Source organism: Mesorhizobium qingshengii, from assembly GCF_027563465.1.
Taxonomy (GTDB): domain Bacteria; phylum Pseudomonadota; class Alphaproteobacteria; order Rhizobiales; family Rhizobiaceae; genus Mesorhizobium; species Mesorhizobium qingshengii_A.
The window spans coordinates 1-56,691 of record NZ_JAPFQA010000018.1; the positions used below are offsets into that span (position 1 = coordinate 1).

General features: G+C 64.5%; 51 protein-coding genes and 1 pseudogene (1 of these 52 only partly in view). 26 read left to right on the forward strand and 26 right to left on the reverse strand.

Annotated elements, in window-relative coordinates:
• On the forward strand, positions 1 to 2,090 hold a 2,090-nt coding region (locus OOJ09_RS26745), incomplete at its 5' end, for an autotransporter outer membrane beta-barrel domain-containing protein (protein WP_269908073.1).
• A 74-nt stretch (positions 2,091 to 2,164) separates the two neighbouring features.
• Here the strand turns inward: OOJ09_RS26745 and OOJ09_RS26750 are convergent.
• From OOJ09_RS26750 to OOJ09_RS26775, 6 genes are all read right to left on the reverse strand, one after another.
• Positions 2,165 to 3,046, reverse strand: coding sequence for an EamA family transporter (locus OOJ09_RS26750; RefSeq protein ID WP_269908074.1), 882 nt, complete (start codon positions 3,044 to 3,046; stop codon positions 2,165 to 2,167).
• Between the two features lie 129 nt (positions 3,047 to 3,175).
• A complete protein-coding gene (locus tag OOJ09_RS26755; RefSeq protein ID WP_269908075.1) occupies positions 3,176 to 4,666 on the reverse strand; it encodes an efflux transporter outer membrane subunit in 1,491 nt (496 codons plus the stop codon).
• Between the two features lie 11 nt (positions 4,667 to 4,677).
• Positions 4,678 to 7,845, reverse strand: a complete 3,168-nt coding sequence (locus OOJ09_RS26760; RefSeq protein ID WP_269908076.1) for an efflux RND transporter permease subunit — start codon at positions 7,843 to 7,845, stop codon at positions 4,678 to 4,680.
• Positions 7,846 to 7,848: 3 nt separating this feature from the next.
• The gene (locus OOJ09_RS26765; RefSeq protein ID WP_420107551.1) at positions 7,849 to 9,153 is read right to left on the reverse strand and encodes an efflux RND transporter periplasmic adaptor subunit; all 1,305 of its coding nucleotides are present in this window, start codon (positions 9,151 to 9,153) and stop codon (positions 7,849 to 7,851) included.
• Positions 9,154 to 9,386: 233 nt separating this feature from the next.
• The gene (locus OOJ09_RS26770) at positions 9,387 to 9,602 is read right to left on the reverse strand and encodes a hypothetical protein (RefSeq protein ID WP_269908078.1); all 216 of its coding nucleotides are present in this window, start codon (positions 9,600 to 9,602) and stop codon (positions 9,387 to 9,389) included.
• A 112-nt stretch (positions 9,603 to 9,714) separates the two neighbouring features.
• A complete protein-coding gene (locus OOJ09_RS26775; protein WP_269908079.1) occupies positions 9,715 to 10,461 on the reverse strand; it encodes a hypothetical protein in 747 nt (248 codons plus the stop codon).
• Positions 10,462 to 10,675: 214 nt separating this feature from the next.
• Between OOJ09_RS26775 and OOJ09_RS26780 the strand changes: the two genes are divergently transcribed.
• Both OOJ09_RS26780 and OOJ09_RS26785 read left to right on the forward strand, forming a co-directional pair.
• Positions 10,676 to 11,404, forward strand: a complete 729-nt coding sequence (locus tag OOJ09_RS26780; protein ID WP_269908080.1) for a response regulator — start codon at positions 10,676 to 10,678, stop codon at positions 11,402 to 11,404.
• The gene (locus OOJ09_RS26785; RefSeq protein ID WP_269908081.1) at positions 11,401 to 12,639 is read left to right on the forward strand and encodes an ATP-binding protein; all 1,239 of its coding nucleotides are present in this window, start codon (positions 11,401 to 11,403) and stop codon (positions 12,637 to 12,639) included. Before OOJ09_RS26780 ends, OOJ09_RS26785 begins: the two co-directional genes overlap by 4 nt.
• A 142-nt stretch (positions 12,640 to 12,781) precedes the next feature.
• Here OOJ09_RS26785 and OOJ09_RS26790 read toward each other — a convergent pair whose 3' ends face one another.
• The 4 genes from OOJ09_RS26790 to minC all read right to left on the reverse strand — a co-directional run bounded on the left by OOJ09_RS26790 (position 12,782) and on the right by minC (position 16,841).
• Positions 12,782 to 14,230 carry a hypothetical protein gene (locus OOJ09_RS26790; protein WP_269908082.1) on the reverse strand — a complete coding sequence of 483 codons (1,449 nt, stop codon included), beginning with the start codon at positions 14,228 to 14,230 and terminating at the stop codon, positions 12,782 to 12,784.
• 644 nt (positions 14,231 to 14,874) lie between these two features.
• Positions 14,875 to 15,147 carry a cell division topological specificity factor MinE gene (gene minE / locus OOJ09_RS26795; protein ID WP_091585453.1) on the reverse strand — a complete coding sequence of 91 codons (273 nt, stop codon included), beginning with the start codon at positions 15,145 to 15,147 and terminating at the stop codon, positions 14,875 to 14,877.
• Complete coding sequence (gene minD, locus OOJ09_RS26800; protein WP_269908083.1) at positions 15,144 to 15,959, reverse strand: septum site-determining protein MinD; 816 nt, start codon at positions 15,957 to 15,959, stop codon at positions 15,144 to 15,146. Before minD ends, minE begins: the two co-directional genes overlap by 4 nt.
• Positions 15,960 to 16,034: 75 nt before the next feature.
• A complete protein-coding gene (minC, locus tag OOJ09_RS26805; protein ID WP_269908084.1) occupies positions 16,035 to 16,841 on the reverse strand; it encodes a septum site-determining protein MinC in 807 nt (268 codons plus the stop codon).
• Between the two features lie 358 nt (positions 16,842 to 17,199).
• On the opposite strand from minC, the gene OOJ09_RS26810 reads away from it, so the two are divergent.
• The 6 genes from OOJ09_RS26810 to OOJ09_RS26830 all read left to right on the forward strand — a co-directional run bounded on the left by OOJ09_RS26810 (position 17,200) and on the right by OOJ09_RS26830 (position 24,202).
• Positions 17,200 to 17,472 (forward strand): hypothetical protein, encoded by a 273-nt coding sequence (locus OOJ09_RS26810; protein WP_269908085.1) that lies wholly within the window; start codon positions 17,200 to 17,202, stop codon positions 17,470 to 17,472.
• An 83-nt stretch (positions 17,473 to 17,555) separates the two neighbouring features.
• Positions 17,556 to 18,755, forward strand: a complete 1,200-nt coding sequence (locus OOJ09_RS26815; protein ID WP_333474487.1) for an ABC-three component system protein — start codon at positions 17,556 to 17,558, stop codon at positions 18,753 to 18,755.
• Entirely contained in the window at positions 18,752 to 19,258 is a 507-nt protein-coding gene (locus OOJ09_RS32085; protein WP_420107548.1) for an ABC-three component system middle component 5, read from the forward strand. Before OOJ09_RS26815 ends, OOJ09_RS32085 begins: the two co-directional genes overlap by 4 nt.
• Position 19,259: 1 nt before the next feature.
• Entirely contained in the window at positions 19,260 to 21,155 is a 1,896-nt protein-coding gene (locus OOJ09_RS26820; RefSeq protein WP_269908087.1) for a hypothetical protein, read from the forward strand.
• Positions 21,156 to 21,792: 637 nt separating this feature from the next.
• Positions 21,793 to 22,323, forward strand: coding sequence for a FecR domain-containing protein (locus OOJ09_RS26825; protein WP_269908088.1), 531 nt, complete (start codon positions 21,793 to 21,795; stop codon positions 22,321 to 22,323).
• 7 nt (positions 22,324 to 22,330) lie between these two features.
• Positions 22,331 to 24,202 carry a CHASE2 domain-containing protein gene (locus tag OOJ09_RS26830; protein WP_269908089.1) on the forward strand — a complete coding sequence of 624 codons (1,872 nt, stop codon included), beginning with the start codon at positions 22,331 to 22,333 and terminating at the stop codon, positions 24,200 to 24,202.
• Positions 24,203 to 24,245: 43 nt separating this feature from the next.
• On the opposite strand, the gene OOJ09_RS26835 is transcribed toward OOJ09_RS26830, so the two are convergent.
• The 3 genes from OOJ09_RS26835 to OOJ09_RS26845 all read right to left on the reverse strand — a co-directional run bounded on the left by OOJ09_RS26835 (position 24,246) and on the right by OOJ09_RS26845 (position 25,407).
• Entirely contained in the window at positions 24,246 to 24,395 is a 150-nt protein-coding gene (locus OOJ09_RS26835) for a hypothetical protein (protein ID WP_013894378.1), read from the reverse strand.
• 18 nt (positions 24,396 to 24,413) lie between these two features.
• Positions 24,414 to 24,728, reverse strand: coding sequence for a DUF2934 domain-containing protein (locus tag OOJ09_RS26840; RefSeq protein WP_269908090.1), 315 nt, complete (start codon positions 24,726 to 24,728; stop codon positions 24,414 to 24,416).
• A gap of 424 nt (positions 24,729 to 25,152) precedes the next feature.
• Positions 25,153 to 25,407, reverse strand: coding sequence for a hypothetical protein (locus OOJ09_RS26845; protein WP_269908091.1), 255 nt, complete (start codon positions 25,405 to 25,407; stop codon positions 25,153 to 25,155).
• A 460-nt stretch (positions 25,408 to 25,867) separates the two neighbouring features.
• On the opposite strand from OOJ09_RS26845, the gene OOJ09_RS26850 reads away from it, so the two are divergent.
• The gene (locus OOJ09_RS26850) at positions 25,868 to 26,365 is read left to right on the forward strand and encodes a porin (RefSeq protein WP_269908092.1); all 498 of its coding nucleotides are present in this window, start codon (positions 25,868 to 25,870) and stop codon (positions 26,363 to 26,365) included.
• Between the two features lie 161 nt (positions 26,366 to 26,526).
• Here OOJ09_RS26850 and OOJ09_RS26855 read toward each other — a convergent pair whose 3' ends face one another.
• The 6 genes from OOJ09_RS26855 to OOJ09_RS26880 all read right to left on the reverse strand — a co-directional run bounded on the left by OOJ09_RS26855 (position 26,527) and on the right by OOJ09_RS26880 (position 30,319).
• Positions 26,527 to 27,141, reverse strand: coding sequence for a BA14K family protein (locus OOJ09_RS26855; protein ID WP_269908093.1), 615 nt, complete (start codon positions 27,139 to 27,141; stop codon positions 26,527 to 26,529).
• A 127-nt stretch (positions 27,142 to 27,268) separates the two neighbouring features.
• Positions 27,269 to 27,793, reverse strand: coding sequence for a DoxX family protein (locus tag OOJ09_RS26860; RefSeq protein WP_269908094.1), 525 nt, complete (start codon positions 27,791 to 27,793; stop codon positions 27,269 to 27,271).
• Positions 27,794 to 28,184: 391 nt separating this feature from the next.
• The gene (locus OOJ09_RS26865) at positions 28,185 to 28,682 is read right to left on the reverse strand and encodes a tetratricopeptide repeat protein (protein ID WP_269908095.1); all 498 of its coding nucleotides are present in this window, start codon (positions 28,680 to 28,682) and stop codon (positions 28,185 to 28,187) included.
• Between the two features lie 31 nt (positions 28,683 to 28,713).
• Positions 28,714 to 29,685, reverse strand: a complete 972-nt coding sequence (locus tag OOJ09_RS26870) for an MBL fold metallo-hydrolase (RefSeq protein WP_269908096.1) — start codon at positions 29,683 to 29,685, stop codon at positions 28,714 to 28,716.
• 127 nt (positions 29,686 to 29,812) lie between these two features.
• Positions 29,813 to 30,031 carry a DUF680 domain-containing protein gene (locus OOJ09_RS26875; protein ID WP_269908097.1) on the reverse strand — a complete coding sequence of 73 codons (219 nt, stop codon included), beginning with the start codon at positions 30,029 to 30,031 and terminating at the stop codon, positions 29,813 to 29,815.
• Positions 30,032 to 30,073: 42 nt separating this feature from the next.
• The gene (locus tag OOJ09_RS26880) at positions 30,074 to 30,319 is read right to left on the reverse strand and encodes a DUF680 domain-containing protein (RefSeq protein WP_269908098.1); all 246 of its coding nucleotides are present in this window, start codon (positions 30,317 to 30,319) and stop codon (positions 30,074 to 30,076) included.
• A gap of 695 nt (positions 30,320 to 31,014) precedes the next feature.
• Between OOJ09_RS26880 and OOJ09_RS26885 the strand changes: the two genes are divergently transcribed.
• From OOJ09_RS26885 to OOJ09_RS26895, 3 genes are read left to right on the forward strand one after another with little or no spacing between them, the layout of a single operon-like run.
• On the forward strand, positions 31,015 to 35,139 hold the full coding sequence (locus tag OOJ09_RS26885; protein ID WP_269908099.1) for a Pls/PosA family non-ribosomal peptide synthetase: 4,125 nt from the start codon (positions 31,015 to 31,017) through the stop codon (positions 35,137 to 35,139).
• On the forward strand, positions 35,136 to 35,600 hold the full coding sequence (locus tag OOJ09_RS26890; RefSeq protein ID WP_269908100.1) for a GNAT family N-acetyltransferase: 465 nt from the start codon (positions 35,136 to 35,138) through the stop codon (positions 35,598 to 35,600). The genes OOJ09_RS26885 and OOJ09_RS26890 overlap by 4 nt, the downstream gene beginning before the upstream one ends.
• Positions 35,597 to 36,259, forward strand: coding sequence for a 4'-phosphopantetheinyl transferase family protein (locus OOJ09_RS26895; RefSeq protein ID WP_269908101.1), 663 nt, complete (start codon positions 35,597 to 35,599; stop codon positions 36,257 to 36,259). The genes OOJ09_RS26890 and OOJ09_RS26895 overlap by 4 nt, the downstream gene beginning before the upstream one ends.
• A gap of 9 nt (positions 36,260 to 36,268) precedes the next feature.
• Here OOJ09_RS26895 and OOJ09_RS26900 read toward each other — a convergent pair whose 3' ends face one another.
• Positions 36,269 to 37,384: a KamA family radical SAM protein gene (locus OOJ09_RS26900; protein ID WP_269908102.1), complete on the reverse strand. Its 1,116-nt coding sequence runs from the start codon at positions 37,382 to 37,384 to the stop codon at positions 36,269 to 36,271.
• Positions 37,385 to 37,650: 266 nt separating this feature from the next.
• Between OOJ09_RS26900 and OOJ09_RS26905 the strand changes: the two genes are divergently transcribed.
• Together OOJ09_RS26905 and OOJ09_RS26910 are read left to right on the forward strand one after the other, a co-directional pair.
• Positions 37,651 to 39,315: an acyl-CoA synthetase gene (locus OOJ09_RS26905; protein ID WP_269908103.1), complete on the forward strand. Its 1,665-nt coding sequence runs from the start codon at positions 37,651 to 37,653 to the stop codon at positions 39,313 to 39,315.
• A gap of 123 nt (positions 39,316 to 39,438) precedes the next feature.
• Positions 39,439 to 40,326: a hypothetical protein gene (locus OOJ09_RS26910; RefSeq protein WP_269908104.1), complete on the forward strand. Its 888-nt coding sequence runs from the start codon at positions 39,439 to 39,441 to the stop codon at positions 40,324 to 40,326.
• A gap of 47 nt (positions 40,327 to 40,373) precedes the next feature.
• On the opposite strand, the gene OOJ09_RS26915 is transcribed toward OOJ09_RS26910, so the two are convergent.
• The 3 genes and pseudogenes from OOJ09_RS26915 to OOJ09_RS26925 all read right to left on the reverse strand — a co-directional run bounded on the left by OOJ09_RS26915 (position 40,374) and on the right by OOJ09_RS26925 (position 42,272).
• Positions 40,374 to 40,586, reverse strand: coding sequence for a tautomerase family protein (locus OOJ09_RS26915; RefSeq protein ID WP_091585494.1), 213 nt, complete (start codon positions 40,584 to 40,586; stop codon positions 40,374 to 40,376).
• Between the two features lie 28 nt (positions 40,587 to 40,614).
• Positions 40,615 to 41,509: pseudogene (locus OOJ09_RS26920) on the reverse strand (SDR family oxidoreductase).
• A 10-nt stretch (positions 41,510 to 41,519) separates the two neighbouring features.
• Positions 41,520 to 42,272 carry an SDR family oxidoreductase gene (locus OOJ09_RS26925; protein ID WP_269908105.1) on the reverse strand — a complete coding sequence of 251 codons (753 nt, stop codon included), beginning with the start codon at positions 42,270 to 42,272 and terminating at the stop codon, positions 41,520 to 41,522.
• Between the two features lie 103 nt (positions 42,273 to 42,375).
• Between OOJ09_RS26925 and OOJ09_RS26930 the strand changes: the two genes are divergently transcribed.
• Complete coding sequence (locus OOJ09_RS26930) at positions 42,376 to 43,269, forward strand: LysR family transcriptional regulator (RefSeq protein WP_269908106.1); 894 nt, start codon at positions 42,376 to 42,378, stop codon at positions 43,267 to 43,269.
• A 228-nt stretch (positions 43,270 to 43,497) separates the two neighbouring features.
• Entirely contained in the window at positions 43,498 to 46,059 is a 2,562-nt protein-coding gene (locus OOJ09_RS26935) for an EAL domain-containing protein (protein ID WP_269908148.1), read from the forward strand.
• 123 nt (positions 46,060 to 46,182) lie between these two features.
• Here OOJ09_RS26935 and OOJ09_RS26940 read toward each other — a convergent pair whose 3' ends face one another.
• The gene (locus OOJ09_RS26940; protein WP_269908107.1) at positions 46,183 to 46,440 is read right to left on the reverse strand and encodes a GlsB/YeaQ/YmgE family stress response membrane protein; all 258 of its coding nucleotides are present in this window, start codon (positions 46,438 to 46,440) and stop codon (positions 46,183 to 46,185) included.
• A gap of 127 nt (positions 46,441 to 46,567) precedes the next feature.
• Here OOJ09_RS26940 and OOJ09_RS26945 point away from each other — a divergent pair, with 127 nt between their 5' ends.
• The 8 genes from OOJ09_RS26945 to OOJ09_RS26980 all read left to right on the forward strand — a co-directional run bounded on the left by OOJ09_RS26945 (position 46,568) and on the right by OOJ09_RS26980 (position 54,215).
• Positions 46,568 to 47,017, forward strand: coding sequence for a YidB family protein (locus OOJ09_RS26945; protein ID WP_269908108.1), 450 nt, complete (start codon positions 46,568 to 46,570; stop codon positions 47,015 to 47,017).
• A 349-nt stretch (positions 47,018 to 47,366) separates the two neighbouring features.
• Positions 47,367 to 48,266, forward strand: coding sequence for a LysR family transcriptional regulator (locus OOJ09_RS26950; protein WP_269908109.1), 900 nt, complete (start codon positions 47,367 to 47,369; stop codon positions 48,264 to 48,266).
• Positions 48,267 to 48,357: 91 nt separating this feature from the next.
• Positions 48,358 to 49,005, forward strand: coding sequence for an NADPH-dependent F420 reductase (locus OOJ09_RS26955; protein WP_269908149.1), 648 nt, complete (start codon positions 48,358 to 48,360; stop codon positions 49,003 to 49,005).
• A 149-nt stretch (positions 49,006 to 49,154) separates the two neighbouring features.
• Positions 49,155 to 50,132, forward strand: a complete 978-nt coding sequence (locus OOJ09_RS26960; protein ID WP_269908110.1) for a glutathione S-transferase family protein — start codon at positions 49,155 to 49,157, stop codon at positions 50,130 to 50,132.
• Positions 50,132 to 50,728 (forward strand): alpha/beta hydrolase, encoded by a 597-nt coding sequence (locus OOJ09_RS26965; protein ID WP_269908111.1) that lies wholly within the window; start codon positions 50,132 to 50,134, stop codon positions 50,726 to 50,728. The genes OOJ09_RS26960 and OOJ09_RS26965 overlap by 1 nt, the downstream gene beginning before the upstream one ends.
• Positions 50,729 to 51,076: 348 nt before the next feature.
• Positions 51,077 to 52,618, forward strand: coding sequence for an FAD-dependent monooxygenase (locus tag OOJ09_RS26970; protein WP_269908112.1), 1,542 nt, complete (start codon positions 51,077 to 51,079; stop codon positions 52,616 to 52,618).
• Between the two features lie 97 nt (positions 52,619 to 52,715).
• Positions 52,716 to 53,432, forward strand: a complete 717-nt coding sequence (locus OOJ09_RS26975) for a hypothetical protein (RefSeq protein WP_269908113.1) — start codon at positions 52,716 to 52,718, stop codon at positions 53,430 to 53,432.
• 141 nt (positions 53,433 to 53,573) lie between these two features.
• Positions 53,574 to 54,215 carry a glutathione S-transferase family protein gene (locus OOJ09_RS26980; RefSeq protein ID WP_269908114.1) on the forward strand — a complete coding sequence of 214 codons (642 nt, stop codon included), beginning with the start codon at positions 53,574 to 53,576 and terminating at the stop codon, positions 54,213 to 54,215.
• A gap of 59 nt (positions 54,216 to 54,274) precedes the next feature.
• Here OOJ09_RS26980 and OOJ09_RS26985 read toward each other — a convergent pair whose 3' ends face one another.
• The gene (locus OOJ09_RS26985; RefSeq protein WP_420107549.1) at positions 54,275 to 54,784 is read right to left on the reverse strand and encodes a hypothetical protein; all 510 of its coding nucleotides are present in this window, start codon (positions 54,782 to 54,784) and stop codon (positions 54,275 to 54,277) included.
• Between the two features lie 65 nt (positions 54,785 to 54,849).
• Here OOJ09_RS26985 and OOJ09_RS26990 point away from each other — a divergent pair, with 65 nt between their 5' ends.
• Positions 54,850 to 55,290: a hypothetical protein gene (locus OOJ09_RS26990; RefSeq protein WP_269908115.1), complete on the forward strand. Its 441-nt coding sequence runs from the start codon at positions 54,850 to 54,852 to the stop codon at positions 55,288 to 55,290.
• Positions 55,291 to 55,358: 68 nt separating this feature from the next.
• On the opposite strand, the gene OOJ09_RS26995 is transcribed toward OOJ09_RS26990, so the two are convergent.
• On the reverse strand, positions 55,359 to 56,691 hold the 3' portion of the coding sequence (locus OOJ09_RS26995; RefSeq protein ID WP_269908116.1) for an ABC-F family ATP-binding cassette domain-containing protein. Its footprint extends 290 nt past the window's final position; only the last 1,333 of its 1,623 coding nucleotides appear in the window; the start codon falls outside the window, past its right edge; the stop codon is at positions 55,359 to 55,361.

A 56,691-nucleotide genomic window follows, 5' to 3' on the forward strand; every position in this document is an offset into this window, starting at 1 on the left:
ACGCTGCGGCGACCGGCAACATCGACGTGACCGCCAACGGCTCGATCGACGCCCGCTTCGGCATCGACGCCGAGAACTTCGGCTCCGGTTCGACCAAGGTGACCACGGTCGGCCCGGTCAATGTCACCACCGGCAACGGCATCTTCGCGCTGTCGACCGGCGGCAACGTGACGGTCAACGCCGGCGATGTCACTTCCACCGGCAACACCGCCATCATCGCCCAGCAGACCGGCGTTGGCGCGGGCGCGATCAGCATCACCGCCAGCGGCACGGTCGAAGGCGCCACCGCCGCGATCGACGCACAATCAACCGCCGGCCACGCGATCGGCATCACTCTTTCCGGCGCGACGCACAACAGCGCTCAGACGGCCTCGGCGCTGGCCATCACCACGGCCGGCGGCGCCACCACGCTCATCAATAACGGCTCGCTGCTTGGCGGGGTGACGCTTGGCGACTACGCCGATCTGTTGACCAACAACGCCACCTGGACAACCGGCGGCACCAGCCAGTTCGGCGCCGGCATCGACAGCTTGATCAACGCGGCCACGGCAACTCTCGTCACCGCCAGCAATGGCGCATCGCTCGAGACCACGACCTTCAGCGGCCTCGAATCCCTGTTGAATGCCGGACACCTGACCATGCAGGATGGCGGCGCGGGCGACCGCACCCTGGTTGCGGGCAATGTAACGCTGGCTGTCGGCTCGACCTACGCCATCGACATCGGCGGGGCTCAGTCGGATCTGCTTCATGCCTCCGGCACCGCCGACATCACCGGCTCGACGCTGGCGGTCAATATACAGGGCGGCCTGCAGTTCGGTTCCCACTATACGGTGCTGACCGCCGATCTCGGACTGACTGGCGAGTTCGCCGATGTGACGGGGATCACCAACACCGCGTTCCTGTCGGTGATCGATACCTATGACGCCAACAACGCCTATCTCGACGTGTTGAAGACGCAGAACTTCGCCGATGCCGGGCTAACGCCTAACCAGATCGCCACCGGCCAAGGGCTCGACAGCATTCCGGCATCCGGATCACTGTTCAATGCCGTCGCCGGCCTGGCCACCGACGCCGAGGCGCGCGCCGCCTTCGACCAGTTGTCGGGCGAGATCCATGCCTCGGCCAAGGGGATGCTGGTCGAGGACAGCCGCTTCGTCCGCGACGCCGCCACCAACCGCATCAGCGCCGCCTTCGGCGATGCGGGCGCGACCGCGTTGCCGGTCATGGCCTATGGCGAAGGCGGACCCGAGATGGTTGCGGCCGACACCGACCGCTTCGCCGTCTGGGGCCAGGCCTTCGGCTCCTGGGGCAACACGGATTCCGACGGCAACGCCGCCGCCTTCGACCGCTCCACTGGTGGCCTGCTTGCCGGCGCCGACGGCCAGGTCGGCGGCTGGCGCGTCGGCCTGCTCGGCGGCTACAGCCATTCCTCCTTCAACGCCGACGATCGTAATTCCTCCGGCAAGGGCGACAACTACCATCTTGGCCTCTACGGCGGCACCAACTGGGGCGCGATCGCCTTCCGCACCGGTGCGGCCTATAGCTGGAGCAGCCTCTCGACACATCGCTCCGTCGCCTTCAACGGCTTCACGGATGCGCTGTCGGCCGACTACGACGCCGGCACCGCGCAGATGTTCGGCGAACTCGCCTACAAGGCCGATGCCGGGCGCTTCAAGTTCGAGCCTTTCGCCAACCTCGCTTATGTCAGCGTGCACACCGACGGCTTCACCGAGACAGGCGGTGCTGCCGCGCTGACCAGTGCTGGTTCGACCACCGACGCGACCTTTACCACGCTCGGGTTGCGCGGCTCGACCGACTTCGCGCTGGGCGGCATGAACGCCACCGCGCGCGGCACGCTCGGCTGGCGTCATGCGTTCGGCGATGTCACGCCGACCTCCAGCTTCGCCTTCGCCGGCGGCGACGCCTTCACCATCGCCGGTGTGCCGATCGCCAGGGACGCAGCGGTGATCGAGGCCGGCTTCGACCTCCAAATGTCGGCCAATGCCACGCTCGGCCTGTCCTATTCCGGCCAGTTCGGCGGCGGTGCGGTCGACAACAGCGCCAAGGTCAATCTCGGCGTCAAGTTCTGAAGGCAACAGGCCGCGGGCCGACCGCGGAAATGATGTCGCCGTGCCGCCTATGAACCCACATGTCGGCCCCGCCCCTATTCCGGCGACGGCACCGGCGGCTTCGAGGTGATTGCCGTGCCGAAGGCGGCGGCAATCACGGCGGCGATGCCGGCCAGTTGCGGCGCGGTCAGGGTTTCATGCAGGAACAGGAAGCCGGCCAACGCGCCCAGCGCCGGCTCCAGGCAGGTCAGCGTGCCGTAGATGCGCGCCGGCATCCGCGTCAGCGCCACCATCTCCAGAAAGAACGGCAGCGCGCTGGAAAACAGGCCGACGAGCAAGGCACTGACCAGGATCGACGGCGCGAGCAGCGCGGTTCCCGCCTGCGCCACACCGAATGGCAGCACCAGCACGGCGGCGATCGCCATGCCGTAAGCGGTGGTGCGGGTGCCAAGCTCGGCGCCCGCCTTCTGGGCGAGCACGATGTAGAGCGCCCAGAAGCCGCCGGCCGCCAGCGCCAGCACCACCCCGGTCGGATCGAGCGGCTGCAGCGAATGCAGGAAGGGCGACAACAGCAGGATGCCGGCCACCGCCAGCGCGATCCAGGCAAAGTCGCTGGCGCGCCGCGAGGTCAGCGTGGCCACCAGAAGCGGGCCGGAGAACTCCAGCGCCACCGCGACGCCGAGCGGTATCCTGGCAAGCGCGGCATAGAACAGAAGGTTGAGCGCGGCGAGCGTCACCCCATACGCGACCAGCCACGGCAAGATGACGCGCGACGGCCGCATCTGCCACGGCTTCAGCACCGCGACCAGCATCAGCGCGCCGATGACGAGCCTCAGCGTCGTCGTGCCTTGCGCGCCGATCAATGGAAACAGCCCCTTGGCGAAAGTGGCGCCGATCTGGATCGACACCATGGCGCCCATCAGCGCGGCAACCGGCAAAGGGGCCGCTTCGCGACGGGCAATCGGCGTCGATGTCACTTTGGTTTCATCCTCCATGCCGCCGGGCGCAAGCCCACTGGCGGCATGGGGATAGGCTGAACCGGCCTGGCTGTCGTGAGGCAGCGGGCGACTGCCTGATAGGGCACGGCGCCGGGAACCGGGACCTGGCTACGTCGCGGGCTTCGACGCCAGCCTTGGGCCCGTCTTGACGTCGACGATCTCCGGCTTCCCCGTATCGACGGCGCCGTCCCAGCCGCCCCCGAGCGCCTTGTTGAGGGCGATGTAGTCGGTCGCCAGCAAAACGCGGCTTTGCAGCAGCGTGTCCTCCGCCGAGTAGAGCGACCGCTGGGCGTCGAGCACGTCGAGAAGGCTTGTCTCGCCGGCCTTGAAGAGCGTGCCTTCCAGGCGTGCCGCCTCGCCGTAGGATTTCGCCGATGAGGCAAGCTTGCCGATCCTGATGCGCTCCTGCGACAAAAGCACGAGCGCATTCTCGACATCCTCGAGCGCGGTCAGCACCGATGACCGATAGGCGATGAAATATTGATCGCGCTGCGCTTCGGCGACCTCGACGGCCGCCTTCAACTGGCCGGCATTGAACACCGGCACGCTGAGCGTCGGCCCGAAGGACCAGCCGATCGACGAATTCTTGCCGAGATCGCCGAGATTGAGGGCCGCCGTGCTGATGTTGCCCGTCAGGCTGACCGAGGGATAGCGCGCCGCCTCGGCCTGGCCGACCTTGGCGGTGTATTGCGCATACTGCCGTTCGGCCATGAGCACGTCGGGGCGCGATACCAGGATGTCGGCCGGAATCCCGGTCGGCATCGGCAGGCGCGGCGCCGGGATCGGAACGCCGCGCTTCAGCCGCTCGCTCAGCGCCGCCGGCGGGCGCCCGGTGAGCACCGAGAGGCGATGCACGGCCTCGGCATAGCTTGCTTCCAGCGTCGGCACCGCGGCTTCGGTACTGGCCGCCTGCCCCATCGCCTTGGCGACATCGGCGGCGGTTGCGGTACCCGCCAGCGCCATCGAGCGGGTGAGTTCCGCGGTCTGCCTTTGCGACGCGGCCGAGCGCCGGGCGAGCGCGATGCGGGCCTGGTAGCCACGCGCCTGCGCATAGGTGGACGCGACATCGCCGACCAGGGTCAGGAGGGTCGAGCGCAGGTCCTCCTCCGACGCGTCCACGCCATAGCGCGCGGCCTCGACGCCCCTGCGGTTGGCGCCGAACAGGTCAAGTTCCCAGCTGGCGTCGAACCCGGCCTGGTACTCTGCGTAGATGGCGCTCGAGCCTGACGTGGCCACGTCCGACTTGTTGCGGGTCGCGGAACCGGAACCATCCACCGAGGGCAGCAATGTGCCGGCGCTCTGGCGATAGCTGGCACGCGCCTCGCGGATCCTCGCCTTGGCGGTCGCAACATCGAGATTGCCGGCCACAGCTTCCTCGACAAGCGCGTTCAACTGGGGATCCCGCAGCCGCTGCCACCATCTCGACAGCTGCGCCGGCCGGGCGGGCTTTGTCGGCTTCTGGCCGCTCCAGTTCGCCGGCATCGGCAGGATGGGTATCTGATAATCCGGACCGACGACGCATCCCGCGAGCAGGACAGCGGTGAGCATCGGCACGATGAGCCGCCTCGCGGCCACCGAGCCACGTTTCAAACCTGTCATGCGAAGAACCCTTATTGCTGGTTGGCCGTCGCCGGCGTCTCGCCCGTATCCTGCCCAGTATCCTGCCCGGTTTCCTGCTTGGCCGCCCCGCCCTTGAAGATGCGGCGCACCGTGACGAACAGCAGCGGCACCAGGAACACGCCGATCACCGTCGCCGCGATCATGCCGCCCATGACACCGATGCCGACGGAATTCTGCGCCCCCGAGCCGGCGCCGCTGGCGATCGCCAGCGGCGTGACGCCGAGGATGAAGGCCAGCGACGTCATCAGGATCGGCCGCAACCGCTGTCGCGCCGCCTCCAGCGTCGCCTCGACGAGCCCCATGCCGGCGGTCTGCCGCTCGATGGCGAACTCGACGATGAGGATGGCGTTCTTGGCGGCAAGACCGATCGTGGTCAGCAGCCCGACCTTGAAATAGACGTCGTTGGACTGGCCGAACAGGCTCGCCGCCAGCAGCGCGCCGAAGATACCGATCGGCACCGAGAGCATGACCGCGAACGGGATCGACCAGCTCTCATAGAGCGCGGCCAGGCACAGGAAGACGACCAGCGCCGAAATCGCATAGAGCGACAGCGCCTGGTTGCCGGAAAGCCGCTCCTGGTGCGACAGCCCGGTCCATTCGTGGGAGTATCCGGCGGGCAGCTGCGCCACAAGCTTGTCGATCTCGTCCATGGCGGCGCCCGAGCTGACGCCGGTGGCCGCCGCGCCCTGGATCTCGACCGCCGCCGAACCATTGTAGCGTTCGAGCCTGGGCGAGCCGAATGTCCAGTGGCTGGAGGCGAAGGCCGAGAACGGCACCATGGCGCCGCTGGCATTGCGGACCTGCCATTTCTCGAGATCCTCCGGCTGCATGCGGAAGTTCGGGTCCGACTGCAGATAGACCGGCTTCACCCGTCCGCGGTCGATGAAATCGTTGACGTAGTCGCTGCCCCAGGCGGTCGACAGCGTGTTGTTGATGTCGGCGAGGCTGACGCCGAGCGCGCTGGCCTTTTCCTGGTCGATGTCGACCGAGAATTGCGGCTGGTCTTCCTGGCCGTTGGGCCTTGTGTTGGCGAGCACCTTGCTCTGCGCCGCGAGGCCCAGAAGCTGGTTGCGCGTCTGGATCAGCGCGTCATGGCCGGCGCCATTGACGTCCTGCAGGAAGAAATCGAAGCCGTTGGTGTTGCCGAACCCCTGGATGGCGGGCGGCGCGAGCGCGAAGACCCGCGCGTCCCTGATCCTGGAGAAGGCGCCCATGGCACGGCCGGCAATCGCCTGCGCCGCCGAGGCCGGCGATGTGCGCTGGGCGAAATCCTTCAGCCGCACGAAGGCGATGCCGACATTCTGGCCGGCGCCGCCGAAGCCGAAACCGGAGGCGGTGAATACGCCTTCGACCGCGTCCTTTTCTTCCTTCAGATAGTGGTCGGTCACCTGGGCCAGCACGCGCTCGGTGCGGTCCTGCGTCGCGCCGACCGGCAGCTGCACGCTGGTGATCAGGATACCCTGGTCCTCTTCCGGCAGGAACGAGCTCGGCAGCCGGGCAAACATCCAGCCCACGGCGACGACGATGGCGAGGAAAACGACGAGGAAGCGCTTGCCCCGGTTGATGATGCCATGCGAGCCGTCGCGATAGGCTGTCGCGCCGCGGTCGAAGGCACGGTTGAACCAGCCGAACGGGCCGGTCTGCGTCGCATGGTCCTTGGGCGGCCGCAGGATCGTGGCGCAAAGTGCCGGCGTCAGCACCAGCGCGACCAGCACGGAGAGCACCATCGCCGAGACGATGGTGACCGAGAACTGCCGGTAGATGATGCCGGTCGAGCCGCCGAAGAAAGCCATCGGCACGAACACCGCCGACAGCACCGTGGCGATGCCGATCAGCGCGCCGGTGATCTCGTTCATCGACTTCCTCGTCGCCTCCTTCGGCGACAGGCCCTCCTCCTGCATCACGCGTTCGACATTCTCGACGACGACGATGGCGTCGTCGACGAGCAGGCCGATGGCGAGCACCATGGCGAACATGGTCAGCGTGTTGACGGAATAGCCGAACAGCGACAGCACGCCGAACGTGCCGAGCAGCACCACCGGCACGGCGATGGTCGGGATGATGGTGGCGCGCAGGTTCTGCAGGAAGATGAACATCACCAGGAACACCAGCACGATCGCCTCGGCCAGCGTCTTGACCACCTCCTCGATCGACAGCCGCACGAAGGGCGAGGTGTCGTAGGGATAGACGACCTCGACCCCTTGCGGGAAAGTCGAGCTCAGGCGGTTGATCGTGGTGCGCACCGCCTCGGCGGTGTTGATGGCGTTGGCCCCGGTCGCCAGGTTGACGGCGACGCCCGCCGCCGGCTTGCCGTTGAAGTTGGCTTGCGTCGTATAGCTTTTGGCGCCGAGCTCGACGGTGGCGACGTCGTTGAGGCGAACCAGCGAGCCGTCCGTCTGGCTCTTCAGGATGATGTTGCGGAACTGTTCGGCGGTCTGCAGCCGGCTCTTGGCCGTCACCGTGGCGTTGAGCTGCTGGCCCTTGCGCGCCGGCAGGCCGCCGAGCTGGCCGGCCGAAACCTGCGTGTTCTGCGCCTCGATCGCCGAGGCCACGTCGCTCGGCATCAGGGCATATTTGGCGAGCTTGTCCGGGTCGAGCCAGATGCGCATGGCATAGCCGGAGCCGAAAAGCTGCGTCGAGCCGACACCCTCGACGCGCTTCAGCGTGTCGTTGACGGTGGCGTCGACATAGTCGGCGAGATCGGTCGAGTTCATCTTGCCGTCGCTGGAGACGAAGCCGATGACCATCAGGAAGCCGGTCGAGGATTTGGAGACGGTGATGCCGTTGCTCTGCACCACCTGCGGCAGCTGCGACTGCACCAGCTGCAGCTTGTTCTGCGTCTGCACCTGGGCGGTGTCGGGGTCGGCAGCACTTGTGAAGGTCAGCGTGATCGAGGCCGATCCGGTCGAGGTCGACGTCGCCGTCATATAGTCGAGATTGTCGATGCCGGTCATGCCCTGCTCGATGACCTTGGTCACCGAGTTTTCCACCGTCTGGGCGTCGGCGCCCGGATAGGTCGCGCTGATGTTCACCGTGGTCGGCGCGATCTGCGGGTATTGCGAGATCGGCAGCGTGGTGAGCGCCAGGAGGCCGCCCAGCATGATCACGATGGCGATCACCCAGGCAAAGATCGGCCGGTTGATGAAGAATGCGGACATTGCTCAGTTCCCGGTCGAGGCGCCTGGCGCCGGTTGCTGGCCGCTGCTGGCCATCTTGGCGGGCGCGGGTACGGCTGACGTCTGCCCGCGATCCTTGACCTCGCCGGTCGCCTCGTCGATCGTCACTTCGACGCCCGTTGCATCGCCGCCGGCGCGCACCAGCTGCATGCCCTCGACGATGACGCGGTCGCCGTCGCCGACGCCGGCATCCACCAGCCAGTTGTTGCCGACGCTGTTGCGCACGGTCAGCACGCGCGCCTCGACCTTGCCCGCGGCATCGATGACCATTGCCGTCGCCTCGCCCTTGGTGTTGCGGCTGACGGCGCGCTGCGGCACCAGGAAACTGTTCTGGGCCACGCCCTCCTCGACCAGCGCCCGCACATACATGCCGGGCAGCAGCAGGCGGTCCGGATTGGGAAACTCGGCTCTCAACGCAAAGGTGCCGGTCGTCTGGTCGACATTGGCGCCGGTGAACTCCATCTTGCCGGTCTGCGCATAGATGGTGCCGTTCTCGAGCTTCAGCTTGACGCTGACATTGGGGCCGCTGATCTTCAGCCGTCCTTCGCTGATGGCCTGGCGCAGATTGAGCAAATTGGTGCTCGACTGCGTGACATCGATATTGATCGGATCGAGCGCGCGGATGGTGGTCAGCACGGTGTCCTGGTTGGCGGTGACCAGCGCTCCGGGCGTCAGCGAGGACTTGTCGATGCGGCCGGCGATCGGCGCGGTGATCGAGGTGCGGTCGAGGCTGATGCGCGCCGTCTCGACGCTGGCCCTGGCCGACGCCACATCCGCCTGGGCCTGCGCCAGCGTGGCGGCGGCATCGTCATAATCCTGTTTGGAAACAACGTTCTGCTTCAAAAGGCCGGCATAGCGGTCGAACTTGGCTTGCGCCGAAGGGAGCGCTGCTTCCGCCTTCTGTCGCGCCGCCACCGCGCTGTCGTAGTCCGCCTTGTAGCTGGCCGGATCGATGAGGTAGAGCGGCTGCCCCGCAGCCACCTCGCTGCCCTCCTTGAACAGGCGCTGCTGAATGATGCCGTTCACTTGCGGGCGCACCTCGGCAATCAGCGAGGCCGCCGTGCGCCCCGACAATTCGGCTGTGATCGCGACCGATTGCGGATGCAGGGTGACGACGCCGACCTCGGGCTTGCCGACACCGCCCATGCCGGCGGGAGCTTTGCTCTGCTCCTGCGAGCAGGCCGCCAGAAGAACGGTGGCGGCGAGCATCGCGGCCCAGGGAACGAGACGGCGTGGCTTGGCCGACCGTGGCTTGGCCGACAAAGGAGGCTGACTAGGCTTGATGGGCATGGCCTGGATCTTCCCTGGGGTTGCGTGCGCGCGGGCACCGGATCGGTCGGTCGAGGGCATCCCGATCGATGTCATGGCAAAGGGCCGCGCCCGCTTGCGGGCAGCGTCGAGCAATGCTTCGAAGCGGCTCATGTCGCGCTCCTTCTCCGCGGCCGGAGCGCACCCGAGGATCGGGCACAGGGCCGCGATGCCCTTCAGCATCAGTATCCCGATCGGCCGCGACATGCCATGCCTTACGCGGTCTTGCGGTCATGATGGCTGTTGGACTCCGAAAGCGGCAGCGACAGGCGCCAGGCGGCGAAGCTCAGGCGTATCGCGCCCTTCAGCGTGTCGACCGGCAGGGCCGTCGGCAGGCCGCGTCCGGCATCATCGATCGGGAATTTTGGGCCGATCGAGCGCCTCGGGCTGACCGATGCGATCAGCCGCAGCAGCATCATGGCTTCCCACATTGTCGTGCTTCCATTCGGAGATTTCGAAGCGGTGGGTTGGCGGGACGCCATCCCAAAAGGAACCGGCCGGCCCGGGAACGGGTTGGGTACCGGGGCCGGCCGGCGCAGCCGGTCAGGGTTGCTCGCCGTTCCCGGGCTGGGGCGGCGGGAGCTGCCTGTCGGGCAGGCCCCGGGGCCCGGCTGCATCATTCGGCGGGCCGCCCCAGGGACCGGGGGGTGGTCCGTGTGGGCGCTCCGCCGAAGCGAGGATTTCGAGCTGTTCGGGGGTCAGCTTGGCGCGAAGTTCAGCGATCGCCTCTTTCAGCTTGCCGGCCGAAACCGCGCGGGCGGTGACGTCGTCCGCCAGCCTTTCCTGGAAGGCGAAGGCATCGGGCTTGCCGCCCGCCGCGTCAGGGCCTTTCGCCTCCGGCCCGCCAGGTCCGCCCGGACCGCCGGGTCCGTGATCGGGCCGTGGCGGCGAAAGCACGGCCTGCAACGCGCTGGTGTAGTCGCGCCAGGCGTCGAGCTGCTCGGTCCGCACGCCAATGCGGGTCTCGAGCGCGGCAAGCCGCGCCGCCAGCATGAATTCCGGCGGCGGCCCCATGCGGCGGGGGCCAAAGCCTTCCGGGCCAAAGCCTTCCGGGCCAAAGCCTTCTGGCCCAAAGCCTTGCGGACCATGCCGCATCGGCCCGTGCGGGCCGGGCCCGTTCTGGCCGAACCAGGCCATCGGGCCGTGGTCCGGTCCATCCTGCGGGGCCCCATCCTGCAGGGCCATCATCGGTGGCGCGCCGCCGGGCGCGGCGGGATCGGGCTGCGCCGCCAGCACCGGATGGATGGCCGCGGCGGAAAACAGGCCGAGCGCGAGAAGTCTGCTTCGCATGATGGTGTTCCTTTCTCTCATGCTTCGTATGACCGAGAGGATAGGAACCGTTTTTTTCCGCTTTGCTTCGGCGTGTTTCCCAAGGTTTCCAGAAAAAGGAGATTTGTTTCGCAATGTTTCCGGCGGCCCGCTGGCAACATTGCGTTGCAATTTTCCATGCCGTTTGCCGGCGGCTCTCCCTATAATCCGAAACCAACAGGCAAACGGGCGAGCAATGCAGGTACAACCCCATATCCTTGTCGTCGACGACGACCGCGAGATCAGGACGCTTCTCGGGCGCTATCTCGATAGCCAGGGCTTTCGCGTCTCGGTGGCGGCGGACCGGCGCGAATGCGAGCAGAAGCTTGGGCTTGGCCAGTTCGACCTGCTGGTGCTCGACGTCATGCTGCCCGACGGCTCCGGCCTCGATATCTGCCGCGGCCTGCGCGACCGCAAGCCGCACATCCCGGTCATCCTGCTGACGGCGCTGAAGGAAGATGTCGACCGCATCATCGGCCTGGAACTCGGCGCCGACGACTATCTCGGCAAGCCCTTCAATCCGCGTGAGCTCACCGCCCGCATCCGCGCCGTGCTCAGGCGCTCATCGCCCGAGGACGCGCCCGTGGCGCCCCGCCCCCGCGCCTACCGTTTCGCCAGCTACAGGCTGGAGCCCGACACCCGCAAGGTGACGGATGCGCAAGGGTTGGCCGTCGACCTCACCGGCGCCGAGTTCGACCTGCTGCAGGTATTCCTCGACCGTCCCGGCCGGCTTTTGTCGCGCGACCAGCTGCTCGACCTGACGCAAGGCCGCGAGCGCGATCCGCTCGACCGCTCGGTCGACGTGCTGATGAGCCGGCTGCGCCGCAAGTTCACCGAGACCGGCGACGGGCCGCTGTTCAAGACGGTGCGCAATGGCGGCTACCAGCTCACCGCGCGCGTCGAGACGGTGGAGGGCCACGCGTGAACTCGCTGCGGCGTCGCCTCATCCTGCTGCTGGTCGCTTCGATCGTCGGCGTCGTCGGCCTGGCGACCGCCGCCGTCCTCAGCGTCCGGGGCGGAGGACCGCCGCCGGAACTGACCGTGCCCTGGGTGGCCCAGCAGATGGAACTCGTGATGCGGCTGCCTGGCCCTTTGCCGGACGTTCTGCGGGTCGAATTCACCGATCATCCGGCGGGCGGCAAGGTGGCCGGGCCGGAAACGGCGATGCTCGGCGACATCCTGCGCCGCCGGGGCTTCGACGTTGCGGCCATCGTCAGCGACAGGGTGGACAAGCCAGGCCAGATCGCATCGGTGCGCCTGCCCGACGGCCGCTGGGCGATCATGGAAGTTCCCCACATCGACCCGCCCAGGCGCGAATGGCTGGTTCTCGCCGGCTGGATCTCGCTGATCGTGGCCGGCGCCACGGCCGTCTCGGTCTATTTCACCTCGGTGCTGATCCGGCCGCTCGAGATGCTGGAGGCGGCCGTCTCCAAGATCGGGTCGGATGGCGTGCTGGCCGCGGTGCCGGAGGTGGGATCGGCCGAGGTCAAGGCCACCGCCCATGCGCTGAACCAGCTCTCGTCGCGGCTGCGAACCGCCATGGAGAGCCGCATGCGGCTGGTCGCCGCCGCCGGCCACGATCTGCGCACGCCGATGACGCGCATGCGGCTGCGCGCCGAGTTCCTCGACGACGAGCGCGACAAATGGCTTCACGACCTCGACGAGCTCGACCGCATCGCCGACAGCGCCATCCGGCTGGTGCGCGAGGAGGTCAACCAGGATGCCGTCGAACCGGTCGATCTGGACAAGATAGTGCGAGACATCGCGGCCGAGATGGTATCGCTCGGCCATGTCGTGGCGATCGGCCATCTGGACGCGGTTTCGGTGCGGGCCGGCGCGCTCGGCCTGCGCCGGGCGCTCCGCAACCTGATCGTCAACGCCGCCACCCATGGCAAGGCGTGCCGCATCGACCTTGCCGTGGCCGGCGGCCGCGCCGTGCTCACCATTTCCGACCATGGACCGGGGATCCCGCAGGAGCTCTTGAACAAGGCGTTCGAGCCCTTCTTCCGCGTCGATCCCGGCCGCCTGCAATCCATCCCGGGCGCCGGGCTGGGCCTCGCCATCGCCAAGGAGATCATCGAGCGCTACGGCGGCACCGTGACGCTGGAAAACCGCAAGGGCGGCGGGCTGGCCCAGACGGTGGTGTTCGCGGCTGTGTGAGCTGGCGCCTCACCTCCCCCTTGTGGGGGTCCGAAGGACGGGCGAGACCCGTGGCTCGCCCCGGCAGGGTGCCCAGGCGAAGTCGAGAGACGGCGACCGGGAGCGAAGCGACGTCGCGGGAACCTTGGAATGGCGAAGCCGGCTACGGCGCCGCGCGGAGGTTCCTGCGGATGCGCCGCCTGCCCGTTGCACGTGCTTTCTCCGCCACCACGCCGGCAATCTCGACCACGCCGCCCTCGCGCGGTCTGCCGTTGGTGGCCTTGTGGAGTCGCTCGTAGGGCAGCAATTCCTTGATCCGGGCATTGAGTGACGCGATTTCGGCCCTGAGGTCCTCGCATTCCTGCCTCTGGACATCGAGCTGTATCTGTTCCGATGCCTGTTGCAGCGTAAGCTGTGAAAGGTTGGCGTTCACCTTCGAAAGGCTCATCTTGTCGTTTTCGCTCTCATGGGCGAGAGCAGACAATCTTTCGTCGGCGATCTTCTTTTCGGCCAGGGTTTCGTTCAATTCAGTCTTGAGCCTGGCGATTTCGCTGGCGGCCTCGCTGTTCTCGTTCGAGGCCTGCTCCAGTCGCGATTGCAGGTCCTGGATTTCCGAACGCAACCCGCGCATTTCCGCCTGACTGCGAGCCAGTTCGGCTTCCCTGTCGCCTTCCGTCATGCGGGCCGCTTCGGCTGTTTCCGACAGCTTCGCCTGTGCGGCCTCGAGCGACTTCTGAAGCCGCATCTCCTCTTTCTCGCTCTTGCCGAGCGCGGCCAGCAGTTCCGCAAGCCGCGCTGCTTCGCTGGCATGGACCGTCGAAAGCTCGTCGAGCCTGTGGCGCGCCTGGGATTCCCGCTTCAGCGCCTTGTCGAGATCGAGCGACAGGCTGACATGCTTTTCCCGCAGCATCTTGCTCTCGCGCAAGCGCCTGTTGGCCTCGACCGTTCTGGCGGTCAGCCGCTTGGCGATGTCGCCGAACTCCGCCTCGCGTCTTGCGCTCGCATTGGCTGTCTCCACGAGTTCCAGCCTTACCGCGGCAAGCGCTGCACGAAGCGCCTCCCTGTCCTGAACCAGGCTTGTCTCGCGCTGTTGCAGCACTTCGTAGGCGCCTTCACGCTCACGCAGTTTTCTCGTCGTGTCGTGCAGATTTTCCAACAGCGTTCTTTGTTCCGCGCCCAGGCCGGCATTTGCAAGCTCCAGCTCGTTCGCGCGAAGAATGTCGCTGTGGAGGATGTTGAGGAATTCGCGCGTCAGGTGGTGTGAGGTCGCGATCTCCGAGAGCTTGCCGTTGATCTCCTCGAGATACTCCCTGGCATCTTGGAAGAGCCCCTCAAAGGCACTCAGCGCAGCCAGCCGGGTCTGGGTATGGGACGTCAGTCGCGGCGCGGTTTCGGGGCTGTCCGTATTGTCCGCACCATCCGGATTTGCCGCGTTCGCTTCAGGCGGCGAAACGTCAGGTCCTGCTGAGGGATCCGGGACATCGTCGCTCTTTGGCGGTGCCCCGCCATCGGCGCCGAAATCCGATTTCAGCGCGTCCGCCAGATCGATCTGCAAATCCTGGAATGTCTTGTCTACGTCTTCAGCACGCTTGATCAAAGCCTTGAAGTTCATGTCCGAACTCCTTCACTCGTCACCAAACCCGGTACTTAACGTATTGCTAACATAACCCTACATCCACTGATTGCGTAGGGGAAGCCCCCCATTGGGGGCGGTAGTTATGGGACATTTGGGGGTTTGGATGCTGCGAGCAACCATGCCGCGGCCATGGAAAAGCTTGGGTTCCTCGCCCCACGGATGTGGGCAGGGCAATCGCATATAGGTGGGCGGGGCTTTCGCTCTACGATTAACCCCCACCCCTACCCCCTCCCCACAAGGGGGAGGGAGACTTCCGTTGGCGCTGACATCGGCAGGTTGCCGACGTTTTGACGCCGGGTAACAGCGCGCGGCAGCATTCCCTCCCCCTTGTGAGGAGGGTTAGGGTGGGGGTCTATCTTCGTAAGAATCCATATGCGATCGCCCTGCCCTTGTGGGAGTCCGAAGGACGGGCGAGACCCGTGGCTCGCCCCGGCAGAGGACCGCAGGTCCGGGTGGGGGTGCCGGCGCCGACCCCCACCCCGATCCGCTTCGCGGATCGACCTCATGCCGGGTCCCCGCTGCTTCGCAGCGTCCCGGCGTTCGCTGGCCTTTCATCGTGCCACCGGCACGATGAATTCGCCACGCGGATCGACCCTCCCCACAAGGGGGAGGGTAAAAACTCACCCCGCCATCGCCAGCGGCCTGGCGCTCTTGTTGGGGATCTGGATGTCGATTTCCAGCGTCGACATGGTCTCGCCGCGGTCCATCGAGACCTGGAGGTAGTCCTGGTCGATCTGCACGTGCTTGGCGATGACGGCCATGATCTCCTCGCGCAGGATGGAGACGAGGTCGGGCTGGCTGCGGTTGCGGCGCTCATAGGCGAGCAGCACTTGCAGCCGCTCGCGCGCCACCGGCGCGCTGGAGCGCCGCTTGAAGATGTCGAGCAGGCTCATGCCGCCCTCCTTCCCAGAAGACGATCGAGGAAACCCTTGCGTTCGAAGGGCACGACGACCGGCAGGTCCTCGCCTTCCAGCCGCCTTGCGGCGTCCAGATAGGCCTTTGCGGCCGCGTTGAGCGGCTCCGACAGCGTCACCGGCGATCCGAGGTTGGAGGCCCTCAGCACATCCTGGCTCTCGGGAATGATGCCGAGCAGCGGCGTCGACAGGATTTCCAGCACGTCGTCGATGGACAGCATCTCGCCACGCGCGGCGCGCGCCGCGTCATAGCGGGTGACCAGCACGTGCTTGGCGATCTGCTCGCCCTGCTCTGCCCTCAAGGTGCGGGCATCGAGCAGGCCGATGATGCGGTCGGAATCGCGCACCGACGACACTTCCGGATTGGTGACGATGACCGCCTCGTCGGCGAAGCGCATGGCGAGCTGCGCGCCGCGCTCGATGCCGGCCGGGCTGTCGCAGAACACGTAGTCGAACACCGAGCGCAGCTTGTCGATGACTTCGCCGACGCCCTCCTCGGTCAGCGCGTCCTTGTCGCGCGTCTGCGAGGCCGGCAGCAGGAACAGCGTCTCCACCCGCTTGTCGCGGATCAGCGCCTGCGACAGCTTGGCCGAGCCCTGGATGACGTTGACGAGGTCGAACACCACGCGCCGCTCGGCGCCCATGATCAGGTCGAGGTTGCGCAGGCCGACGTCGAAATCGACAAGCGCCACCTTCTTGCCGGTCTTGGCCACGGCCGCACCAAGGGCCGCCGTCGAGGTCGTCTTGCCGACGCCCCCCTTGCCCGAGGTGACCACCACTACCTTGCCCATTGAAAAGCCTCCATTGTTGTTTGTTGTTGGACGGGCGGCTCCTTGCCGGCCGCCCAGAATCGGTCGAAACGACTGTCAGCTCAGCGGCGCCACACGCAGGCTCTCGCCGTCGAGAAACGCCTGCACCGGCTTGCCGCGCGAAACGCCTTCCATCTCCTCGGCGGTGACGTACCAGCCGTCGACCGCCAGCAGCTCGGCCTCGTTGCGGCGGCAGAAGATGCGCGCGCCCTTGTTGCCCAGCGCACCGGCCGAAGCGCGCCCGCGCAGCGTGCCATAGACATGGATCGAGCCGGCCGCGATGATCTCCGAACCGGACGCGACCGAGCCCAGCACGATGACATCGCCATGCGGATGCACGATCGCCTGGCCGGAGCGGATCGGCGACTTGATCATCAGCGTGCCCGATGCCTCCTGCTGCGGCTCGCTTTCGCCCGCTTTGCTTGCGCCAGCCTTGCCGTCGCGGGCTGCATCTTCGCGGGCTCCCACAGTGTGTTCCGGCGCCTTGCCCTCGGCCTTGTCCGAAACCTCCGCCCTCGCCTTGCGGCCGGGCAGCAGGCCGTCGGTCGTCGCCTCCTTGGCGCCGACCAGCGGCGGCGGCAGTTCGGCGCCGAGCGAGGCCCCTTCGAGCTCGATGGCATAGATGCGGATGCCGCGCGTCGCCAATTCCGCCACCAGCGCCGCGATCTCGCCTGGCTGCGGCTTCAGCGTGTTGAGATCGAGCAGCACCGGGCGGCCGGCAAAATAGCCGGGCGAGTTGCCGATCCAGTGGTCCAGCCCCTCCAGCCAGGCCGCCAGGGGCGCCTCCGGCGTCAGCGTGAAAGCGACGAAGGAGCGGGCGCGAAAGCGAATGGATTTGGCCTCGAGGGGAGCGGCAAAGGTCACGGCTGGCGAATCCTTACTGATAGGTAAACGCTAGCGAGGGAATGGTTAACGAATGGTTAATGAGGGGGGGGTGGGGTGAGGGTGGAACGCAAGGTTCATGACAGCCGCGCGCAGGCGACGGCGGCGAACAAATTCGACAGCTTCTCGATGGTTTGGGAAGCCTCGCAAGGCATGACCTGACGCGATCATCCCTCTGCCTCCAGCAACGCTACTTACAATCATAGCGCCCGCCCAGCGCGACGGATATCAGCGCAAATTGTCGAAAATAATCGTGTGTGACTCTCCGCCGAATACTTGCGAAACGTCATGCGCCGCGCAATGTTGTCGGCGGGTGGGTTTATTGAAAAGTGGGGGAATAGTGAAGCGTACTGTTTTGACAATATCGGTGCTGGCCAGTCTCGCGGGATGTGCCACACCGCCGGACAAGATATCGGGGATTCCAAATTCCGGCCCCTGCACGCAGGCCGACAAAGAGCGCCTCGCCGTCATTTCAAATCAGCAGAACAAGGCTGCGACCGGAGACGCGTTAGGGGTGTTCCTGATCGGCGTGCCGGTCGCGTCCATGTCAGGCGGTGACCACGAAGCCGAGATCGCCATTCTTAAGGGGCGCTGCGGCCCGCCGAAAACTTAGGGCCCAAAGACCACTTCGCTTGAAATCGTTAGCCTGGCATTTAGGTGCGATAGAATCTCTAGACCGTTTAACGGGACCTCGCTTTGTCAACATCCGATACTACGTTTGCGACCATCAAAGACAATGGCGGTTGCGCCGACGTCATCTTTGTTCATGGGTTGACAGGTGACGCAGTTGCGACTTGGTCGTCAGTTGGATCGACCGAGCCAGAAGGCCCATATTGGCCAAATTGGCTGGCAGTCGATCTCCCTTACATAAACTACTATACGTTAGGGTATCCAGCGAGCATCTTCGCTCAATGGGCAAGGAAGGAGATGACCCTCTACCAGAGAGCAAAAAATGTCTTAGAAATGCTATCTGGTTACGCGTTCGGAAAACGTCCCATTGTATTTGTTTGCCACAGCTTGGGTGGCCTGCTCGTAAAGCAGATATTACGAACGGCCAAGGATTCAACTGATATTGCTTGGCAGAACATTGCAGAGAGCTGCGCCGGGGTGCTTTTTCTTGCGACGCCGCATAGCGGGTCAAGCCTTGCGAACTTACTACATAGTTTCGCTGGTGGCTTCACTTCTCCGCACGTCACCAAACTTCTGAGCGACACCTCAGACCTCGAGGAATTGAACGCCAGTTTTAGGACATTCTGCCAATGCCGTTCAATTGACGTCACTGCCTACCACGAGATGCATAAAACCAAGAAAATAGCACTCGTGGTGGACGCAAAAAGCGCCGACCCCGGCGTAGGCGCATCTATGCCCATCCCTGTCGACGGTGACCACCTCAACATATGCAAACCTGAGAGTCGCGATAGTTTCGTGTACTTGAGCATCAAGCGTCGAATTGCGGGCATCCTGCCAAACAAAATGACGGAGGTCAGTGATTCCACTCCACATTTTGATGAAGATGATCTGGGAACTGCAAACGGCCAAGACCGAAGAGATTTACTGGCTAAAATGACGGCTGCGGGCCGTGAGCACGAGTACGCTTTCGCAAACGATTCACAGAACAAGTTCGCCCGCGCGTTCTTTCAAAACGGCCTGAAGACGTCAACGGCCGCACTGCACAACAATCTTCTCGCTGACATAGAGCAGCGTTTCCAGAGTCTGATATTTCATAATTTAATTTGTGGCGGGGCAAACAGTTCAACGGTCACATCCGCCATTCAGACGGATGTTATTGACCCTCTAGCAAAAAAATACGCGACGAGCAGCGCGTCTGGGAAAACAATCATGAACGCTCTTTATTTTCTAACAGAGCGCTGCCATATTCGATTCGATAAGCCATGATATATAGAATATGGTACGCTCATCTAGATATATTTGACACTGCACGTCGTTACATTGCTCTGTTGAATAACTGGAAATCCGATCCGCCTAGCCGCGATCGATTATTTATTTCCGATTTCTATCTCGTGAGTCCTAGTCTGCTGCATCTGACGCATATGACTCTGGATGTTAGGCGCGAATTCAACCTACTGAAAATTCCGAGGCCTGAACATTGCTTTATAAAATATCCAGCACCGCCTGTTTTATATAATAAGATGGCTGGAGTTCAGGAACAAGCATTGCATAACATCGTTGGAAAAGGGCTATTGGATGTAAGCTTGATAAACAAAGGTCAACTTAGACTCAGTACAAAAGGTGAGAACTTTGCGATGGATATGGGTAAAAAACTCGTTATCCGCGACGAAATGGAGATAATTGAGTTCCTTACATCGGAATTTGTATCCATCGGTATAGGAAAGAGCGGCCTACGAGCCGTGACTGGCTTGCGACGCTTGGGGACTTAACATGGTATCATTTCTTTCACTCAGGCGATTGCGTGTAACAAAAGGCAACACGGTCGCTTATGATGAAAAATTTCATCGCGGTGTCAATATTATTCGCGGCGAAAACAGTTCTGGGAAATCGACAATATCCGACTTCATATTCTATGGGCTTGGAGGGGAATTTGACCGCTGGAAGGATGCAGCAGCTCGCTGTTCGGCCGTGCGCCTGGAGATTGAGACAACAAGTTCGGTGCTTACACTTCATCGGGCGGTCGGCGGCAAGCAGGAACCAATTCTGCTTTACTATGGAACCATGGAGGAATCTCTCTCGAAAGGTATTGACGAGTGGCAGCGTATTCCCATCAGGCGACCGCCTAGCGGCAAAGAACTATCTATCACGCAGGTGGTGTTCAGCGCGGCAGGAATACCAGAGGCACCGAATTTTGGCAATTCGAACATCACGATGCACCAGGTTCTTCGGCTTCTCTACTCAGACCAGCAGACGCCTGCGGGAAAGCTATTCCGCTTTGAGAATTTCGATACAAGGGACATTCGTGAGGCTGTTGGCCAACTCGTTATCGGGGTTAACGGTTATGAACTTTATGAGGGTCAGATTCTACTTCGAGATCTTGAATCCGAGTACACCGGAAAAGATCGCTTATACAAAGCTGCCCTGCTTGCGCTTCCCCAATCAGAAGGCTTGGGCTCGATAGGAGCTCTAAATATCCGAGTCAGCGAGCTTGAGGCGAAAAGAAATCTGATCATCGAGGAAATTGGAAAAGTCGATTCCTACGTGGGGGGCGAGCAGTCTGACAAATTTCTCTCAGATAGGCGTGCCATGCAGACGAATTTGCGGAAACTAGCTGCCAGCTTGCAGGATAAGGAACATAGGCTAGCGGACATTACAGAGGAAAGGAAAGAGATAGAACAGTTTGTCGAATTCTTGGAGGCGCAACTCGCTTCAATCGGTTCTGCTGACGACATATCTGAGCGGCTCGGCAGCATCGAATTTCAGTATTGCCCAGCTTGCCTGAAGGAACTTAGTACTAGCGAGGCCGGGCATTGTATTGTTTGCCATGAGGTGATCGACGAAGAGAAGGCTAGGTCGAAATATTTCGAAATAAAAATAGACACAGAACTTCAAATTAGAGAATCTTCGCAGTTATTGAAGATGAAAGCGGCAGAATCTGAAGGCCTTCAGGACGACTTGCGTGCTCTTCGCAGGACTTACTCTGAAGCAGTAGTTGAATTTTCTGGTCGCTACGACGTTACTAACTCTCCACGAGAAAGCTTTTTAGCTGAGAGAAACAAGCTTCTCGGCCGAATAGAGCGGGAACTGACTTATGTCGAAGAGCTACGTGCCACGATTGCACGGGTTGATCAGCTGTCGCAGGAACGCGCGAATCTCAATGACGAGATCGAGCGGCTACAGGCACGGCTAAGGAGATTGGAGGCGTCATCCACCGCTCGTACCCGAACAGCTATGGATTCGATTAGTGTCGTCGGCAAGCGTCTCTTGAAGGAAGACCTGCCTCGCGAGGATACTTTTGAAAACCCGGAAACTTTTTCTTTGAATTTCGGCGACGACGCGATGCTTGTCGATGGGAAGATGAATTTTTCGGAGAGCAGTAATGTTATTGTTAAGAATACGGCAATCTTATCAATGATTCTGTCAGCGTGCTACGATAAGGAATTCTGGCATCCGCGCTTTGTATTGATGGACAATATAGAGGATAAGGGCATGGAGCAAATAAGAAGTCACAATTATCAAAGATTGATAGTGGATGAGTCTGCCAAAGCGAAGTACCCGCATCAGATAATTTTTACTACATCTATGATGAACCCCGAACTCGAAGCTAAAGGGCTCACCGTGGGTCCAAAATATACCCGCCAGAACAAGACCCTAGCAGACATCTGACAGACCTTAGCAGTCTGTCTCTCCCTGACCGCAACTTCCCCCTTGAGGCTGCGCGCGGCTTGCCTGATCGTGGCGGAGCACTGCTCAGCCTGCCGATCAGTTCCTACGACTCGTCGCCCAATATGGCGGTGCGCGCGCCGCCAGCGCCTCAACCTCCAAGACATCGGTGCCGCCGCATGGCATGGCACGGCTGCCTGCCTCCTAAAATGCTGCAACTCGCGCTCATGCTTCTCCGCTGCCTCGCGGGTGTCGAACGTGCCCAGATTCCGCCGCTTGCCGGTCTTTTTGTCCTTCTTGCGCGAATGGAGGCGGTATTTTCCGTCCTTCAGTTTCCTGATCATCTCGCTTCTCCGGATCGATCATGATTTCCGCCTGCCCTTGATGGTACATGGCTCCCGGCGAGCGCCTCTTACCGTTTCGCCCCCAGTGAGCACCGTGCCGACATGCGCATACCGCCCCGGGCCTTGCTGTCGCAGCAGCTTGTCGTGCTAGGATTGCCCGTCGGCACCGGCGGCCGGGGGGCAACGCGGCTGCCAGGTGCCGGTCCATACGCAGCCGGTCCGTATGCATGAATAGACCGCCAGGCCGCCGGCAAGGTTTTCTTGCCGCGAGTTTTCGCAAGAGCAAGGGGACGTCGATGAGCGCAAGGGGCCGATTTTTCCGTGGCCTGGTGGCTGGCCTGTTTGCCGGTGTCTGCCTGGTGGAGACCGCCCTCGCGCAGGACGCGGGGTGCAGGTTGGTGCCGGTGGCCGGGACGACCCGGCAGATCCTGAAATGCCGGGAAGGCCTTACCGTCATCGTGGAAGACGGCGCTCGTTTCACGCTGAAGGACCGCGATCGGAACGGCAAGGCCGATGCGGTCAGGTTGCGGCGCAAGGCGCTGCTGCTCGACGCTCCGGCCGGCTCGGTCCCGGATGGCTTCGCGGTTGTCACCCCGCAGGCGATCGCCGCGGTGCGCGGGACGAAATGGGTCGTCGACGTCGGCCAGGGCAAGACGTCCGTTTTCGTGCTCAGGGGCCGCGTCGCCGTGCAAAGGCCGGCCTCCACTGCCGGCGTGGTCCTCGCGCCGGGCGAAGGCGTCGACGTCGAAGCCGGAACGGCACCATTGACCGTCAAGCGCTGGCCCGCCAAGCGCGTCACCGCATTGATGGCCCGTTTCGGGCAGTGAACCGGCAATGAGCCGACGAGCGCTTCCGACGCTGATCGCGCTCGTCCTGGCGGGCCTCTGGGGCGCCGGCCTGGGCTTCGCGCACTGGCGCGGCGACATGGCGTTTCTCGATCGCTTCGAGGCAACGATGACCGATCTTCGAACGCTTTTTCGAGGACCGGAACCGCCACCGGACCTGATCACCATCGTCGCGATTGACGACGACGCGGTGCGGCACGAGGGCAGCTATCCGCTCAGCCGCGCCACGCTGGCCCGGATTGTCGACACGATCGGGCGCCTTGGCCCGAAAGCCATCGCGCTCGACCTGCTGCTGGTCGACCCCGGGGCAAAGGACAATGACGAGGCGCTGGCGCGTTCGCTGGGCGGGACCAGAAGCGTCATCGCGGCCGCGGCGGTCTACCCCGGAGGCAGGCAATGGACACTGGGCGAAGGCCCCCTCGCCCGCGTGCCGGATGCCGAGCGGTTCCTGTGGCCGCTCAAGGCGTTCTCGGACGCCGCCGCTGTCGGCGTCGTCAACGTGATCACCGACCGGACGGGAACGCCCCGGTTCGTGCCGTTGCTGTTTCGGGCCGCGGACCAACTGGAAGCGTCCTTCTCCCTGAGGGTTGCCACCGTGGCGGCGGGCGAGGATCCGGAAATTGCCCCCGATCACCTGTCGCTGGGCGGGCGGTCGATCCGGACGGACATCGGCCACATCCTGCCCCTGGCATTCTATGGCCCGCGCGGCACGATCCGCACCATCAGCGCCGCGACCGTGCTGGACGGCCAGCTCGATCCCGGCATCATCCGGAACCGGATTGTCCTGATCGGAGCGACCGCGACCGGCACCGGCGATGTTTTCCCGACGCCGTTCGATCCCGTGCTGCCGGGCGTCGAAGTCATGTCGACGGCGATTGCCCATCTGATGACCGGCGACGGAATCGTGCGCGACCGCTACGTTCGCCTTGCAGATGCCGGCTTTGCGGTGGTGCTGCCCATGCTTCTCGTCGGGCTTCTGGCGTGGCGGCGAAACGCCAGCGGCCTGGCGGCGGTCGCCGGCGTGGTGCTGCTCTGGGTCGTGGTCAACATGACGGCTTTCTCGCACCATATCTGGCTGAGCGCCGCGCTGCCGATCACCGCCGCCGTTCCGCCGGCCATCCTGTTCGGGGCGGCGCAGCTTTGGCTGGGCAGGAGCCGGGCGCAATTTTTCGCCACGCAGAGCCAATTGCTGCAACGCGTCGAAGCCCCGGGCATGGGCGAATGGCTCGCCAGGCATGGCGACTTCCTCTCCGACCCCGTCCGGGGAGACGCCGCCATCCTGTTCATCGACCTGTCCGGCTTCACCGGACTGAGCGAAACCTTGGGACCGGTCGCCACACGCGAACTCCTCAACAATTTTCATGCGCTGGTCGACGAGGAAGTGACGAGCAGCGGTGGCGTCGTCACCAGTTTCATGGGCGACGGCGCCATGATCCTGTTCGGCCTGCCGCAACCCTCGGCAAACGACGCCTTCAATGCCGCCCGCTGTTGCGTGGGGCTGGCCAGCCGCACCAACGGCTGGCTCGCCTCGTTGCCCGCATCGACCGCATCGCGGCTCGGCTTCAAGATCGGCGCCCACCACGGAACGATCGTCGCCTCCCGGCTCGGCGGCGAAGGCCGTCAGCACATCGCGGCCATCGGTGACACGGTCAACGTCGCCAGCCGCCTGATGGAGATCGCGGCCGAGCACAATGCCGAAGTCGCGGTGAGCGACAAAATGCTCGATGCCGCCGGCCGCGACTGCGCGCTGTTCAAATCCGGCGCCCTGAGAGGACCCGTGGAAACGCACATCCGTGGGCGATCCGGCTCGCTCGCGATCTGGTTTTGGCAAAGCGCGCGCACGCTGCACACGCCGCGATAGATCGGGGCGCCGCGATCGGCGGACGTCTCGTCGTCAGGCCGGCTCAGTGCCGCTTGAAATACTGCACCTCGCGCTCGTGCTTCTCCGCCGCCTCGCGGGTCTCGAACGTGCCGAGGTTGCGCCGCTTGCCGGTCTTTTCGTCCTTCTTGCGCGAATAGAGGCGGTATTTTCCGTCCTTGAGTTTCCGGATCATTGGTCTCTCCCGGAGCAATCAGGATTTCCGCTTGCCCTTGATGTTCCGCGCGTGCTCGGTCGCGGCGCGGTCGCTGCCCAGCCTGTCGAGCAGTTCCTGCGCCTCGTCGCCGGATATGCCGGTGCGCACCGCCAGTTCCTCGACGGTGAGCACGTCGGAGCTGGCGATCTCGCGGGTTTGCGGCAGCGCATCGTCGGCCGTCAGCGGCAGCGCCGCCTCCCGGTCGATCTCGGCCACGGCCTGGTACCAGTGCCGCTCCGGATCGCCACCGCCGTCGCGTTCCCACAGTTCGTATGCGCGCTTCTGAATCTTCTCGTGCCGGTCGTCGCCCATGGTCGTTCCTCCTTTGCGTCAGGGAAGAACGCCGCACCCATCCGAACGATCCAAAAATTTCGCGTGATCGTTGGGTTGGGTCGGGTCGCAGGAGGTCGGCGGGCGGTGCCGCCCGAGAACTTGGGTTCCTCGCCCCCGCAAAGCGGGGGAGAGGTGGCCGCGCAGCGGCCGGAGAGGGGGCCCGCCGCGCTGCCAGGCTTCGTCTGAATTCACGTGAGGTCGAGCCGCACAATCATCAAGGCCGCGCCATTCCCCCTCTCCGTCTCGGGCTTCGCCCGAGCCACCTCTCCCCCATTAAATGGGGGCGAGGAACCAGCGTCTTGCGGTCCGCTCGAACCGGCGGCCTCCGGTCAGGCCGCGAGATGATCCCAGGCGGCGGGCGAGCCCGCCGCCTGGATGCCGGCCGTGGCGGCCGGCTTTGCCGTCAGCGTCCCCAGATGCCCTGGCCGTAGCCCGGCGCAGGCATGCCGGAGTGCGAATCTCCACCCGCCGCGCTGTCGGTGACGCTCTTTGTGCCGCTCAGGTCGACCGCGCTGGCGCCGTACACCATCGAATGGGTACCGGCAGTCGGATAGTCGCCGGCGGCAGGGATGTAGTCCGAGCCAAAGCGGTCGCTGCCGGCAAAAGCCATGCCGGAGGCAAACAAAAGCGTGGCAAGGCTAAGAACGATCTTCTTCATTTCAATTCTCCATCTTTGAAAGTTGACATTTGGCCTCGACGCGCCGCCCGCACCGCGTTCATGAGGCCGTCTCTTCATGCTCTTGGGGCGAAACCGACCAACCGCCATCCCCGCTGGATTCGCGGCGGCAGGCCGTTCAGCGCACGGTCGTCTTGGTCCGTTGGTGCGCTGTTGGCCGCTTCATAAGGGCGTGGTGTTTGCGCCGGCGTGGTAGCGGGCGTGGTAAGAACCACCGCAAGAGTGGAATTTTGCGTGGAATGCGGCCGGGAACCTCATCGCGCCCGGGCCGAGAGAGAAGCCGAATGCCTCGTCACCGCCATCTCGTCTTGTTGCGCGCGAGCAACAAGCTCCGGATTTCGGAGAACCGCACAGGATCCGGATTTACCTCCCGTTGACAGGCAAAGCGTCTCCATGCGGCATTGCGTTAAGGGTTTGCTAACAATTGCCATTGGAGGGGTAAGTGGTCGGGATCAATCGTTACATTTTGCTTGCGGTTCTGTCGGGAACGGTTGGCGCCGTTACGCCTGGCTTTGCGCAGCCGGTCGAGTACGTGAGAGTCTGTTCGCTTTACGGCGCGCAATACTACTACAGCCCGGGTACGGACACTTGCATAAACGCCAACACTGGTGTGACCAAGAGGCAAACCGAGAACGGCACGGTGACGTCCAAGACCGCGCTGGCACAGAGCGTTGAAGACATCGACAACCGTGTCGCTCGCGCCTTCGAGAATTCCTCGATCGCCGCGGCGTTGACCAGCCCCGACCTGGTCGCCGGCGAGCATTTTGGCGTGCGCGTCAACTGGGGTAACGCCGGCATGTCCAATGCGATGGGCTTGACGGGTGCGGCGGTTCTTGGCGAGGGCCTTTTTGCGGGCGGCGGCCGGCTGACAGGAACGGCTGGCGTGGCATTCGCCGGTCACAGCGTTGGCGGAAATGCAGGCTTGCAGCTTACCTGGTAGTTGATTTGCTGGTTCCCGCTCAAGGGCTCCAGCCACGACTCACACCGCCGCGCAGTCTCCGCCCAGCCTGTCGAGCAGTTCCTGTGCCTCGTTGCCCGCCTGCGGCCAACCTGCCCAGCGAAATGCTGCCCGCACCGGCGATGGCAAGCAGCAGGCGGCGCCTACTCGCACTGGCGCCTGGGCCCGCCGGTGTAGGGCTGGTAGCTGTTGTCTTCGGGCCGGTAGGAGCGGTAGCGGCTGAAGCAGGATTGGGCGTGGCCGGTGGAAACCTCCAGCGTGGCGGCCAGGGGGGCGGCGCCCCCCTCGACATAGCTGACTTCGGTGGACGGCCGAGCGGCCTGGTCGACGGCGCCGGCGTCGAGATAGGGCGAGATGCAGGGGCGCTGCTCCCCGCTATAGGACATGTAGCTGTTGTCGTCTGGATTGTAGGAGCGGTAGCGGTTCGCGCACCAGCTGACATGGGAAGCCGGCAGCCCGGCCTGCTCCTCGCCCACCACGGGCGTCACGGCGCTTATCACGGTTGGGTCGGGCGGCACCGCCTGCGCCCTGGCTGCGGCATCGGGCGCCGCGGGCTGCGCGGCGGCCACCCGCTCCAGGCCCTGCGCTGCCTTGTCCACCGGCTGTGCGCCCTTGGTCCACAACTCGGCGACGCTGTCGGCGGGCCTTGACTGATGCACGGGCTTGGCAACCAGCAGCCAGGCAGCGAAGGCCAGCCCGCTGCCGAAAACCGCAAGGGTCAAGGCGAAGCCGCCGACCAGTGCCAAAATCGCTTTCATCCCACACTCCTTGAGCCTCAGCCAATAGAATGCGGGGCATCGCGACTGGTTCCAGCAAGCGAGCTTGCGGCAAGGGTGGCGCCTGCTGGCCGGCATGCCGATGCACAAAGCCGCGAGCCTCGGCCCCTCAAACCGGCAGCCTGACGTCCCCCAGGGACATCTGGTTCTCCGCCGCCAGCAGCGCCGCCACCATCTCCTTGTCGCGCCGCCGCTGCTGCAGATAGCCGGCCACCAGCCGGTCGAGCGAGAACTTGCCGGCGCCGGCGATGGCCAGCACGAACATGCCGCCGGCGATGGCCAGGTCCTTTTCGAAATGCAGCAATTCGTTCTGGCTGGCGAAATTGGTATGGAACAGCGTGGCCGTCGCCAGGCAGAACAGGCCGAGCCCGATGGCGCCCAGCCGCGTCAGCAGGCCTGTTGCAACGCTAAGCCCCGCCCCCAGTTGCAGCGCGATGGTGGCGACAAACAGCGGCAGGCCGACGCCCAGGGCGGCCATCGCCTTGGCGGCGCCGTCGAAATGGGTGGCCAGCGTCACGCCTTCATGCAGGAAGATGAGGGAAAGCAGCAGCCGGCCGGCCAGCAGGGTCGCATCGCTGGCGTGGTGCCTGGTGGCGAGCAGGTGCAGCTTCGCGGCGATTTCGGTCGGTGTCATGGTCAGGCTCCAATTCTGGTAACAGGCAGGCGCCACGCGCCCGGCCGGACGCGCGCAATGGCGCTGCAACGTCCGATCCTTGAAAGGGGTGGAGCCGGCGGAGGGAGAGACGCCGGCTCCGGTTTTTGGGCGCCAGCCACGAGCGCCCAAAAATACGGTGAGTTGGGTCCGGGCTTGGCGCCAGGGCCCCCTCATCCGGCCGCTTCGCGGCCACCTTCTCCCCGCTGGGGAGAAGAGGCTGGCGCCGGCGATAGCGACCTCCTCTCCCCTCGGGGAGAGGTCGGATTGCCCCGAATTGCCCTTTGCAATTCGGTTGGCAATCCGGGTGAGGGGGCACTTGCCCTAAGGATAGTTCTGCCAACCCTGGGGGCGAGGAACAGCCCTATCGGTCCTACTTCGTCACCTTGGTGTCGATGGCCTTTTGCAGGTCCGACAGCTCCTCGCAGCCGGCCGGGCAGAGTTTTTCCAGCGACGCCAATTGCTCCTGGGCCTTGGGCATGTCGCCGGTCTCGACATAGAGCTCGCCTAGATATTCGCGGGCGGCCTTGTGGTCGGGCTTCAGCTCCAGCGCCTTGGTGTAGTAGGTGAGCGCCGTCTTGTAGTCGCCGGTCTTGCGCAGCGTGAAGCCAAGCAGATTGTAGACGTCGGGCTGCTGCGTGTCCTGCGCCAGGTCGCGCAGCTCGGCCAGCGCGCCCTGGTAGTCCTTGGCCTCGATCTTGGCCTTGACGGCGGTGAGGTCGGGCGCGTCGCCGCCCTCGATGTTGTCGACCGCATAGGCCGGCATGACGGCGGCGACCGGAACCACGGTCAGCACGGAAATGGCGCCGAGCAGCCCGAACAGGGCATGTTTGCCAAAAAGGGCCCGTCTGCCAAAAAAGGTATGTTTCATTGTCTTTCTCGCCTGGGTTGGGAGCTCGCGCTCATATCTGAACTGGAGTGAAGCCATAGGCATTGCCGTCCTTGACGAAGGTGCCGGTGCCCGGGAACGGGAAGTGCGAACCGGAAATCCGGATGTTGTCGGCAATCACCCGGTCGATGATCTTGTGGCGCGTGGTGATCGCCGTCGGCCCGTCCTGGTCGTAGGCGCCCTGCCACTCCGGATGCGGCGCCAGAAGTGCTGGCACATACATGGTGTCGGCCGAGATCATGATCTGCTCCTTGCCGGAGTTGGCGAGATACACCGAGTGGCCGGGCGTGTGGCCGGGGGCGGCGATGATCTGGATGCCGGGCGCCACCTCGGCGCCGTCCTCGACCAGCTTCCAGTTCTTCCATTTCGGGAAGTTCTCGGCGATGCGCTTGCCCGCCGGCTTGCGGCCTTCGGGCAGCTTGGCCAGCCGGCCGGGGTCGGTCCACCAATTGTATTCGGTGGCGTTGACGATCAGCTCGGCGCTCGGGAACACCGGCGCGTTGGTGCCCTTCTCCATCAGGCCCCAGACATGGTCGGGGTGGAAATGCGAGATCATGATGGTGTCGATCGCCTTGTAGTCGATGCCGGCGGCGGCCATGTTGGCCGGCAAATGCGTGGCATTGGTCTGCCACTGGCCGACGCCCGAGCCGGCATCCATCATGATCAGCTTGCCGTTCATCTTGAGCACGACGACGGTGAGCGGGATGGGCATGAAGTCGGTGGTCAGCCCCGCCTTGGCGAGCGCCGCCTTGGTGTCCTCGACCGAGGCATTCTTGATGAAGGCCGGGTCGTGGGGCTTCTTCCAGATGCCGTCATAGATGGCGGTGATCTCGATATCGCCGACCTTGTATTTGTAGAAGCCGACGGTGGGCTCGACCGGCGTTTCGGCGAAGGCCGGGCGGACGAATTCCAACCTGCCGGCAAGGCCGAAGGCGGCAGCGGCGGCGGCGGATTGAAGCACTGTGCGACGTGTCATGCTGAACATGGGTGTTCTCCTCGGTTGAGTGGTGGCTAAAGTCGCGAAGGAAATGACGGAGGGCCAAGCCCTGGCCCTCCGTCGCTGATTGCGGATTGGGGCGAGCACGGTCGGGATCCGGTGCCAGCCCCTGAACTCAATTGCCCCAGATGCCCTGGCCGGGTTCCTCCGCATCAGATTTCATCGTCGCCTGCATGCCGTGCCGGACCATGTCCGGCTTGCGGATCGACGCGGCGGTGGTGGTGGTGTCGACGGCCGTCTGGTTGACGGCGTGCGAACCAAAGTGGTCGCTGCCGGCGAAGGCGCTGGTGGTGGCGACCAGGATGGCGGCGGCGGTGAGAGCGATGTTTTTCATGTCGATGGTTCCTGTTTGTTGAGAAATTGCTTGAAGGCGCGCTCAGCGGCCCCAGAGGCTGTCGTTGTTGTGCCGGGTGATGATGTCCTGAACCGACCCCTGGCTCGGCCCGGTCGTCACCTTGGTGTCGACGCCGCCCGGATGCGCGGTGTAGGGGATCGAGGCCGTGGCATTGGTGTCGACGGAAGCGGCCGGCTGGTTGGCATTGTTGGCGCCGTGGTCGCTGGCGGCGAAGGCAGAGCTTGCGGCAAGCAACATCGCAGCCGCGCTGAGTGCGAGCTTGGTCATTTCATAGGTCCTTGTTTCGTTTCCTGGATGCGTGCCGCGAAAATGGCCCCGCTACAGGCAAGACCCGGAAGGGCCAGCCTTTATTCCCGAGGGGCAGCGATTTTTTTTAAAAGGGGAGGAGTTGAGGGCTCGGTGGCCCCAGGAACTTGGGTGCCTCGCCCCATGAAAACTGACGAGCGCTGCAGCATTCCCTCCCCGCAAGGGTCGACAAGGCGGACGATAAGAAGAGCGCCGAGACACACTCCAGAAACAAATTTCAACAGTTCGGAAAAACTGGCGAAAAGATCGGATGGCATAATCTCCCCGCTACGGCCGGAAAATGGTCGCGGCACAACCGAATGGAGCGGTTACGGGCCATGCAACGAGGTTCGAACGGATGGATGAGTGCCCTGCTCGGCACGTCGCTCGCCGCCGGCAGCGCCGAACCGGTGCACCCGCCTCCCGCCCGCGCTCCCGAACATGTGATCGTGGAGCGGTCAGAAAAATGATATCGGGCCGGCCAAAGAGGGGTGCGACTCGGCGGTCAGTGATCGCCAGCCGGGATTCCGGGCGTTTCGTTCGTGGAAGCGTCAGTCATTCCACCTCCATCAACTAGGGTCACATTGCAGCGGCGGCGCAGCCGACAAGGCCTGCCGTCGCGGCGGCATGATTGAGATGTTCCTGGCGCTGCTCGGCCAGGACGAGAAAGTTTGGAAATGGATCACGGTGTCGATATCGCCGAACTGGACAGGGACACGGCAAGACAGGGCCGGGAGCCCGAAATCGGCCTCGGAGGCGTCGAAGCGCTCGTAAGGATTGCCTCCGATTCCGGGTTGATCGCGCGCGGCCAGGTCTTGGCGGGTGCCGATTTCGCCCAGCCGGGGCAAGCCGGTGAGCGGCTCGACACGGTCTTCGAGCAGCTCGCCGGGACATTCGCCTCGTTGCCGGCGGTGATCTCCGAGGGACGTGTCTGGACGTACCGGGAGCTGGACAAGCGGGCCAACCAGTTCGCCCGTCTGCTGATCAAGCATGGCGTGCGGCCGGGCCACCGGGTCGGGCTCATTCTCGACCGGTCAGCGGAGACCTACGTCGCCTTGCTCGCGGTGATGAAGGCAGGCGCGGCCTTCGTGCCGCTGGCCACCGCCTTTCCTGAAGAGCGCATGGCGCTCATCATCGAAGACGCCAGCGTTGGGCTGATTGTCACCATCGCCGCCTATGCGTCGCGCGCCGACAAACTGCCCGTTCCCCACCTGCTGATCGACAGCGCCGCCGCCGAGATCTCCAGACAGTCCAGCGCGCCGCTGAAGCCGCACAAGGCGCCGCCTCAAGCCGATGACACCTGCTACATCCTCTACACCTCCGGCACCACCGGCAGGCCCAAGGGCGTGGTCATCAAGCACCAGAGCTTCGTCAACTTCATCCGGGTCGCCGCCGCATCCTACGGCTACCGGCCGGGCGATCGCGTCTACCAGGGCATGACCATCGCCTTCGACTTTTCCTCCGAGGAGATCTGGGTGCCGTTCGCAGCCGGCGCGACGGTCGTGCCGGCGCCGGGCCAGCTGCCTCTGGTGGGCGAGGAACTCGCCGATTTCCTGCGGCTCAACGAAGTCACCTGCATGGCCTGCAGCCCGACCTTGCTGTCGTCCATGACATCAGACGTGCCCAGCCTGCGCACGCTCCTGGTGGGTGGCGAGGCCTGCCCGCACAATCTGGTGGTGCGCTGGTCGACGCCGGGGCGGCGGATCCTCAACACGTATGGACCGACAGAGGCGACCGTCACGGCAACGATGGGCGTGCTGACGCCGGACAGGCCCGTCACCATCGGCGCGCCGCTGCCCACCTACTCCATCGTCATTCTCGACCCCGAGGTGCCCGCGCTTGCCCGGCCTGGCGAATTGGGAGAGATCGGCATCGCCGGCATCGGGCTCGCGGTAGGCTATCTCAACAGGGCCGACCTCACCGAACAGAAATTCATCGCCGATTTCCTCGGCTTGCCGAACAATCCGTCGCGGCGCATCTACCGTACGGGCGACCTTGGCCGGATCAACGGCGATGGCGAGATCGAATATAACGGGCGCATCGACACCCAGGTGAAGATCCGCGGCTATCGCATCGAACTCGGCGAGATCGAGGCGGTGCTGCTGGACCAGCCTGACATCGCGCAGGCTGCCGTCACCACCTGGGAGATCGAGCCCGGCCGCGTCGAGCTCGTTGCCTACTACGCACCCAGGACCGGAGTGCCGGCGATCTCGCGGGCGGATCTCGCCCAGACGATGAAGCGACGCCTGCCGGATTACATGGTGCCCTCCTATCTGGAGGAACTGCCGGCGATTCCGATGACGGTCTCCAACAAGGTCGACCTTCGCCAGTTGCCGAAGCCGACCAGCGTCCGGCTTTCCGCCGACCGCGAGATGGTGGCGCCCGGCAATGACGACGAGCGCTTCCTGGCCGAAGCGCTGGCCGCGGTGCTGAAATTCGACGAGGTGTCGGTCGAGGACAATTTCTTCGACGACCTCGGCGCCAACTCGCTGCTGATGGCGCATTTCTGCGCGCGCGTGCGCACCAGGAAGGAATGGGCGACGACGTCCATGCGCGACATCTATCTCTATCCGACCGTGGCGCTCCTGGCCACGCACCTGCGCGTGCCGGACGGGATGACGACGGCCACCAATGAGCCTGTTCTCACCCGCCAGGCATCGAACTTCGCCTACTGGACCTGCGGCGTGGCGCAGCTCCTGTTCTACGGACTCTACAGCTACGTGGCGCTGTGGGCGATCAACGACGGCCTCAACTGGATGTATGACGCACTCGACGATCCGCTGCAGCTCTATTTGCGCTGCGTGGCGCTTTCGGCCGGCGTGTTCTTTGGCATGACGGGCTTTGCCGTCCTTGCCAAATGGGTGCTCATCGGCCGCTGGAAGGCCGAGGCGTTTCCGATCTGGAGCCTGCGCTACTACCGCTTCTGGATCGTCAAGACATTGATCCGCACAGCACCCGTCGTCCTGTTCCGCGGCAGCCCGCTCTACAGCTTCTATCTGCAGCTGCTGGGAACCAGGATCGGCAAAAACGCTGTCATCGAATCCAAATCCGTACCCGTCTGCACGGATCTGATTTCAATTGGCGCCAACACGATCCTGCGCAAGGAATCGCTGATCCTCGGCTTTCGCGCCCAGTCCGGCTACATCCATATGGGTCCGCTGACCATCGGCCGCGATGCCTTCGTGGGTGTGGGCTCGACGCTCGACATCGACACCGCGATCGGCAACGGCGCCCAGCTCGGCCATGCGTCTGCGCTGCTCCGCGGGCAAAGCATCCCGGACGGCGAACACTGGCATGGATCGCCGGCCGTGCCGACCACGGCGGACTATTGCAAGGTGCGCAATGAGAACCCCTCCAGCATCCGGCGCTTCCTCTTCGAAGCGGTCCAGCTCATTGGGTTGTTTGCCATTGTCATCCCGCTGCCGCTGCTGTTCCACAGCTATTGGGAGAATGTCGGCGACGACTATCAAGAGACGATCGGCCTTGTCGCGATCGGCACCACGGTCACGCTTTTCGGCTATATCGCCGTGGCCTTCCTCGCGGCGACGCTGCTGCCCCGCCTGACCAGCCTGCTGCTGAAGCCGGGCCGCACCTACGCGCTTTACGGTTTCCGCTACTGGCTGCAAGCCGCCACCGAATTCTCGAGCAACTCCCGTGTCCTGGGGCTGCTGTTCGGCGACAGCTCGGCGATCGTGCACTACATGCGTGCCATCGGCTGGAACCTCAACAAGGTGGTGCAGACCGGATCCAACTTCGGCAGCAACCAGCAGCACGAAAACCCGCTTCTGTGCGAGATCGGCACCGAGACCATGGTGTCGGATGGGCTGTTCATGATCAACATGCACAAGTCCGCCTCGGCGTTCCGGCTCGAGCCGACGCGAATTGGCGAGCGCAACTATCTCGGCAACAACATCTACTACCCGCCGGACGGACGCACGGGCGACAACTGCCTGCTCGGCACCAAGGTGATGATCCCCATCGACGGGCCGTTGCGCGAGAATGTCGGGCTTCTCGGTTCGCCTGCCTTTGAAATCCCGCGCATGGTCAACCGCGACAAGGAACTCATCGCCGGCGTCGACGAGGCGGACCGGCGCCAGCGCATCCCGCACAAGAACCTTCACAACGCGGTGACGATCATTCTGTTCATCGCCACGCAATGGGTCATGCTGTTCGCCACGCTGGCGATCTGGGACCGGGCGCTGAACTACTACACCGAATGGAACGAGGTCGCGCTGTTCGTCGCCGTGCTCCTGACCTCGGCGATCACCATTCCGTTCTACATCCTGGTCGAGCGGGCAAGTCTCGGTTTTGGCAGGCTGAAGCCTCAGATGACGACGATCTACGACGTCGCGTTCTGGCGCCACGAACGCCATTGGAAGCTTGCGGATTCGCCGATTGTCAACCTGTTCGGCGGCACGCCGTTCCGGCCGATGATCCTGCGCCTGCTGGGCGTCAAGGTCGGCAAGCGGGTCTATGACGGCGGCAGCAACCTGACCGAACGCTCGCTGGTGGAGATCGGCGACGACGTCACTCTCAACGAGGGCTGCGTCATCCAGGCCCATTCGCTGGAGGAAGGCGCGTTCAAGTCCGACTTCATCCGCATCGGCAAGGGCTGCACGCTCGGACCTTCCGCCTTTGTCCATTACGGCGTCGTCATGGGCGAAGGCTCGGTGGCCGATGTCGATTCCTTCGTGATGAAGGGCGAAGAACTCGAGCCCTACTCCATATGGCGCGGCAACCCGGCCAAGCTGCACAGGTTCGTGACCCCGGTCACGGACGATGGCGCCAAGGCGTCGGCTTGACGGCCGGAGAAATCCGGCTCGTTTTCCTGACCGAGGCCAACCGGGCCTCGGTTGCGTCCCTTGAACTGGCTCCGGAGCAGAGGGATTTCGTCGCCAGCAATGCCGAGTCCCTGGACGAAGCCGACCTTGATGAAGACGCGCGGCCGCGCGTCGTGATGGCTGGCGATCGTGTCGTCGGTTTCCTGATGTACGATGCGCCGCTGGATGACGACGAGGCGCGCATCTACCGCTTCATGATCGACCGCGCCAGCCAGGGCAAAGGCTACGGCAAGGCCGCGTTGCGCGAAGTGCTGGGCGAAATCGGCGGGCTCGGCCACATCAGGCACGTTTCGATCTGCTACGAGCCGGAGAATGAGGCGGCACGCCAGCTCTACCGCGCCGCCGGTTTCGTGGAAGAAGGCCTCGACGAGGATGGCGAAATGATCGCCGACCTCGCCCTCGCTGCATCGACCGGCCGATGACCCCCGCCGCAAATTCTTCGCCTCCGGATCTGCCCGAGGAAACCTCCCTGGCGCAGGCGCTGGCCGCCATCGCCCCGTATGGGGTCCGCACCGGATGCCGGCTCATACGCGAAGGCGACGAGACCCATCTTTTGCCCGAGGAGGCGCGCTCGATTCCGGCGCGCCAGCCAGCCACGCGGCGGGCCAGCGGCGCGGCCCGATGGCTCGCGCACCGGCTGCTGGCGGCTATCGGCTTCGACGACGTCGCCCTCCCGCGCGCGCCATCCGGCGCGCCGGTCTGGCCCGACGGGATAACGGGTTCGCTCGCCCATGATGACGAAATGGCCGTGGCGGCGGTTGCGCCTGTTGGCCGCATCGCCTCTCTCGGCATCGACGTCGAGCCCGCCCAACCCCTGCCCGACGACATCCTCGCGCTCGCCGCAACCCCGGCGGACCGGACGGACGCGGCCGACCGGCATCTTGCCGGTCGCATCCTCTTTGCCTCCAAGGAAGCGGTCTACAAGGCGGTCTATCCGCTCGATCGCGAGATTCTCGGCTATGAGGATATCACCGTGGACCTCGACGCCGGCCGCGCAACGACGAAGACGGGCCGCAAGGTCAGCCTCGTCTACTGCGTTGCCCCGCGTGTGGTCGTCTTGGCGTTTGTTGAAGCGCGTTAGCGCACCACCCTATTCGCCAACCACCTCCCGATATCCCCTCACCTCACCATCCAGCCCGCGCAGGCGCCAGCTTTCCCCTTCCCGCGCTTCGACATAACACGGCCCGAGCGGCACCTTGCCGCCACCTTCCGGCAGGTCGAGCACATAGACCGGGTTGCAGATGCCCGACAGGCGCGCGCGCAGCGCTTCAGCGAGTGCCTGACCCTGCGCAATGGTCGTGCGCCGGTGCGCCATGCCGCGCGCGAGGTCGCCATGGTGCAGGTAATAGGGTTTGACGCCGAGGCGGTACATCAGCTCGCGGCAGAGCTCCTCCAGCACCTCGACCGTGTCGTTGACGCCTTTGAGAAGAACGCTCTGGTTGAGCAGCACGAAGCCGGCTTGCCGCAACATTCGGCAGGCCGTTTCGGTGGCGGGCGTGATCTCCCGCGCGTGGTTGAAATGGGTGACGACGGTGACCATCAGCCGGCCCTGCAAGGCCTCGATCAGCCCTGACGTGATGCGCGACGGCAGTGCGACGGGCACGCGCGTGTGGATGCGCAAGAGCCGCACATGCGCGATCGCCTCGATGCGGGCGCGGATTTCGGCCAACGCCTTGTCGGGCAGCGACAGCGGGTCGCCACCGGTCAGGATCACCTCGCGAATCTCGGGATGACCGGCGATATAGGCCAACGCCGGCTCCAGCGCCTCGCGCGTGTAGCCGCGGCCGATCGCGGTCAGCGATTCCTTGCGGAAGCAGAACCGGCAATAGACCGCGCATTGATAGGTCGGGAACAACAGCACCCGGTCGGCATGGCGATGCGTCAGCCGCGGCACCGGGCTGAACCCCTGGTCTGCGATCGGGTCACCGAGCTCGCCGTCCTGCTCCACAAGCTCTTCCGGCAACGGGATCACCTGCGCCCGGATCGGGTCGGCGGGGTCGTTCCAGTCGATCAGGTCGAGATAGGCTTTGGGGATGCGAACCTTATGGTTCGCCGCCGCGCCTTGAGCCGCCGCGCGCTCGCCCGGCGACAGCGGCAGGGAAGCGAGATCGCGCGCATGGCGCACACCCTGGCGAACATCGTCCTGCCAGGCGGGGGCGGTGGCGCGCTCAACGGCCGCATGATGGAGGTTGGAGTCTGAAGTCATCGTTTTCTCGGGGTGGCATGCTTGGCCGGACCTATCCGTCGGAAGCGGGTTCCGGTCAACAGCTGACCAATCCGTCGCGTTCCTTCCCATCCCCCTCTGTCCTGCCAGTCAGGGGGGTGGGAAGGAACGCCAGCCTGGCCCCCTGTGTTGTGAACCTACCCCACCGCCACCAACTTTCGCCGCATCGACCAACGGCGCAGTTTCATGCATTTAATGAAACAAACAGCGCGCCCCATGGAGGAGATGGGGCGCCAGGGAGGACTGCCATGACCCAAACAGCTCCGGCGCGGTTGCCGCGCTATGACAATGCCGTTGCGCGATTCCGCATCGAGGATGAAGCAGCGCGTCTTCAGGGCGATCCCGCGACCGGGATCAACGCCTATGTCGAATGCTGCGCCCGCCACACCGGGCAGGACCGGCTGGCATTGCGCGCGATCTCGGCCAGCGGTGAGCTGCGGGAATTCACCTTCGACGATCTCGACGACATGTCGGGCCGCGTCGCCAATCTGCTGAAGGCGGCAGGCGTCGGCCCCGGCGATGTCGTCGCCGGCATGCTGCCGCGCATTCCCGAACTGGTGGCGACCATTCTCGGCACATGGCGCATCGGTGCCGTCTATCAGCCGCTGTTCACCGCCTTCGGCCCGAAGGCCATCGACCACCGGCTGAAGACCAGCGGCGCCAGACTCGTCGTCACCAACACGGCCAATCGCGGCAAGCTCGACGAGGTGGAGCACTGCCCCCGGGTTGCGACCGTCCTCGCCCCGGGCGAAGCCTTGCCGGCGGGCGACATCGATTTCCGCGCAGCCTTTGCCGCCGCCTCGTCCGACTGCGAACCCGTCCTGCGCAAGGGCGATGACCTGTTCATGATGATGTCGACCTCGGGCACGACCGGCCTGCCCAAGGGCGTGCCGGTGCCGCTGAGCGCTCTGATGGCCTTCGGCGCCTATATGCGCGATGCCATCGGGCTCACCCCCGACGACGTCTTCTGGAACATCGCCGATCCCGGCTGGGCCTACGGCCTCTATTACGCCATCACCGGCCCCTTGCTGCTCGGCGTCGCGACGACCTTCAACGAAGGCGCCTTCACCGCCAGAAGCACCTACGACATCATCGAGCGCCTCGGCGTCACCAGCCTCGCCGGTTCGCCTACCGCCTTCCGCCTGCTGCTGGCCGAAGGGCCGGAGGCCGCCGCCCGCATCGAGGGCCGCCTGCGCGTGGTGAGCAGCGCCGGCGAGCCGCTCAACCCGGAAGTGATCCGCTGGTTCGACGCCCATCTCGCGGCACCCATCCATGACCATTACGGCCAGACCGAGAACGGCATGATGGTCAACAACCATCACGGCCTGTCGCACCCCGTGCGCCCGGGTTCGGCCGGCTTTGCCATGCCGGGCTACCGCATCGTCGTGCTGGACGAGGCCGGCCAGGAGCTTGGCCCCAACCAGCCCGGCGTCCTCGCCGTCGACATCGCCAACTCGCCGCTGCGCTGGTTCGGCGGCTATCACCAGGCGGAAACCCCGGCCATATCGGGCGGGTATTACCGCACCGGCGACACGGTCGAGTTCGAGCCGGATGGCTCGATCAGCTTCATCGGCCGGTCGGACGACGTCATCACGTCCTCCGGCTATCGCATCGGGCCGTTCGACGTCGAAAGCGCGCTCATCGAGCATCCGGCGGTCAACGAGGCGGCGGTGGTCGGCGTGCCGGATCCGCAGCGCACCGAGATCGTCAAGGCCTTCGTCATCCTGGCGCCGTCCTGGCAAGGCAGCCCGGAACTCGCCGAGGAGCTGGCGCTGCATGTCCGCAAGCGCCTGTCGGCCCACGCCTATCCGCGCGAGATCGATTTCGTGACGGAACTGCCGAAGACACCGAGCGGCAAGATCCAGCGGTTTTTGCTGCGCAAGGCCGAGGTCGAGAAGCGGAAGGGAGGGTGACGGGACGGCGAGGCCTTCGGTCAAGCGTCGCAGGACGCCTCTGGTCGACATGGTGCCCCACAATAGCCACCAAGACGCTCGATAGGCTCCCAAAGCCAGGACAAAAAGCGGGAGGCTTACGTCATGCGGTTGGTCTGGACGATCATGTTCGCGTTCGCGGGCGGGGTGGCTTTCGCGGCCTCGCCGGAGGACGACTATATCGCCGCGCGCGACAAGGCGATTGCCGCCATCGCGGCACTCAACAGCGCGAATGCTCCAGTGGAAACGCTCGATGCCGCCGACGCCAAGGCGCGGGCCGATCTTGAAGGGCGGCTTTCCTCTCTTCTCGGCCCCCTGGCGGTTGCGGATTTTCCGGCGACCGGCACCATCAATCTCGAAAGCCTGAGCGACGTCGATATCGGATACGGCATGCTCGACGGGCTGAGATACGCCAGGAGCGACGACGGCCCGAGCCTCGTGGCGACGACGCGAGGGCTCCTCGATCGCTGGCTTCAATCCAGGGCCGCCGAGACGGACGCGAGTCTCAAACTGCCCACCGGCATCGACGAGGCGCTGAAACTCGATGCCTTCTACACCCAGGCGATCAACAGCGACGCCGCGTTCATGGGGACGCTCGACTTTCCGCTGAAGAAGCCCGAAGGCGCCGACATCGCCATTGCGCGGCTTGGCGGCTGGACGCAGGACGTGGGACCGATCTACGAACAGCAGGTCATCGTCACGCTCGTCAAGGGCAATAGCGTCATGATCGCCTCGGCGCCCGCAGCACAGCCTGTTCCGAAGATCGCGGCCTGCGAGGCCATATGGACCTCGGCCGACGCCGCTGCCCAGAAATTGGCCGCCGAGGCTACCGGGCAAAAGGACGAAAAGGCATATGATGCCGCCAACGCCGCCTGGGAAAAAGGTGATGGCGACTATCGCACGTGCATGGGCGAGCGCCTGCCGGGCGAACCGGTCTTCCCGGCGCTTCTCGGCCAGGCGCAGGAGCTTGCCGACCACATGGCCGGCAAGTAGACGTTCCCCTGGCGCGCCGGCGCCACGCCTGCCTCAGCCCCGCCCCCCTATTCCTTGGCGCGATAGGCTTCCGGCACGACGAACACTTCGTCGGCACGGCCATAGCCGCCATCGGCGACCTCTTCCACCAATACCATCGTGTAGGGTCGGACGCCTTCGCCGAAAAATTCGACGAACATCGCCGTCGTGCGATGGATGAGGTCTTCCTTCTGTGCCTTGGAGAGAGCCGCTTGCGGCATCTTGATGTTGGCGAATGGCATGATCGTTTCCTTCTCTTTGAGGGTGGGTTCAGGCTTTGGGATGGAGCAGGTCGGCAAGGCCGATCCGTTCCATGAGTTGGGCACGCACGCGGTCGGCGACGCCGTTGACGATCGCGGCGCCATCGTCGGAGGGATCGATGTGCACGCGCAGCGGGCGCCTTCCGTGCGGCATGGCGACGAGGTCGACGATTGCCGTGGCGACATCGGCCGGATCGGCATCCGCCGGCTCCAGCGAAGCCAGCCCCTTCAGCACCTGCTGATCGACATCGGCGTAGGGCCCGGACCAGTAGAGGGCGGCTCGCTCCGCATCCGCGGGCGCGGCGGCATGATGAAAATGCTCCGTACCCTTGGTGAAGGCGCCCGGCACGACGATCGTCGTTTCGATGCCGAAGCGGGCGAGTTCCAGCGCATAGCTCTGCGCCAGCGCATCCATGCCGGCCTTCGCCGCGAAATAGGCCGCTAGGAACGGCGGCGTGCCGCCCGCGCGTGCTGCTCGAGCCGACCCAGATCATCTGCCCTCTGCCTAGAGAGCGCATATGCGGCAAGGCCGCCCGGTTGACGCGCTGCGTGCCGACGACGTTGACGTCGTAGAGCTGCGCCAGCTGTTCGGGCGCAAAAGCCTCCGTCGGTCCAAACCCCATGTGCCCGGCATTGTGAATGAGCACGTCGAGCCGGCCGGCCTCGCCGAGGATCAGCCTGACCGCCGTTTCGGCGGAAGCGTCGGAAGTGACATCGAGCGCGATGGGCTTGAGCGCCAGGCCCTCGTCGCGGGCGAATTTCTCCATTTCGGCCGCCGCCACGCCGCCGCGCGCCGCCGGGTCGCGCATCGAGGCATAGACCGTGTGGCCCGCTCTCGCCAACGCCCGCGCCGTCATCGCGCCGAAGCCGCTGGAAGCCCCTGTGATCAGGATCGTCTGTTGCATGGTAGCCTCCTCAGATCACGCCGCCATTGGCGCGGATGATTTGCCCATTGACCCAGAAGCTGTCCGGCCCGGCCAGGAACGAAACCACGCCTGCGATGTCGTCGGGCTGGCCGAGCCGGCCGAGCGGGATCATCTTGCCGATGGCCTCGATCTGCGCCTCGCTCTTGCCGTCCAGGAACAGCGCCGTCTCGATCGGCCCCGGCGCCACCGCGTTGACTGTGACGCGGCGCGCGCCAAGCTCCTTGGCCAGGATATGGGTCATCGCCTCGACGGCCGCCTTGGTGGCTGCGTAGACGCCGTATCCCGGCTGGTAGAGGCCGACGACGCTGCTCGAGAAATTGATGATGCGGCCGCCGTCGCGAAGCCGGCGCGCGCCTTCCCGCATGCCGCGGAACACGCCGCCGAGATTGATCGCGATCTGCGTGTCGAACGAGGCGTCGTCGGTCGCTGCTATCGGCGAGGTCTTCATGATGCCGGCATTGTTGACGAGGATGTCGATGCCGCCGAAGGCCTTCTCGCCGGCGTCGAAAAGAGCGGCGATGCCGGCCGGATCGGCGATATCGGCCTGGACGGCGATCGCCTTGCCGCCGCCGGCTTCGATCGCACGCACAAGCTCTTCGGCCTCCGCGCGTCCCCGCGCGTAGTTGACGACGACGGCGACGCCGTCGCGGGCGAGCCGCCGCGCGATTGCCGCGCCGATGCCCTTCGAGGCGCCGGTCACGATCGCCGTTCTGGTTTGTTGGGTCGATTGCTGGTTTGTCATGGATGTGTCTCCGCTTGGTTGGTGACACGGATATAGGCCAAGCCATTTCCCGGATAATCAGCCTCCTATTGACATCACTATTCGGAAACTGCGAACAAATGGCATGGATCGACTGGATACGATGCGGCTCTTTGTTCGCGTTCTGGAACGGCGCAGCTTCACCGCCGCCGCCGCCGATCTCGGCCTGCCGCGTTCAACCGCGACGGAAGCGGTCAGGCGGCTCGAAGAGCATCTCGGCGCGCGGCTGCTGGAGCGGACGACGCGGCAGGTTAACGCCACGCAGGACGGCGAGGCCTACTATCGCCGCTGCCTGTCGATCCTGGCCGAGATCGAGGATGCCGAGGCCGCCTTCCGCAATGCCGAGCCATTCGGCCTGCTGCGCATCGACGCCAGCACCCTGCTCACCCGCACGTTCCTGTTGCCGCGCCTGCCCGAATTCCTCGCCCGCTATCCCCGCGTCGACCTGCTGATCGGCCAGAGCGACCGGCTGGTCGATCTCGTGCGCGAGGGGGTGGATTGCGTGATACGCGTCGGCGAGCCGCCCGACAGCGGCATGATCATGCGGCGGCTGGCGATGATCCGCGAGATCACCTGCGCCAGCCCCGCCTATCTCGAACGGCACGGCACACCCGCCTCCCCCGACGCGCTCGACGGGCACCAGGCGGTGGGGTTCGTCTCATCGCGCACCGGCGAGACCCTCCCGTTCGAATTCACCGTCGGTGGCAAGACCGTTGAAGTCCGTCTGCCGGGCCGGGTGGCCGCGAACAATTCCGACACCGCCGCCGATCTGGCGCGGCTTGGGCTGGGCTTGATCCAGGCGCCGCGCTATCGTTTCGAGAAGGACCTTGCCGACGGGGCGCTGGTCGAGGTGCTGGCCGACTACCCGCCATCGCCGACGCCGCTGTCGGCGCTTTACCCGCAGAACAGGCAGCTCTCGCCGCGGCTTCGCGTCTTCCTCGACTGGGCGTCGCGCATCTTCGCCGAAGCGAACCTGTAGCGCTGGTCCGTTAAGCTCCGGTTCAGCCTGCGAGCTGAAATCCCGGCAGTCACGAGCCGATGCCGAAACTTACATCCGGCTTGGAAGTTCTAATTTAAGCGTTTTCTACTAAGGTGCGACCGGGGGCTGCCGTTCAGGAAAGGTATTCAGGTCGAATTGGCCATAGCGAGATCAAATCTCGGCCGCGTCAAACAGGCCGTTTTCTCTTCCGCCAACTTGCCGGCGGCCATTGCTTTTGTTGTGCTTTTGGCCTGTGCCATCGTTGCCGACCAGCAGAACAGCAAGGTCTCCGATCAACTGGCGCGCGCCGATGTGCTGGCCAAGGTCAACATCATCCGCGCCAAGCTCGAAGGCAACATAGGCGGCAATCTCCAGCTTGTTCAGGGCCTCGTCTCGACCATCGTTACAGAGCCCTACATGGGCCAGCAGAGATTTGCCTCGCTCGCGACCAATCTGTTCCAGCAAAAATCGCAACTGCGCAACATCGCCGGCGCGCCCGGCCTCGTCATCTCGCTGATGTACCCGATAAAAGGCAACGAGAAGGCGATCGGGCTCGATTACCGCAAGAACGAAGCGCAACGGAAGGCGGCATTCCGGGCCCGCGACCAGCGCGTGCTGGTGTTTGCCGGCCCCGTCGACCTTGCCCAGGGCGGGCGCGGCTTCATCGGCCGCATTCCGGTCTTCGTGCCGACGGCGGGCGGCGGCGACCGCTTTTGGGGCATCGTCTCGGCGGTGGTCGATGTCGACCGGCTCTACGCGGCGAGCGGGCTGACCGACCCGGAGATCGACATCGATGTCGCGCTCACGGGCAAGGATGCGCTGGGCGGCGGCGGCGAACACTTCTTTGGCGGCGACAATGTCTTCGCCGGAAACCCCGTTTCCGCCGATGTCCAGCTGCCTTCAGGCTCCTGGCAGATTTCGGCCATCCCCAAAGGCGGCTGGCCGACCGCTCCGAAGAACGAGTTGACGTTGCGGACGCTCATGCTGCTCGCCGGCGCGCTGGTGGTGCTGCCGATCATGGTGGCCGGGCGGCTGTTCGGCGAAAGGCAGAAGAACTACGCCGAGCTGAGACGCCTGTCCGGGCGCCTGGAGCTGGCGCTGGAAGCCTCGGGCATCGGCGTCTGGGAACACGACCTCACCACCAACAAGATGGTGTGGGATGACCGCGTCAACGAAATCTACGGCAAGCCAGCCGACGGCAAGCCGCGCCGCTATGACGACTGGGCACGGACGATCCATCCTGAAGACATCGGGCGGGCGCTGCGGGACTTCGATCTGGCCACCGCGAAAAAAGGCCCCTACTCCTCACAATACCGGCTCCTGCGCCCCGACGGCACGGTCCGCCATGTGCGCACCCGCGCCAGCTTCTTCCAGGGTATCGATGGCACGCCAAAGCTGATCGGCGCCGAATGGGACGTGACCAGCGACGTGCTGCTCAACGAGACCCTCATGCGCGAGCGCCAATTGACGGAATCGAAGAACGCCGAGCTTAATCTCGCCAAGGCGCATATCGAGTACGCGGCGCTGCACGATTCGCTGACCGGCCTGCCCAACCGCCGCCATCTCGACGAACTGCTGGCCGAAACCAGCGAACCGGACCGCCGCACGGCGCTGCTGCATCTGGATCTGGACCGCTTCAAGCAGATCAACGACACGCTCGGCCACGCAGCCGGCGACGCCATGCTGGTGCATGCCTCGAAGGTCATCAAGGCCAATACGGGCCCCGACGATTTCGTTGCGCGCATCGGCGGCGACGAGTTCGTCGTGGTGAGTCATGCGCTTGACGACGGCCAGCTCGCGGCGCTCGCCGACCGCATCATCGAGGAGATGCGCCAGCCTGTCGACTATCGGGGCCATCCGTGCCGGTTCGGAGTGAGCATCGGCATCGCCGCCAACAGCGGCATCGACGCCAGGCAGTTGCTCGTCAACGCCGATCTCGCGCTTTACCGGGCGAAAGACCGCGGCCGCAACCGCTTTGAGTTCTTCAACAAAGAGCTGCAGAGCGAGATTATGCGGACCAAGCAGATCGCCGATGAGATCCTCGGCGGGCTGGAGCGGAACGAATTCATCGCTTACTACCAGCCGCAGTTCGATGCCAGGACGCTCGAGATCGTCGGCGTCGAGGCGTTGTCGCGCTGGAAGCACCCGCGGCGCGGCCTCCTGGCCCCCGACGCCTTTCTCAAGGTGGCCGAAGAGCTCAATGTCGTGGCTCTGATCGACCGTACCGTGCTCGGGCAGGCGCTGGAGAATTTCGGACGTTGGTCGCGCAACCACCTCAACATCCCGCGCGTGTCGGTCAACGTCTCGGCCAGGCGCCTGGAGGACAAGGACTTGATCAGCGGCCTGCGCAAGCTCGGTATCAAGGAAGGAACCGTGTCGTTCGAATTGGTGGAGTCCATCTTCCTCGACGAGAACGACGATCTGGTCACCTGGAACATCGAGCACATCAAGGAGCTCGGCATCGACATCGAGATCGACGATTTCGGCACCGGCCACGCCTCGATCGTCTCCCTGCTCAAGCTGCAGCCGCGCCGCCTCAAGATCGACCGTCAGCTGGTCACGCCCATCATCGGCTCGAGCGCGCAGCGGCACCTGGTGTCGTCGATCATCGAGATCGGCAAGTCACTCGGCATCGAAGTGGTTGCCGAGGGCGTCGAGACGATGGAGCACGCGCGCATCCTGAGAGAGCTTGGCTGCGATATCCTGCAGGGCTACTTTCTGGGCCGCCCGATGGAGGCCAAGGCCTTCAAGGCCTTCGCCCAGTCGCGCAAATGGCTGGCCGCGGGCTAGCAGTCATGCGCACCCGCCCCAGCCACCCGTCGAAGACATCAGGCTCGCTGCCCACCCGCGACGCAGTCCAGCTCACGGCCGCCGACCACGTGCGTCGCTGCCCCTGCCTGTCGAATTCTGATTCTAGGGCGTCCGGTTGCCAGCAATCTGGTGATAGGCCCATAGCACCACAACCGCTCCGATTACCGCGACCACCAAGCTGTAGATGTTCAGGCCGGTAACGCCCGACGCGCCAAAGGCGCTGAAGATGAGGCCGCCAACGATTGCGCCGGCAATTCCGAGCGCGATATCCAGCATAAGACCCTGACCGGTCCTGTTGACGATCTTGCTGCCCAGGAAGCCGGCGATGACGCCGAGAATGATCCAGCTGATGATTGACATCTTTTCCTCTCGTCCCCCCGCCGCCAATCATTTTCATAGGACTGTCAAAAGTACAAGGCAGCTTGAAATTCGGCCCGAATGCCCCATTGTTGAAATGGCTGGGCTTGGTTGAAACGGAGGATCCACCATGGGACTTTTTGACAACGCCGTTCCCGGCGGCAACATCACCAAGCCGCTGATGATCGCGCTCGGCGCATTGTTGGTTGGAAAAATGCTGAGCGGTAGAAGCGCCGGCCAGCCGGATCAGCCGCAAACTACCTCCCCTTCCGGAACGACGCCGGCGGACGGCGGCCTGCTCGGGGGGCTGGGCGGCTTGCTGGACAAGCTGAAGGACGCCGGCCACGGCAATGTCGCCGATTCATGGGTCGGCACCGGGCAGAACCAACCGATCAACGCCAATGATCTTGGCAGCGCCATAGGCCCCCAGATTATTCACGAGATCGCGCAAAAGACCGGGATGGACGAGCAGGAACTGCTCAAGCAATTGTCCGCGGCATTGCCGGGCATCGTCGACAAGCTGACGCCGAACGGACAGCTGCCGCAGCCACATCAGGTCGCGTCGGCGTTCAACAACTGATTGATTGCGCGTATAATCGCTGACGTGTCGGCAAAGAATTTCTCCCGGCCGAGCCGATCAAGGATTCGTTCGTTCGGGTCGGCGCTGGACAGGTCGCTTGCCGATCACGGTTCCAATCGCCGTCTCCCCTGATGTGGCTGAGGGGAAACGGGGGCGTACGCCCTGTGCCACCCGAGCGCCTTCGCGAAGCCTGACCGGAGCGTTCCCAGCGCACCCGGATGGACCCCTGAAGGCACTCGATGAGCGGTCATTTCCAGGTCGAGTTCGAAAACTCGACGCGTCTGGCCATGAACGCGCCATTTGCGATTATGGTAGATGCTCAACAGTCACCGCGATCGGGGTTCACGGCATGGACAGACTGGCATGCGACAGGATGTTGGTTGCGGTCATCGAGCGCCGGAGCCTGTCCGCCGCGGCGCAAAAACTCGGCGTGAGCTCGGGTCAGGCGTCCAAGCTGGTTTCCCGGCTCGAGGAAGAGCTGGGCGTGCAGTTGCTTCATCGCACCACCCGCTCCGTCTCTCCCACCGAGGCCGGGCGCGCCTATTTCGAGCGGATCAAAAGCCTGCTCGAGGAGATGGACGAGCTGGATTCCACCATCCGCAGCGCGTCGGGGGCACCGCGTGGGCGACTGGTCATGTCCGTGCCGATTACCTTCGGCACCCAGGTCCTTGCGCCGCTTCTGGCCGAGTTCGCGCGGGCGCATCCGCTGATCGAGCTCGACGTGTCGTTCTCCGACCGCGTGGTCAATCTGGTGGAGGAAGGTTTCGACCTCGCCCTGCGTATCGGCAGCTTGCGCGACAGCACCCTCATTGCGCGAAAGCTCTGCCCGATCCGGCTGGTGACGACGGCGGCGCCATCCTATCTGCACGCATTCGGCGCACCGGACCGTCCCGAGGACGTGACCGGACACGCCTGCATCCTCGATAGCAACTTCGCCGATGGCGCCAGCTGGCGTTTCGCGCGCGGCCTGACGGTGCCGATCCGTGGCCGGCTGCGCTTCTCCAACGCCGAGGCCTGCGCGGCCGCGGCTGCGATCGGCCTGGGCCTGGTGCAGGGTCCCAGCTTCGTCGCCGGCGAGCGCATCCGGACCGGCCAGCTCATTCCCGTGCTGGCCGGCTGCGAGGCCGACCCGATGGCGCTTTGGGCCGTCTACACCACCGGCCGGCACCTGGCGGCGAAGGTGCGGGTGATGGTGGATTTCCTCGTCTCGCATTTCCAGGACAGCCCGCCTTGGGACCAGGGCTGGTAGACTTTCCGATTTGGAAGAAATCTTCTGCGATTTCACCAGATAGAAGTCGATACGGAACAGGTCGATATTCCCGTCATCGCCGCAGGGCAAGCTGACAGGAGCACAGGACATGACACTCGCAATCATCGGTACCGGTAATATGGCCAAAGGCCTCGCCACAGTGTTTTCGGGCAGCGGCAACGCCATCGTCTTCGGTTCGCGCCATCCTTCGGAGGCCGCCTCGGTCGCCAGCGGCTTCGGCGCCACCGTGTCCGCCGCCTCGATCCCCGACGCCGTCGCGAAGGCCGACATTGTTTTTCTCGCCGTGCCCTATGATGCCGCGGCCGCGGTGGTGAAAGCCGCCGGAGGCTTGGCGGGCAAGGTCGTCGTCGACCTGACCAATCCCATGAAGGCCGACTTTTCCGGCCTGGCCATCGGCTTTTCGACCAGCGCCGCCGAGGAAATCGCGCGGCTCGCCCCGCGGGCCAAGGTGGTGAAGGGCTTCAACACCTTGTTTGCGTCGGTGCTGCAGAATGGCGGCAAGGTCGCCGGCACCCCCGCAACGGTGCTGCTCGCCGGCGATGACGCGGGCGCCGTCGCCCAGGTCGAGGCGCTGGTGAAAGCAGCCGGCCTCAAGGCCATCGTCGCCGGCCCCCTGGCCGCGTCGCGCAACATCGAGGCCGTGGCCGCCCTTAACATCGGCCTCGGATATGGCCAGGGAAAGGGCACCGATATCGCTCCGACCTGGGTCGGCATCTGATCCAGGCCTTGATCGTGCTCCGGCCTCGGCGGCCGGAGCGCGCCATCAAAGAACAAGTGCGGACAGCGCAGCGCCACTTGATATCGGTCAAGCGGCACGCCGCTGCATTCGTGGACAATCCCCCAGTGATTGCGTGAAGGACGAAGACGATGCTCATTGAAGGAAAATGGACGGCCAACTGGCAGCCGGTGCAGGCAAGCGATGCCAAGGGCGGCTTCGTCAGGCAGGTTTCCGGCTTCCGCAACTGGGTGACGCCCGACGGCAGCGCCGGGCCGACGGGCGACGCGGGTTTCGCCGCCGAAGCGGGCCGCTATCATCTCTATGTCGCGCTCATCTGCCCCTGGGCATCCCGAACGCTGATCGCGCGCAAGCTGAAGGGGCTTGAGGACGCCATCTCCATCAGCATCGTCAACCCCCGCCTGGATGATGAAGGCTGGGCGTTCGGCGGCTATCCCGGCACTGGCCCCGACGACATCAACGGAGCCCGCCATCTGCATGAGATCTACACCAGGGCCGATCCGCTCTATACCGGGCGTGCCACCGTGCCGGTGCTTTGGGACAAGCAGCTTGGCACCATCGTCAACAACGAGAGCGCCGATATCGTGCGCATGCTCAACTCCGGCTTCGGCGACCTCGCAAGCGGACCGGATCTCTATCCCGCGCCGTTGCGGGCCGAGATCGACGCGCTCAACGCCGATATCTATCCACGGCTTAACAATGGTGTCTATCGCGCCGGCTTCGCCATCACGCAAATCGCCTATGAGGAAGCCTTCGATGACGTGTTCTCGATGCTGGGGAGTCTCGAGGCCCGGCTCGACAAGGGTGGGCCTTTCCTTCTGGGCGATACCCTGACCGAGGCCGACATCAGGCTGTTCGTCACCCTGGTGCGTTTTGACGCCGCCTATCACGGCCTGTTCAAATGCAATCTGCGGCGCCTTGCCGACTATCCGGCGCTGAGTGCCTATCTGGCTGCGATGCTGGCCGTGCCGGGGATTGCCGAAACCGTCAGCATCGAGCACATCAAGGCCGGCTACTATTCGGTCAAGGCCCTCAACCCTAACGGCATCGTGCCGAAAGGGCCCGACCTGCCGGGCTTGGCGCCCGTCTCCGTGACAGGGCAGAACTGATGGATCGCGGCCTGGTCATCCTCTTGCACGGCGTCGGCAGCAACGGCGCCAACATGGCGGCGCTCGGGCGGGCGCTGGCACCCGCGCTGCCCGGTATCGTCTTCGAAAGCCCCGATGCGCCCCATGGCAGCGGCCCGCATCGCGAGTGGTTCAGCGTCACCGGCGTTACCGAGGCCAACCGCCCCGGGCGCGTCGTTGCGGCGCGGCCCGGTTTTGACGCGGTTATCGCCACTCTGATCGAGCAACACGGTTTCTCGAATGCCCTCGATCGCGTGGCGCTGCTCGGCTTTTCCCAAGGGTCGATCATGGCGCTCGACGCGCTGGCCAGCGGACGCTGGCAAGTAGGGGCGGTGGTCGCTTTCTCGGGACGCCTGGCATCCCCGCCACCCCTGGCACCCGCGACCGGCACGCCATTGCTCCTGGTTCACGGCGACGCCGACCCGATCATGCCTTCGGGCGAGAGCATCCGGGCGGCGGAGCAGTTGAAAGCCGCCGGCGTCCGGACCAGGATCTCGATCGAGCCCGGACTGGGCCACCAGATTTCAAACGGCGGCCTCGCCGAGGCAGCCAGGTTCCTTGATGACGTGCTGCCCTGATTGGGCCAATAGTCGTTCCGCGCTGCCCATTTTGCTCCGCGGCCCGGCGCTTCCTGCCCGGTGTGCTCGACATGCTCTGGACCCGACCGTCACGGTTTTGACACCGAGGGCGTTGCCCGGCCGCCGCCGTTGCAGATTAATCGCCGCGACGTTATATAGCCCGTGTCGGAAAAGGCAGACTTGGTTTGGTAAGCCCAAGTCCTTTCGGTAACGGAAGCTCTGGTCTTTGGCTTCGTGCACGAGATCCCCACGACGAACATCGGACGCTGCTCAAGCGTCCAATCGTTCGTCCGTGTGGCTCTCAACTCGAGGAACGCTCCGGTCGAACATCGACCAAGGAGTAGTTTCATGCACAACCACAACCCGATTCCCCATGATATCGTGATTGCCGGCGCCGGTCCGGTCGGCCTGTTTCTCGCCTGCGAGCTGCGCCTGGCGGGCCTGTCGGTGCTGGTACTGGAGCAGGCCGAAGACCCGCGCTCGCCGCTGAAGCGGCTTCCCTTCGGTATGCGCGGCCTCTCGGCACCCACCATCGAGGCCTTCCACCGGCGCGGCCTGCTGGACGACATTGCGGCGCCGCCCGCGAAGGATGGCCCCGCCGACGGCAAATCGGCCGCCGCGCACTGGATGCAGCAGCCGCGCCGCCCGGGCGGCCATTTCGCCGGCATCCAGTTCTACCTCGACGCCGTCGACAGCTCGAAATGGCTCTATCGCCTGCCGGGCCCGGCGGGCACCGGCATGGCGGCCGAGATGGAGCATTTGGAAACCGCACTTGCCGCGCGCGCAGGCGCGATGGGCGTCGAGATCAGGCGCGGCCTCGGCGTCAACGGCTTCGGCCAGTCGGACGAGGAGGTGACCATCCGCGCCGGTGGCGAGACTTTTCACGCACGCTGGCTCGTCGGTTGCGATGGCGGCCGCAGCACGGTCCGCAAGCTTGGCGGCATTGCGTTCACCGGCACCGAGGCCGAGTTCACCGGTTATTCCGTTGAAGTCGAGATGGCCGATCCGGACAGGCTGAGCCTGGGCCGCCACTACACGGCGACGGGCATGTATACCCACTCACGGCCAGGCACCATCGCGATGGTCGACTTCGACGGCGGCGCCTTCCACCGGACCCAGCCCATCACGCTCGAGCATGTGCAGGCGGTGTTGCGCCGCGTATCCGGCACCGACGTCACCTTGACGGCGCTCAAGCTCGCCACGACCTGGACCGATCGCGCCTACCAGGCGACCGCCTACCGCATGGGGTGGGTGCTGCTCGCCGGCGACGCCGCGCACATCCATTCTCCCTTGGGCGGCCAGGGGCTCAATCTCGGGCTGGGCGACGCAATGAACCTCGGCTGGAAGCTCGCTGCCACCATCCGCGGCGACGCGCCGGCCGGCCTGCTCGACAGCTACTTCGATGAGCGGCACCCGGTGGGGGCGCAGGTTCTCGACTGGTCGCGCGCCCAGGTCGCGCTGATGCGGCCGAGCCGCAGTTCACGCGCGCTCGAAGCCATTATCCGCGATCTCATCGACACGCGCGACGGCGCGACATACTTCGCCGAGCGCGTGTGGGGCGTTTCTCTCCGCTACGATCTGGGCGGCGGTCACAAGCTGGTGGGTCATAGCGCGCCCGACTTCGAACTGGTCGACGGGACGAGGCTCGGCGAACGCTTGAGGAACGGGCAAGGCCTGCTGCTGGACTTCGATGCCCACCCTCCCCTTCAAGCGCTCGCAAGCCGCTGGAGCGGCCGGATCACCTATATCGCAGGAGACGCCAGGGATCGGCTGGGCCTGAGCGCCGTGCTCGTGCGCCCCGATGGCTTCGTCGCCTGGGCCGCTGAGGCTGTTCCTGACTTCGATGAGGCCACCCAGGCCGTGTCGCGATGGTTTGGCGAACCCGAATAGGTGCCTGCGCGTGCTAAAGGAACTGTTGAGCCTGATTTCGGTTGTCTGCCGTGCAACTTATCATTCCACGAAGGCACCCGATGAGCGAACATGAAACATGGCAATCAAGAAGCGCGGCTCTTTTCGAAAGATCCTGAGTGGCATCGTCGCGGCAATTGCCGCCGCGCCTGATCGCACATCCGAGCAAGGCGTGAGCACCGCTAAGGCGTCAGTGGTCGCCGAATGGCCGCTGCCGCCATCGGCAACGCTTGGCTCCTCCTTGCGCCTGAAGGGGATCGAACGCGAAATTCGAGCCCGCCTGCCGTGGGCGGTGAGGAAGTTCGCCAAGGCTGAAACGGGCCGCATCGTATTGCGCATGTTGCAAACCGATGCGGATGCGTTCCAGGCCGCCTCGGCAACCATCTCCAGGACGCTGGAGGAGATCGAAGCACTGGCCGTGCTTCCGCGCGAGGCAGAGGACATTCTCACCATCTCCTCCCGCGAGCGTCACAAATGGCTCAAGGATGGTCGCCTGAAAAGCATAGGCACCCGCACCGTGAAGATGCGCGGCCGATCCAAGGCCGTAACCTTCCATGTCTTCGATCCACGGCACATCGAGGACATTCTCGATCGGGACCTGGCGAGTGCGTGGCGGGAGGAAGATGCGCAGGAAGCATCCGAGAACAGACGGCGCGGTGCCGGCAAGGCCGCGCTGACGCGAGCAGGAAAACGAGAGCGCAAGGCGCGCAGTCCCAGGAATTCGGGAAAGGATGATGCTCCACGGCCAAAGCTGGAGGGCTGGGATACGTTCGAGGCGGAAGGCCTGCTGCGTTAGAACCGTGGCTGCACTCCTTCGGTTCGGGTCGCGAAATCCAATGGGCGAAAAACGAGATGGCTTGTCGGGAATGATGCCGGCCGTTCGTCCTCTGGGTGCAACCAAGAACCGGACACCCGACCAATCACCCGGAGCCTGCCAATGACCCCCACCATCACAGCCTTTGAACGATCGCCCGATGGCGGCAAGGGACTGGCGCGCGATACGCGCATTCGCTGGGCCCTCGAAGAAGTGGGGCAGCCCTATGAGGTTCGTCTCGTTTCCTTCGCAGAGATGAAGGCGCCTGGCCACCTGGCCATCCATCCCTTCGGCCAGATCCCCACCTATGAGGAAGGTTCTCTGTGCCTGTTCGAGACCGGCTCGATCATCTTTCATCTAGCCGAACAGCATGCGGGACTGCTGCCCAAGGGTCGCAATGCCCGCGCGCGTGCCATCACCTGGATGCTTGCCGCACTTAACACCGTCGAGCCGCCGATCCTCGAATTGACGACAGCAAGAATATTCGAAGCTGACAGGTCCTGGAGCGCGGAGCGCCTGCCGTTGGTAAAGGACCGTGTTCGCGCCCGGCTGGACAAGCTCTCGGCTCACTTAGGCGGCGCCGACTGGCTTGATGATGCGTTCAGCGCCGGCGATCTGTTGATGGTATCGGTGCTGCTTCGACTAAGAATGTCCGGCATTTTGGACGAATATCAAAACCTGGCTGCCTATGTTGCTCGCGGGGAAGCTCGGCCCGCTTATGCCAGAGCTTTCGCCGCGCAATTTGCGATCAACGCCCCATCATAAAGCTGGGCCGACAGCAGGTTTGAAGTCAGCATGCCGCCGAGCCTTTGGGCTCACGGCGGCTACGGATACTTCGCCTTTGCGACCGCCGGGCTTAAATCGCCCTGCAACGCCTTCGGCAGGGGAAGACTCGAGCACTGCAAATGCACCTCGCGGGCGAATAGTTTTCGTTGCTTCTGCTCATGCTCCTTGGTGGCGGCTATGATCCCTAGCCCGTACGGGCCAAGTGCTGCGAATTCCCAGCCCGGGTGGTGTTTTTCGCGAGCCTCGTAGTCCAAGGCCGCCGCCCGGGCCTGCTGGCATTCCGGCGACGCCCATTTCTGGTCCTGCTGCGAAAGCGACGCGCCATAGTCGACGGGAGACGTCGCGCATCCAGCCACCGTCGCGGCCAATGCGACCGCCACTGCAATTCTCATCGCAATTCTCATCCCGAGCTTCCCAACCGGTGTGGAGAGTACACGGAACTCTTCCTCCCACAAGGAGACAGGTTCGAGAGGCAGGTCGGGATACGCTTGTCGGTCAAAACCGTCATTCGCCGCGTGCGGGAACCAATGACGGGCGAGACTGTTCAATTGTAACTTTGATACGACGCTGACGAGCCCGGCCGGGTAAGCGGCGACCTCCAGGAGCTCCCATCATGAAGATTTCGTCCACAATTCGTTCCGTCTCGCTTGCCGTCATCGCCGCCGGGGCAGTCAGCGTCGCCAGCGCCGCGCATGCCGACAGCGGCACGATCCGCTTCGCCGTCTACAAGGCGGCGTTCTTCGTCGGCGGCTCCGGCGGCAAAGGCACCTTCACCTTTCATGGAAAGAGCTACCCGATCTCAATCGGCGCCGTGTCCGGAGGCCTGGCTTTCGGCGTATCCAAGACATACTTCCACGGCACCGTGCGCCACATCCGCCGCGCCCGCGACGTGACCGGGGTCTACGGAGCGGCCGGTGGCGGTGGCACGATCGGCAAGGGCGCCCAGGTGATCATCATGACCAACGACAAGGGTGCCCAGCTCGAACTCACGGGCAAGCAGGTCGGCCTGCAGGTCAACGCCGACCTCAGCGGCATGGCCATCTCGTTCAACTAAAGCCGTCATTCCAGGCGGAGGATATCCAAGGGCGGTGCCGGCTTCGAGCTGGCACCGCCCCTCGTCATTCAGCTCCTGAGTCCCGGTGCTTCCTGCCCTGTCCGCTCGACATATTCGGTATAGCCGCCGCCATAGGTGTGGATGCCTTCGGGCGTCAGTTCCAGCACGCGGTTGGAGAGCGCGGCCAGGAAGTGCCGGTCGTGCGAGACGAACAGCATTGTGCCTTCATATTGCGACAGCGCCTCGATCAGCATCTGCTTGGTGGCGATGTCGAGGTGGTTGGTCGGCTCGTCCAGCACCAGAAGGTTGGGCGGATCGAACAGCATCAGCGCCATCACCAGCCGCGCCTTTTCGCCGCCTGACAGCACCCGGCATTTCTTCTCGATCTCGTCGCCGGAAAAGCCGAAGCAGCCGGCGAGTGCCCTGAGTGGCGCCTGGCCGGCCTGCGGGAACGCGTCCTCCAGCGTCTGGAACACGGTGCGTTCGCCTTCCAGCAGTTCCATGGCGTGCTGGGCGAAATAGCCCATCTTGACGCTCGGGCCCCGCGCGACCGTGCCATTGTCCGGTTCGGATGCGCCGGCCACCAGCTTCAGCAGCGTCGACTTGCCGGCGCCGTTGACGCCCATGATGCACCAGCGCTCGCGGCGGCGGACCTGGAAGTCGAGCCCCTCATAGATGCTGCGGCTGCCATAGGCCTTGTGCACGTTCTTCAAGGTGACGACATCCTCGCCGCAGCGCGGCGCCGGCTGGAATTCGAAATTCACGATCTGGCGCCGCTTGGGCGGCTCGACGCGGTCGATCTTGTCGAGCTTCTTCACCCGGCTCTGCACCTGGGCGGCGTGCGAGGCGCGCGCCTTGAAGCGCTCGATGAAGGCGATCTCCTTGGCCAGCATCGCCTGCTGGCGCTCGAACTGGGCCTGCTGCTGCTTGTCGGCGATCGCCCGCTGCTGCTGGTAGAATTCGTAATTGCCGGAATAAGCGGTGAGCGAACCGGCGTCGATCTCGACCACCTTGTTGACGATGCGGTTCATGAACTCGCGGTCATGCGAGGTCATCAGCAGCGCGCCGTCATAACCCTTCAGGAAGGATTCCAGCCAGATCAGGCTTTCCAGATCGAGATGGTTGCTCGGCTCGTCGAGCAGCATGACATCGGGGCGCATGAGAAGGATGCGCGCCAGCGCCACGCGCATCTTCCAGCCGCCGGACAGTTTGCCGACATCGCCGTCCATCATCTCATGCGAGAAGCCGAGGCCGTCGAGCACCTCGCGCGCGCGGCCATCGAGCGCATAGCCGTCGAGTTCCTCGAAGCGGTGCTGCGCCTCGCCGTATTTCTCGATGATCTCGTCCATCCGGTCGGCCTGGTCGGGGTCGGCCATGGCCGCCTCGAGTTCCGCCATTTCG

Excerpts from the sequence above, each read along its gene's own strand:
- OOJ09_RS26755 (WP_269908075.1), bottom strand. The coding sequence starts at position 4,666 with ATGACAGGTTTGAAACGTGGCTCGGTGGCCGCGAGGCGGCTCATCGTG.
- OOJ09_RS26760 (WP_269908076.1), bottom strand. The coding sequence starts at position 7,845 with ATGTCCGCATTCTTCATCAACCGGCCGATCTTTGCCTGGGTGATCGCC.
- OOJ09_RS26765 (WP_420107551.1), bottom strand. The coding sequence starts at position 9,153 with ATGCCCATCAAGCCTAGTCAGCCTCCTTTGTCGGCCAAGCCACGGTCG.
- OOJ09_RS26770 (WP_269908078.1), bottom strand. The coding sequence starts at position 9,602 with ATGTGGGAAGCCATGATGCTGCTGCGGCTGATCGCATCGGTCAGCCCG.
- OOJ09_RS26775 (WP_269908079.1), bottom strand. The coding sequence starts at position 10,461 with ATGCGAAGCAGACTTCTCGCGCTCGGCCTGTTTTCCGCCGCGGCCATC.
- OOJ09_RS26780 (WP_269908080.1), top strand. The coding sequence starts at position 10,676 with ATGCAGGTACAACCCCATATCCTTGTCGTCGACGACGACCGCGAGATC.
- OOJ09_RS26790 (WP_269908082.1), bottom strand. The coding sequence starts at position 14,230 with ATGAACTTCAAGGCTTTGATCAAGCGTGCTGAAGACGTAGACAAGACA.
- minE (WP_091585453.1), bottom strand. The coding sequence starts at position 15,147 with ATGAGCCTGCTCGACATCTTCAAGCGGCGCTCCAGCGCGCCGGTGGCG.
- minD (WP_269908083.1), bottom strand. The coding sequence starts at position 15,959 with ATGGGCAAGGTAGTGGTGGTCACCTCGGGCAAGGGGGGCGTCGGCAAG.
- OOJ09_RS32085 (WP_420107548.1), top strand. The coding sequence starts at position 18,752 with ATGATATATAGAATATGGTACGCTCATCTAGATATATTTGACACTGCA.
- OOJ09_RS26820 (WP_269908087.1), top strand. The coding sequence starts at position 19,260 with ATGGTATCATTTCTTTCACTCAGGCGATTGCGTGTAACAAAAGGCAAC.
- OOJ09_RS26825 (WP_269908088.1), top strand. The coding sequence starts at position 21,793 with ATGAGCGCAAGGGGCCGATTTTTCCGTGGCCTGGTGGCTGGCCTGTTT.
- OOJ09_RS26830 (WP_269908089.1), top strand. The coding sequence starts at position 22,331 with ATGAGCCGACGAGCGCTTCCGACGCTGATCGCGCTCGTCCTGGCGGGC.
- OOJ09_RS26835 (WP_013894378.1), bottom strand. The coding sequence starts at position 24,395 with ATGATCCGGAAACTCAAGGACGGAAAATACCGCCTCTATTCGCGCAAG.
- OOJ09_RS26840 (WP_269908090.1), bottom strand. The coding sequence starts at position 24,728 with ATGGGCGACGACCGGCACGAGAAGATTCAGAAGCGCGCATACGAACTG.
- OOJ09_RS26845 (WP_269908091.1), bottom strand. The coding sequence starts at position 25,407 with ATGAAGAAGATCGTTCTTAGCCTTGCCACGCTTTTGTTTGCCTCCGGC.
- OOJ09_RS26855 (WP_269908093.1), bottom strand. The coding sequence starts at position 27,141 with ATGAAAGCGATTTTGGCACTGGTCGGCGGCTTCGCCTTGACCCTTGCG.
- OOJ09_RS26860 (WP_269908094.1), bottom strand. The coding sequence starts at position 27,793 with ATGACACCGACCGAAATCGCCGCGAAGCTGCACCTGCTCGCCACCAGG.
- OOJ09_RS26865 (WP_269908095.1), bottom strand. The coding sequence starts at position 28,682 with ATGAAACATACCTTTTTTGGCAGACGGGCCCTTTTTGGCAAACATGCC.
- OOJ09_RS26870 (WP_269908096.1), bottom strand. The coding sequence starts at position 29,685 with ATGTTCAGCATGACACGTCGCACAGTGCTTCAATCCGCCGCCGCCGCT.
- OOJ09_RS26875 (WP_269908097.1), bottom strand. The coding sequence starts at position 30,031 with ATGAAAAACATCGCTCTCACCGCCGCCGCCATCCTGGTCGCCACCACC.
- OOJ09_RS26880 (WP_269908098.1), bottom strand. The coding sequence starts at position 30,319 with ATGACCAAGCTCGCACTCAGCGCGGCTGCGATGTTGCTTGCCGCAAGC.
- OOJ09_RS26885 (WP_269908099.1), top strand. The coding sequence starts at position 31,015 with ATGGATCACGGTGTCGATATCGCCGAACTGGACAGGGACACGGCAAGA.
- OOJ09_RS26895 (WP_269908101.1), top strand. The coding sequence starts at position 35,597 with ATGACCCCCGCCGCAAATTCTTCGCCTCCGGATCTGCCCGAGGAAACC.
- OOJ09_RS26900 (WP_269908102.1), bottom strand. The coding sequence starts at position 37,384 with ATGACTTCAGACTCCAACCTCCATCATGCGGCCGTTGAGCGCGCCACC.
- OOJ09_RS26905 (WP_269908103.1), top strand. The coding sequence starts at position 37,651 with ATGACCCAAACAGCTCCGGCGCGGTTGCCGCGCTATGACAATGCCGTT.
- OOJ09_RS26910 (WP_269908104.1), top strand. The coding sequence starts at position 39,439 with ATGCGGTTGGTCTGGACGATCATGTTCGCGTTCGCGGGCGGGGTGGCT.
- OOJ09_RS26915 (WP_091585494.1), bottom strand. The coding sequence starts at position 40,586 with ATGCCATTCGCCAACATCAAGATGCCGCAAGCGGCTCTCTCCAAGGCA.
- OOJ09_RS26925 (WP_269908105.1), bottom strand. The coding sequence starts at position 42,272 with ATGACAAACCAGCAATCGACCCAACAAACCAGAACGGCGATCGTGACC.
- OOJ09_RS26930 (WP_269908106.1), top strand. The coding sequence starts at position 42,376 with ATGGATCGACTGGATACGATGCGGCTCTTTGTTCGCGTTCTGGAACGG.
- OOJ09_RS26940 (WP_269908107.1), bottom strand. The coding sequence starts at position 46,440 with ATGTCAATCATCAGCTGGATCATTCTCGGCGTCATCGCCGGCTTCCTG.
- OOJ09_RS26945 (WP_269908108.1), top strand. The coding sequence starts at position 46,568 with ATGGGACTTTTTGACAACGCCGTTCCCGGCGGCAACATCACCAAGCCG.
- OOJ09_RS26950 (WP_269908109.1), top strand. The coding sequence starts at position 47,367 with ATGGACAGACTGGCATGCGACAGGATGTTGGTTGCGGTCATCGAGCGC.
- OOJ09_RS26960 (WP_269908110.1), top strand. The coding sequence starts at position 49,155 with ATGCTCATTGAAGGAAAATGGACGGCCAACTGGCAGCCGGTGCAGGCA.
- OOJ09_RS26965 (WP_269908111.1), top strand. The coding sequence starts at position 50,132 with ATGGATCGCGGCCTGGTCATCCTCTTGCACGGCGTCGGCAGCAACGGC.
- OOJ09_RS26970 (WP_269908112.1), top strand. The coding sequence starts at position 51,077 with ATGCACAACCACAACCCGATTCCCCATGATATCGTGATTGCCGGCGCC.
- OOJ09_RS26975 (WP_269908113.1), top strand. The coding sequence starts at position 52,716 with ATGGCAATCAAGAAGCGCGGCTCTTTTCGAAAGATCCTGAGTGGCATC.
- OOJ09_RS26980 (WP_269908114.1), top strand. The coding sequence starts at position 53,574 with ATGACCCCCACCATCACAGCCTTTGAACGATCGCCCGATGGCGGCAAG.
- OOJ09_RS26990 (WP_269908115.1), top strand. The coding sequence starts at position 54,850 with ATGAAGATTTCGTCCACAATTCGTTCCGTCTCGCTTGCCGTCATCGCC.